Source organism: Lysobacter enzymogenes (genome assembly GCF_900106525.1).
Classification (GTDB): Bacteria; Pseudomonadota; Gammaproteobacteria; order Xanthomonadales; family Xanthomonadaceae; genus Lysobacter; species Lysobacter enzymogenes.
In genome coordinates this window covers 291413-344474 of sequence record NZ_FNOG01000009.1, presented here as the reverse complement: position 1 = coordinate 344474, position 53062 = coordinate 291413, and the positions used below count along the sequence as shown (strand labels likewise).

Here is a 53062-nt window from a genome sequence, read left to right as displayed (position 1 = left end):
GGGATGCGCCACACAGGCCATCCATGGCCTGGGTGGCGCACGGCGCGCGTCCTGCGCGCCGCCCTTCGGGTCTACGGTTGCCTGTGGCGAGTTCGGGGCGGCGGGGGGAGCGACGAGCAACGGCAAGGGCTAGGGCAACGGCAGCGTGAGTTCCGGCTTTTGTCGGCATGACGGGCTGGAGGTTGCGGGGCTTCGGACGTGGCTGCGTCGCTGCGGTTGTATTCCGGCTTTCTTCGGAATGACGGCGTGGCGGGTGCGAGGCTTCGGGAGTTAAGGTGGAGCTGCGTCGCTTCGGTTGACCGCGGCCGGTGCGAAGTCCGCCGGAACGCCGCCTCCCCAATGTATCCGCGTCCGCATGCGGCAACCGCCTCGCATTTCCGCGCCGCGCATGCGAGGCTGCGGCGGATCGCCGGGGAGTCGCTCATGAACGATGTCGCATCCGCCGTCCCGCACGCCAGCGCAGCGCCCAAGTCTCTGCACGGCGACGCCGCCCTGGTGCGCGCGCTCGGTCCGTTCCAGCTTGGCGCGTCCATCGTCAACATCATCGTCGGCGCCGGCATATTCATGTTGCCGGCGTTGTTGTATGGCCGGCTTGGGGCGAGTGCGCCGCTGGTGTTCGTGGCCGGGGCGCTGGCGATCGTGCCGATCGCGCTGTGCTTCGCCGCGGTCGGCAGCCGCGCCGCGGCCACCGGCGGGCCGTATACCTTCGTCGGCGCGGCGTTCGGGCCGTTTGCCGGGTTCCTGGCTGGGGCGTTGATGTGGGTGTGCAATACCTCTTCCAGCGCCGGCGTCGCCGCGGCGCTGGCCGAGCAGGCCGGCAACGCCTGGGCGGCGCTGCGCGAGCCGTTGCCGCGCGCGGCTTTCATCGCTGCGGTTTATGCGGCGCTGTTCGCGCTCAACGCGTTCGGGGTGAAGCTCGGCGCGCGCATGATCGTGCTGTTGGCCACGCTGAAGCTGGCGCCGCTGTTTGCGCTCGCCGGGCTCGGCCTGCTGTTCGTCGACTGGGGCCAGCTCGGCGCCGCGGCGTGGCCGGGCTGGGGCGCGCTGGGTTCGTCGATGGTGCTGGTGGTGTTCGCCTACTCAGGGATGGAAACCGCGCTGGTGCCGACCGGCGAAGTGCGCGACCCGTCGCGCCACGTGCCGCGCGCGACGCTGTCGGCGATCGTGCTGGTGGTGCTGCTGTACATCGGCATCCAGCTGGCCTGCCAGGCGATGCTCGGCGCGCGCCTGGACGGCAGCGGCGCGCCGCTCGCCGACGCCGCCGGCGCGTGGTGGGCGCCGGCGCACGGCCTGCTGCTGGCGACCGCGGGCGTGTCGATGGCCGGCTTCCTGATGGGCAACCTGTTCTCGTCCTCGCGCCTGTTGTTCGCGCTGGGCCGCGACGGCTACCTGCCGGCCGCGTTCGGCCGGGTCGACGCGCGCTACCACGTGCCGCGCACGGGCCTGCTGGCCCATGCCGGCATCGCCCTGGCGCTGGCGCTGATCGGCAACTTCGAGACCCTGGCGCTGATTTCCGGCGGCGCGATCTGCCTGCTGTTCGCCGCGGTCGCGGTCGCGGCCTGGCGCGCGCAGGCGCGCGACCTGCGCGGCGCCGGCGAACCGTTCCGCCTGCCCGGAGGCAGTTGGCCGATGCCGCTGCTGGCGGTGGCGGTGATGGCGGCGATCCTGGCGACGATGAGCCTGGCGCAGTGGCTGGCCATCGTCGTGTCGTTGCTGGCGCTGGTGGCCTTGTACGGCGTGCTCGCGTTGCGCCGGCGCGGGGTGGCGCGCTGATCCGGGCGCCGCGGCGCTCGGATCAGCGCGGGCGGGCGGAAAACGTATTGCGCACGCGTTCGGACTTCAGCGCGTAGGCGATCCAGCCGCCGTTCCACACCAGTCGCGCGGCGCACAGCAGCGATACGGACAAGACAGTTTCGGCGGGAACGGTCTCAACGGCGATCCAGAAGACCGCGGAGACGACGAGGTCGACGATCAGCCACGCGACGAATACGCGCGCAAACCATCGCGACCTGAGCCACAGCAGCGCCAGCACCGCCAATTTCACCAAGAACAGCGTGCCGCTGGTGGCCAGCAGGTACTGCGCCCGGATCAACCCGTCCCCGGTGGGGGCATGCGAGGAGCTCATCAGTATCAGGATCGCGGCGAACACCGCGGCCCCTGCTGCCAGCCACAGCAACAGTACGACCGCGAGCACCGCCAGCCAGCCGCCGAGTCCTTCGGGGCGCGGTCGCGGCGGTCCGAAGCCTGCGGGCGCGGGCGCGGCGTGGCCCTGCTTCGCCCCGGCGGCCGGCATGCGCCGGTAAGGATCCGCGTTGTTCATGTCCGTTGGCCCCCGTCCGCGTCCGTGTTCGCCGCGACAGCGGTCAAGATAACCGCTGCGCGTGCGTGCCGACCGGCCTCAGCGGCGCTGGCAGCGCAGGTCGCGGACCCGGCCGACGTCGAGCGACACGCTGTCGATCGCGCCGGCCGCGTCGCGCTTGAAGCGGAAGGTCACGCCGTCCTGGGTGAAGGTGTCGCGTTCCAGCGGGTCCAGCCGTTCCGGCGCGATGCGCGCGTCGTGCAGGTGCAGGGCGCCATCGATCGCGCTCAGGCGGTAATCGCGGCCGAGTTCTTCGCAGCGGTAATCGCCGGCATAGGCCGCCAGCGCCGCCGCGTCGGGCTTGAACTCGGGCAGCGCCTCGAACTCGACGCGCTCGCCGCCGGCCGACTGGATCAGCACGCGCGGGCGGCCGCGGCCGGGATCGCGGAAGCCCAGCGCCTGGATCGGGCCGCCGTCGACATCGAATTCGTCCTTGCCGACCGGCCGCATCGCGAAGCTGTCGCCGAAGGCGTGCAGTTCCAGTTCGCCCTCGTTCCAGGCGATGCGGCGCACGCTGCCGGTCTTGGGGTTGCGGTACGAGCCGGCCCAGCGCTGCATCGCCGCCGCCGGCATCGCCACCGTGGCGCGTTGCGCGGCTTGCGCGCCGGGCTCGGGCGGCAGGCCCAGCCACAGCTCGGCGGTGCGCTGGGCCAGGGTTTCGGGATCGGCGGTGGCCATGTTGCACAGCGTCGCCACCGACAGATGCCGCTGCGGATAACGCAGCAACTGGGCGCGGTAACCGCCCCAGGCGCCGCCGTGCTGGACGGTCTTGAGCCCGCGCTGTTCGCCGATCATCAAGCCCAGCGCGTAATCGATCGGCTCGCCGTTGACGAGCTTACCCGGCTGCTGCAGGCGCGCCAGCAGTGCGGCGTCGCCGACCACCGGGCGATAGAAATTCTCGTCCCAGCGTTGCAGGTCGGCGACCGTGGTCAGCACCGAGCCGTCGCCGACCTGGTCCCAGTTCGAAACATCGATGCGGTAGCGCTCGATCCCGCTGCGCGGCGGTTGGCCGGGGGCGGTTTCGGCCTTGCTGTAGGCGCTGGCGCGGCCGCGCACCGGCAGGGTGTGGTCGTCGCGGTAGCGGGTGTTGCGCATCCTTAAGGGTTCGAAGATGCGCTCGCGCGCGAACTGCGCCAGCGGCTTGCCGGACACGCGCTTTACCACTTCGGCGGCGAGGAAATAGCCGGTGTTGCTGTAGACGTAGTCGCTGCCCGGGGCGAAGTTGAGCGACTTCTGCCGCGACAGCAGGTCCAGCGTCTGCCGGTCGGTGCTGTAGTCGTCGTAGGCGATGCCGGACAGCAGTTGCAGCACCAGGTAATCGCGCAGGCCGCTGGTGTGCTGGAGCAGGTGGCGCAGGGTGATGGTCTGGCCGTAGTCGGGCAGCTCGGGCACGTACTTGCGCACGTCGTCGTCGAGCGACAGCTTGCCGTCGCGTTCCAGCAACAGCACCGACGCGGCGGTGAACTGCTTGGAGGTCGAGCCGATGTCGAACACAGTGTCGGCGCTAATCGGCACGCCCAGTTCCAGGTTGGCCTGGCCGTAGCCCTTGTGGAACGCGACCGCGCCGTCGCGGAACACCGCCATGCCGCAGCCGGGCGTGTCGGGGCGGTTCCACTGGGCGAAGATCCTGTCGGTGGCCGCTTCTAGTTCGGTCGATGCCGGTTCGGCCGGCGCGGGCGCGGCGGCAGCGGCGGCGCTGGCGACGGTCAACGCGAGCGCGACGGCGAGGGGACGCAAAGCAGGCATGGCGTGTCCTTACGGATGCGGGGCGCAGGCCGGCCACTATAGGCAGCGCGGCTGCGCGGCCTGCGTGGCGGAAGTCACGCAATCGCATCGCACGCCCGTGCGGACGCGCTCAGCCGCGGCGGGCGACGAAGGTGTTCTTCACCCGGTCGGACATGATGGCGTAGGCGATCCACGGGCCGTTCCAGAACAGCGCGCGCGCGATCACGGCGGCGATGGCCACGCCGAGGAAGCCGCCGCCGGTGGCCTGGGCCAGCAGGCCGTAGGCGACCGCCATCGCGACCAGGTCGACGCCCAACCAGGCCACGTAAGCGCGCGGAAACCATGGCGACTTCATGCCGTACAGCGCCAGCACCGCGAGGTTGAACACGAACATCGCGCCGCTGACCAGGACGAAGAATTGCAACGCGGCATGCTTGTTCGCGTCCAGCTCCGGCGAGGCCAGCATCAAGGTCAGGCCGGCGAGGTTGACGATGCCGTACAGCAGCGACCACGCCAGCATCACCGCCACCGCGATCAGCCAGCCGCCGCGGCCGACCGCCTCGAGGTTGCGCTCACTGCGCGAGGTGTTGAAGTGCAGCGGCGCGTCGCCGAGCTGCAGCGCGCCGCGCGCGGCGGGCCGGGCGGGATCGCGGCGATAGGGATCTTCTTCTGCCTCGCTCATGCCGTGTCCCCGGTGCGCGGCGGCGCCGGTTTCCCCACGAATCCGGCGCGGCCGCGTCGCCACGATAGCCGCAATGCGCTTGCCGTCACATCCCCGCGACGCCGTAACGGCAACATAGGCCGTCAGGGGAAAGCGGACTCGCACGGACAAGCCGGCCGCCTCGCGCGCGCTTGATCGTTGACCGTCCGCTGTTGCCTACTAACCCATTGCAACGCCAACGCATGCGGGAGCCGCGCGCCTGCAGATGGCCAGCACCGCCGCCACCGCCGTGTCCGATTCCTCCAGCATCGCCGCCGCCCGCACCGATTCCGCGAGGCCGGACGCGGCGGCCCTGCCGTCTTCCGCCTCCGTGCCCGCGCCCGGCCCGTTCTCGTCCGGCAAGCCGGCGTCCGCAGCGCCGTCCGCGGGCGCGCCCGCCGGCACCCTGCCGCCCGCCGCTGCGCCACCCGGCCCGCCGGCTGCGCCGACGCCGATGCCGCGCTGGCGCATGGCCGCATTCGTCGCGATCTCGCTGCTGCTCGGCCTGACCCAGAGCCTGGGCATGAACCTGGTCGCCTCCAACCTGCCGCAGGTGCAGGGCGCGCTGGGCGCGACCACGGCCGAGGGCGCGTGGCTGCTGACCGCCTACTTCGCCACCAACATCCCCGCCAGCCTGCTGCTGACCAAGTTCCGCCTGCACTACGGCCTGCGCCTGTTCGCCGATCTGGCCATCGGCCTGTTCGTGTTCGCCGCGATCGTGCACCTGGTCGCCAACGACCTGAGCTCGGCCATCGCTGCGCGCGCCGCGCTCGGCATCGCCGCCGCGCCGCTGAGCTCGCTGACCGTGCTGTACATGGCCGAGGTCTTCAGCGGCCCGAAGAAAGTGATCGGGCTGATGTTCGGCTTCGCCGCGCTGCAGACCGGCGCGCCGGTGTCGCGGATCATCGCAGAGAGCCTGTTCCTCAACGGCCAGTGGCACGGCGTGGTGATGTTCGAACTCGGGCTGGCGCTGGCCTGCTTCGCCGCGATAAACCTGCTGCGGGTCACCCCGGTGCCGCGCCAGCCGATGTTCGACGGCCTGGACATCGTCAGCTTCCCGCTCTACGCCAGCGCCATCGCCTTGTTCACCGTGGTGCTGACCCAGGGCCGGCTGCGCTGGTGGCTGGACACGCCGTGGCTGGGCGAATGCCTGGCCGCGGCGGCGCTGTGCGCGGGCTTGTTCGTGATCGTCGAGATCAACCGCTCCAAGCCCATGGTCAACCTGCGCTGGCTGCTGCACGGCGGCTACATGGTGCGGCTGGGGCTGGCGATCACGCTGTCGCGCATGGTGCTGTCGGAGCAGTCGGTCGGCGCGGTCGGCCTGCTCAACGTGCTGGGCCTGCTCAACGAGCAGATGCACACGTTGTTCTGGCTGGTGCTGCTGGGCACGGTCGGCGGCTTCGTGGTGACCTTGCTGTTCCTGCCCAAGCAGCGCTTCGACCTGCTCGGCTTGATCGCGGTGGCCATCGTCGGCGTCTGCGCCTACGTGGATTCGCACGCGACCAACCTGACCCGGCCGGAGAACTTCTACCTCACCCAGACCCTGATCGCGATGGCGGCCTCGATGTTCCTGGCCTCCTCGATCCTGCTGGCGCTGGTGCGCGTGGTCGCCGACGGGCTGCGCAACCTGGTCACCTTCATCGTCTTGTTCAGCACCACCAATGCGCTCGGCGGCCTGCTCGGCTCGGCGGTGCTGGGCACCTATCTGGCCCAGCGCCAGACCGCGCATTACCAACACCTGATGCAGCAGGCCACGCTGGCCGATCCGCAAGTGGCGCTGCGCACCCAGCAACTCGGCGGCGCGGTCGCGCGCGTGCTCGGCGACGGCGCGGCGCGCGCCAACCAGGGGCTGGTCTCGTTCAATCAGCAGGTCACCCGCGAAGCCTGGGTGCTGGCCTACAACGACGTGTTCCTGGCGGTGGCATGGTTGGCTGCGGCGGTGCTGGTGTGGGTGCTGCTGCTGAAGTGGCACCTGTGGCGGCGCGGGCACACCGTGGTGAGCTTCGCCTCGCAGGTGCCCGGGCCGTTCGGTCCGCCGGCTGCGGCGCCGCCGCCGGCGAACCGCGACGCCGCGGCGACGCCGCCTGCGCTGCAATCGCCGCCGGCCGCTCCGATTCCCTCTCCCGGCACCTGACCCGAAGGACGCCCCATGCCCCTGAAGACGCCCTTCAAATCCAAAGCCACCATGCCGGCGCTGCTGATCGCGCTGCTGGCCGTGCTGGTGATCCTCTACGCCTGGCGGCTGTGGCCGTTCTCCAGCGCGCGCCAGACCACCGAGAACGCCTACGTGCGCGGTAGCGTCACCGTGATCGCGCCCAAGGTCGACGGCTACGTCGCCCAGGTGCGAGTGCAGGACTACATGCAGGTCAAGGCCGGGCAGGTGCTGGTCGAACTGGACGCGCGCAACTACCGCCAGCGCGTCGACCAGGCCCGCGCCAACCTCGCCGCGCAGGACGCCAATCTCGCCAACTCCACCCAGGCCCAGCGCGTGCGCGAAGCCGCGGTGGCGAACGTGGAGGCGCAGCTCAAGGCGGCGCAGGCCAATCTGGCCCGCGCCCAGGCCGATATGCGCCGGGCCGAGGCGCTGGTCGGCGACGGCTCGCTGTCCAAGCGCGAGCGCGACCAGACGCTGGCGGCGTTGCGCCAGGCCGAAGCCTCGATGGGCCAGGCCCAGGCCGCGCGGCGTTCGGCCGACGAGGACGTGCGTTCGGTGATCGTCAACCGCGACGCGCTGAGCGCGGCGGTGGCCAACGCGCGTGCCGCGTTGAAGCTGGCCGAGATCGACTTGGCCAACACCCGCATCCTGGCGCCGCAGGACGGTCAGCTCGGCGAGATCGGCGTGCGCCTGGGCCAGTACGTCACCCCGGGCACCCAGCTGATGCAGTTGGTGCCGCACCGGGTGTGGGTGGTAGCGAACTTCAAGGAATCGCAGACCGCGGCGATCCGCCCCGGGCAGGCGGCGTGGTTCCGGGTCGACGCGCTCGACGGCAAGACCCTGCGCGGACGGGTCGAGCGGATTTCGCCGGCGACCGGTTCGGAATTCAGCGTGATCAAGACCGACAACGCCACCGGCAACTTCACCAAGGTCGCCCAGCGTTTGCCGGTGCGCATCGCGGTCGAGCCCGGCGACGGCGCCGGCGAGCGCGAACTGGCCGCGCGGCTGCGGCCGGGCATGTCGGTGGAGGCTACGGTCGATACCGCGAGCAAGATCGACGAAGCGGCGGTGCATCGCGCCGAGCAAGCCGCAGCGGCCGACGCCGCGCGCGATGCCTCGGTGCCGGCGCTGCAGGCCGACAATGGTGCGGGGGCGAAGGGCGGTGCGCCTGCGCCGGATGCGCCGGCGAGCGGCGCGCCATCGAGCAACGCACCGATGGGCAATGCGCCCGCGTACCGCGCGCCCGAGAACAGCGGAGCCGCGACCCGATGAGCCGCGCGCGCACCGCGATCCGCACCGCCGCGCTCGGCGCCGCCGCCGCGCTGCTCGGCGCCTGCGTAAGCGTCGCCCCGCCGCCGACCTTCGACGCGCCGCCCGCGGCCTGGCGCGACGCGCCCGGGGCAGGCGCCGCGGTGCAGCGCGACTGGTGGCGCGGCTACAACGACCCGGCGCTGACGCAACTGGTCGACACCGCGCTGGAACGCAACACCGACCTGCGTCTGGCCGTCGCGCGCGTGGCCGAAGCGCGCGCGCTGCTCGACGCGCAGGGCGCGCAGCAATGGCCGACGCTGGACCTGGCCGGCAGCGCCACGCGCTCGCGCAGCGTGAGCGCGGCGACCGGCCGGCCGAATCTATCGACCGTCAGCCAGCCGCAGTTCCAAGCCGCCTACGAAATCGACTTGTGGGGCCGTCTGAGCTCGCTGACTGAAGCCGCGCGCGCCAACCTGCTGGCCAGTCAGACCGGCGCCGACAGCGTGCGCCTGAGCGTCGCCGCGGCGGCCGCCTCAAACTACATCGGCCTGCGCGCCAGCGACGCGCGCCTGGACGTGGCGCGGCGCACCCTGGCTTCGCGCGAGAACGCGCTCAAGCTGGCCCAGCGCCGCTACGACACCGGCTACACCTCGCGCCTGGAGCTGGCCCAGGCCCAGGCCGAATACCGCGCCACCGCGCAGGTGGTGCCGCAGCTGGAGCTGGCGATCCGGCGCCAGGAAGACGCGCTGTCGGTATTGCTCGGCCGCGCGCCGCAGGCGATCGAACGCGGCAAGCCGCTGGTGCAGATCGCCGCGCCCGCGCTGCCGGCCGCCGGGGTGCCGTCGCAGTTGCTGCGGCGCCGTCCCGACATCGCCCAGGGCGAGGCGCAGATCGCCGCCAGCGACGCCAACCTCGCCGCCGCGCGCGCGCAACTGCTGCCCTCGCTGCGCCTGACCGGTTCGATCGGCAGCCTGGAATCGAGCCTGCTGCACGGCGATCCGATCCGGGTGTGGAGCGTGGGCGGCAGCGTGCTGGCGCCGCTGTTCAACGCCGGCCGCCTGCGCGCCGGCGTACGCGCCAACGCCGCGCGCCGCGACCAGGCGGTGCTGGGCTACCAGAAGACCGTGCTGACCGCGTTCGCCGAAGTCGAAGACGCGATGGCGGCGATCGCCCACTTGCGCGAGCAGCGCGACCAGGCGGTGTTGCAGCAACAGGCGCTGGCCGATGCGCTGCGCATCGCCCACAACCGCTACAACGAGGGCTACGCCTCGTACCTGGAAGAACTCGACGCGCAGCGCAATCTGTTCAATGCGGAGTTGACCGCGCTGCAGTTGCAGGGCGATGCGCTGACGGCGGAGGTGAATCTGTACAAGGCGCTGGGTGGCGGTTGGGAAGCGGCGGCGCAGTGAGGGGCGTGGCGATCTGAGCCGAAAGCCTCGGGCCTGAAGGCCCTCCCACAACAGCCGTCGGCCGCCGGCTTTCATCGCCGAGCCTCAGCTCCTGTGGGAGGGCCTTCAGGCCCGATGCCTTCCGCTCAGTTCGCTCGCCGCCTCAAACCCGATCCAACTCGTTCAACGCCTTGCCGATGATCGCGAATTCCTTGTCCGGTTGCTCCGCATCGCTGAGGAACCACGCCGCCGACAAGCCCTGGAACGCGACGATCCACTGCAGCATCCGCCGCCGTTCGATCCGCGCGCATTCGGTCACCACCGCCAGCCGGCGCTCGAAATTGCCGGGCGCCAGCGCGGTTTCGCCGTCGGGATCGGTGAACAGGTTGGCGTAGTCGAAGCCGCGTTCGCCCATCACCCGCTTGGGGTCGATCGCGATCCAGCCGCGCTCGGGGCCGGCGTCGAGCACGTTCTCGTGATGGATGTCGCCGTGCAGCGGCACGACTTCGCGCGGATCGTCGAACAGTTCCTGCGCGATCTCCCAACAGCGCCGCAGCACGCCGCCGTGGCTGGCCGCGTACACCGGCAGGTCGGCGAACCATTCGCGCAGCGTCGCCAGGCCCTGCGGCACCGGCTGCGCGCGCGGCGCATGCAGGCGCGCGACCGCGTCGCACAGGATCCGGGTGGCTTCTTCGTCCTGGCCGTTGCGCGCCATCTGCGCCAGCGAGCGCGGCCCGCAGGCGCGCTCGAGCAACAGCGTGCCTTCGCCGTCGTCGGCGTAGACGCGCGCGGCGCCGTCGCCGTCCCACCAGTTCATCAGCAAGCCGCCGCGCTTTTCTTCGGTCTCGCGCGCGATCTTGAGCATCGCCGGGCGGTCGCGATGGCGCACCGGCAGCAGGTCGCTGCTGTGGGTGTGGATGGGGGTGCCGTCGACGCTGAGGTTCCACAGCGCGAGGTGTCGGTCGTAAGGCGTCGTCATGCGCGAGGGGCGGTGGCGGCGGAACTATCGATATCGGGACGGATCGCTTGCGGGCAAGGGCGGGTTCGGCGACGAGATGTTTCTATGTGTAGTTCGATGCGGCGGGTTCGGGCAAAGCGTTTGTAGGCGCAGTGCGGGTCGCGTCTGCGAAAGCGTGGGTGTCGCGTTGGTTTCGTCTTCGTTTCGTTGTCGCGGTCGCGGCTTGCGCCGCTCCTACAGCCGGATACGAAACTGGCCGGAGACCCTGTAGGAGCGACGCAAGTCGCGACCAACCGCAGCGACGTAGCTCCGCCGAACTCACTCGAAGACCCGAAACTCCCACGCCGTCATTCCGGCGAAAGCCGGAACCCATTTTGATGTTGCTTGTGCTTGTCTCGTAGCAACGAGTGACGACCAGCCAACATCAACAGCTTCCGTCCGCAAGCGGCCGGGTCACTTTCTTTGTCTTGCCAAAGAAAGTAACCAAAGAAAGGCGCTTTCCCTGTTTTCGAATCAAGAGCCACTATGGTTCGGTGCTTTCGCAGGGATGCGCCACACAGGCCATCCATGGCCTGGGTGGCGCACGGCGCGCGTCCTGCGCGCCGCCCTTCGGGTCTCTATTTGCCTGTGGCGAGTTCGGGGCGGCGGGGGGAGCGACGGCAACAGCAACAGCAACGTTCGTTGCCGGCGATTGCGTAGATGGGGTCGTCGTAGGTGCGCTGTCGCGGTCGCGGCTTGCGCCGCTCCTACAGTCGGGTACGAAGCGATCCGCAGCCCCTGTAGGAGCGGCGCGAGCCGCGACCGCGACAATAGGCGTGCGCCGAAACTATGCAGTAAGCAAGAGGCGCCGACGAGGCTTCGCCTTCGCGCCGAAGCCGACGGATGGTCGGGCAAACGTGCCACAGAAAACCCGATACGGCAAAGTCGCGCCGCGAAAGAATCAGGGCGCTTCGGTTTCCTGCGCGGCTTCCTCGCGGTCCTTCAGCACCTGCGCGGCTTCGGCGTCGGCTGCCATGCGGTGGCGCAGCGATTTGCAGCGCTCAACGCCGGCGTCGGTCAGCGCCAGCGTGCCGTCTTCGTCGGCGTGCGCCAGCGCCGATTCGATCAGGCGTTCGCGCAAGGTGCGGGAGTGATCGTCCGGCGCGTGGCCGTGGTCGATACGCTGCAATACATCCAGCAAGGCCAAGTCTTCCAGGCTGATCGGATCCACTACACGACTCCACGGCGAATGCGCGCACTATGCCACGGCGCCCGCGCGCGGACAGCGTTAAACGCACGCTTCAGCCTGTTCATTTTCCGTCGCGGCATAGCGCCGGCGACGAGGGGCGATACGGGAACCGCCCGGCGCGGCATGCGGCTGCGCAGCGCGCCGCCGGACGGCGCAAACGCGAACGCCGCCCGAAGGCGGCGTCCGGCGAAGCAGACGTGCGATGCGGCGAGCCGAGGCGCGCCGCATCCGCAGATCAGAGCGCGGCGTCCTTGAGCTTCTTGAGCGGGCGCACCTTCACCTTGACGGTGGCCGGCTTGGCGGCGAACCACTGCTCTTCCTTGGTGAACGGGTTGATGCCCTTGCGCTTCGGCTTGGCCGCGACGCTGACGGCGGTGATCTTCAGGATGCCCGGCAGGGTGAACGCGCCGGCGCCCTTCTTGTTGATCGAGGCGTGCACGGCGCCTTCGAGCGCGCCGAGGATCGAGCGGACGTCCTTGGCGACGACGCCGGTGGCTTCGGCCAGGTGCGCGACCAGGCCCGACTTGCTCAGCACTTCCTTGATCGGCTTCGGAGCGGCGGTCTTGGCGGCAGCCTTCGGCGCGGCCTTCTTCTTTGCAGCGGTCTTTTTCGTAGCCATAGTGTTTTCCGGTAGTACGGCGTTGGATGGATGGGTTGCCTGGTTAACCCCTCGGCAAGGCGGAATGTAGGGCAAGCCCGCCGCGTCGCCAAGAGCTTTGGCGTAAAAAAATGCGGGTTTTTCAGTCGCGCGCGTCCGGTCGCGTCCGCGCGTGCGGGAAAAACCCCGCGCCGCGCCGGTTCCGGCGCCGCTGCGGCCGCGGCCGCGCGCGCCGGCGGGATGCAAAAAACCCCTTGAAAACAGCATGTTCGGCGATTCGTGCGGCGGCGCAGCGAAACTTTGCGCGCGCCGTTCGCGTGTGCCGGCCGCGGCTGCGGCGGCGATGCGGCGACATTCAGTCGCCGGCCGGCCCGAACGCGCGCGAAGCGCCGCGCAGGCGCGCGGTTGCGCGGCGATGCGCGGATGCCGGCGCGGTTGCGCGCGCCGGCGAGCATGCCGAACGGGCTGAAATGGAGCGGAATTCGCAGGAATGGAATGCACGCGATCTTCACGCCGCCGGCCGCGCGCGGCGGCCGCCGGCGCGGCTCAGCCGCGGTGCTCGCGCGCCAGGTATTCGGCCGATTGCATCTCGATCAGGCGCGAAGCGGTGCGCTCGAACGCGCCGGCCAGGCGCTCGCTGCGGTACAGCGCGGTCGGCGCGTCGGCGGCGGTGCACACCAGGTTGACGTGGCGGTCGTAGAACTCGTCGATCAGATTGACGAAACGCCGCGCCGGGTCGTCGTTGCGGCCGTCGAACAGCGGGATGCCGCCGAGCAGCACGGTGTGGTATTCGGTGGCGATCTCGATGTAGTCGCTGGCTGCGCGCGGGCCCTCGCACAGCGCGGCGAAGTCGAACCAGACGTGGCCGTCGGCGCGCGCGCGCACCGGGATGTCGCGGTCGTCGATGCGCAGCGGCCCGGATTCGGGCGCGCAGCCGGCCGCCAGTTCCTGCCAGCGCCCGGCCAGCCAGGTCTCGGATTCGGCGTCCAGCGGCGCGCGGTACACCGCGGTGCGGGTCAGCGCGCGCAGCCGGTAGTCCTGGTGGCTGTCGAGCAGCAGCACCTGGCAATGCGCCTGGATCTGCGCGATCGCCGGCTTGAAGCGGTCGCGCTGCAGGCCGTCGGCGTAGAGGTTGGGCGGGTCGATGTTGGAGGTGGTGACCAGGGTCACGCCTTCGGCGAACAGGCGCTCGAGCAGGCGCCCGAGCAGCATCGCATCGCCGATGTCGATGACGAAGAACTCGTCCAGCACCAGCACCCGCAGGCTGTCGCGCCATTCGCGCGCGATCTTGGCCAGCGGATCGCTCTGGCCGGCGTGGACGCGCAACTGGGCGTGGACCTCGCGCATGAAGCGATGGAAGTGGGTGCGGCGCTTTTCCTGGATCGGCAACTGCTCGTAGAACAGGTCGATCAGGAAGGTCTTGCCGCGGCCGACGCCGCCCCACAGGTACAGCCCGCGCACGCCGTCGCGCGGCTTGCCGCGCAGGCGGTCGAACAGGCCGGGCTCGGGCGCGGACAGCAGCTGCGCCTGGATCCGGTCGAGCTCGCGCAGGGCCGGATGCTGGGCCGGGTCAAAGCCCCAGTCGCCGCGGGCGACGCCGGCGGCGTAGGCCTGCGACGGCGTCGTCGCCGCGTCGTTGCGCAAGTTCGCGCTCACGGCCGCAGCACGCGGCCGCCGGCCGACATCAGCCGCACCGGCACCTGTTCCTGGTAGCCGTCCGACCACGCGTCGACCGCCGCCGGCAGCTTGCCGGTCCAGGCCGGGTCGGAGCTGTAGTAGCGCAGTTCGGCGTGGCCTTGCTTGTCTTCGCCGCGGATCGCCGCCCATTGGCGGCCATCGGCGGCCTGGATCAGCAGCGCGCGCATGTCGACCGCGACGCCGCGCACGTAGCCGTTGGTGACCTGGGCCTTGAGTTCGTCGTCGGCACGGGTGTCGGCGACGTCCATGCGTTCGACCAGCGCGTCGTAGTCGTCGCCCAGCAGCTTGCGCAGGCGCGCGTCGTCTTCGGGCTTGAGCACCACGCCCAGGTCGAGCAGGGTCCAGTGGGTGGTCGCCACCGCCGCCGGCAGGCCGGGCAGGTAGCGGCCGCTGAAGTGCACGCCCATGCCGGCGCCGCAGTCGCTGCCGGTGTGCTGCTGCTCGATCTGGATCTGGCGGTGGAAGCGGTGGAAGGTCAGTTCGCAGGCGGCGTTGTCGCCCTGGCCCTTGAACGCCATCTCGCTGTCGCCGGCCTTGCGCGCGCGGCCGGACAGCAGGCCGGTGTTGGCGCCGGAGCTGGCCTGCAGTTCCAGTTCGTAGCGGTCGTCGCCGGCCGGCTTGAGCGCGAGCGTGGCGGTGCCGTCGCTGCGGGTCCACTCGCCGCTCCAGTCGAACTTGCCCGACACCGCGGCCGGGCCGAGTTCGGTCAGGCGGCCGACGTAGGCCATGCGCAGGCAGCGCAGTTGGCCGTCGCAGCGGTCGCGCTCGCGCAGCCAGGCCTGCTGGTCTTTCTTGAGTTCGCCGCGGTAGTCGCTGGCCTTGCGCGCGGTGGCGTAGGCGGCGGCGAGGTCGCTGTCGCGCTGGCGCAGCACCGGGTCGGCGCAGATGGTCTGTTCGTTGCGGTTGGCGGCCTTGGCGCAGTCGATGCCGGCAGCGGCGGCCGGCAGCGCGGCCGCGACGAGCGCGGCGGCCAGCGGCAGCGCCAGGCGGGGGGAGAGGCGCATGGGGGAAGCGTCCTGGGTCAGGCGGGCGTCGCGTCGCCGGCGTCGTCGATAGGCGGCGGCAGGTGCGCGCGCACCGAGTTCTTGATCGCGCCGCGCAGGTCGATCAGGCGGCGATGGAAGAAATGCGAGGTGTCGGGCATGCGCACCAGTTCCGGCGGCTGGCGCAGGCCGGCGATCCAGGCGTAGACCGCCTCGGGATCGACGATCTCGTCGGCCTCGCCCTGGATCACGATCCACGGATAGCCCGACGGCGGGGCGATGCGGTCGAAGTCCCAGCGTCCGGCCGGCGGCGCGATCGACAGCAGCAGCCGCGGCCGCAGTTCGTCGGCCATGCGCAGCGAGACGTAGGCGCCGAAGCTGAAACCGGCCAGCCACAGCTGCGCGTCGGGGCGCTGCGCGCGCACCCAGGCGGCGACCGCGCGCAGGTCGTCGCACTCGCCTTCGCCCTGGTCGAACTGGCCCTGCGATTGGCCGACGCCGCGGAAGTTGAAGCGCACCGTGGCCGCGCCGCATTCGCGCAGCGAGCGCGCGGCCATGGTCACGACTTTGTTGTGCATGGTCCCGCCCTCGGTCGGCAGCGGGTGGCAGACGATGGCGACGATCGGGCGCGGCGGCGCTTCGGGCGCTTCCACGATCGCCTCGATCGCCCCGGCCGGGCCGGCCAGGGTCAGCGCGGCGCTCGCATCGCTGGGAAAGGCGGGGGTGGTCATGCCGCGCATGATACGGGGCGGCGCGGACCGGGTGTTACGACGGCGTGTGCGCGGCGATGGCGGCCAAGGCGGGCAAATCGGCGCGGTGCGGGTGGTGGGGTCGGTCGCGTCGGAGCGCAAGGCGTCGGGCCTGAAGGCCCTCCCACAAAACAGCGCCCTCCAAGAGGGCCTTTGGATAAGAGCAGGCCTGCTCACAGGAGCATCGGCTCTTGTGGGAGGGCCTTCAGGCCCGACGCTTTGCGCTCCGATCGCAGCGCGCCTTACCGCGGCATCAGATCGAAGCCCAGCAGCACCGGATCGTGATCGGAGCTGCGCCAGGGCCCCGCGCCGCCGTCGCGGTAGCCGGCGCTTTCGGGTTCGTCGGCGTTGGTGTGCCATTCGGCCGCACCGCGCAGCGTCGCCGCCAGCGCCGGCGACAGCAGGGCGTGGTCGAGGCGGCCGAGTTCGCCGTCGTAGACGTAACTGTACGGCGCGGCGACCTTGGCCGCGGCGAACGCGTCCTGCCAGCCGGCCGCGTAGAACTCGCGCATGGGTTGCTCCTGGGCGTAGGCGTTGAGGTCGCCGACGATCATCGTGAGCTGGCCGCCGCTGCGGGTCGGGTCGGTCTTCAGCCAGGCATCCAGGCGCCGCGCCGAATCGCTGCGCAGCGCGTTCCAGCACGACGCGCCGTCGCCCTGGTCGCGGTCGGCGCCTTCGGCGTCGCGGCAGCCCTTGGATTTGAAATGGTTGGCCGCGACCACGAACGCCGGCCCGCGCCGGCCGCCGGCGCCGAGGGCTTCGAAGGCCTGCGCCATCGGCACCCGCGAATGCGGGCCGAACGGGCCCTGGGTCAAGGTCGCGGCGAGACCGCGCGCGGCCACGCGCTGGCCGCGGTAGATCAGCCCGACCCGGATCACGTCGCCGCCGGGGCCGCGCGTATCCAGCGCGCACGGCTGCTTGCACGGCGCGGCGAAGCGCCAGTCCTGGGCGCCGCCGTCGGCGGCGTCGGCGCGGTCGAGCGCGGCGACCAGCTGGGCCAGGGTGGAGTCGGGGCCGTAGCCGTCGTTCTCCAGCTCCATCAGCGCGGCCACGTCGGGGTTCATGGCGTGGATGGTCTGCACCAGCTTGGCCAACTGGGCCTTGAACTCGGCTTCGCTGCGCGCGCCGCGCGGGGTCGGGAAACCGCCGCCGCGGCCGTCGCCGTTGAACAGGCTTTCCAGGTTGAACGAGGAGATGCGCAGGCTGCCGTCGACGCGCGGCGGCAGTTGCGGGCGCGGCGCCGGCTGCAGCGCCGGCGCGCGCTCCAGGCACAGGCCCGGGCGGCCGTTGCGCGGCAGGGCGATGCCTTCCAGCGCATCCAGACGGCTGCCGCTGCGCGCGCCGAACGCGGCGTCGCCGAGCGCCTCGCCGCTGAGCACCAGGCGCCGGCGCAGGTTGTCGGCGGCGATCGCGCGCGCGGCGTCGCTGCCCGGCGTGGCGCGTTCGCCCGGTTGCCACAGCGGGCCGTCGAACGAGGCTTCGACGGTGCCGCGTTGGCGGTCGCGGTCGGCCAGGGTCAGCGGCACGCCGATGCGCACGCGCATGCCGGCCAGCGCGTTCCAGTCCGGCGCGGCGGTCACCGCGGTCGGCGCCAGCGCGCGCAGGCGCCGTTCCAGGGCGCGCTCGCGCAGCGGCTCGACCTGGGCGGCGTCGAGCGCCAGCAAGCTGTCGGCGCGGCCCTTGCCGGCGGCCGGCAGCTCGGCGCGGCGCAGGTTGCCGGTCGCCACGACGGTCTGGCCCGGGGCCAGCGCGGCCGCGGCCGGGCCGAGCAGCCAGATCGCGTCGGAGGTGGCGGCGTCGCCGTCGCCGGCGTCCTGCAGCAGCCAGCCCGGCTGGCCGTCGGCGCCGGGCAGCGCGGCGGTGACCACGCCGGCCACGCGCACCGGCGCGGCGGCGGCCGGCGCGCGTTGCAGCGTGCCGATCGCGACCGTGCCCGCGCCGGCCGCGCTGCGCTCGGCGTGCGGCGCGCTGGCGCAGGCCGCCAGCAGCAGGCAGGGCGCGAAGGCGAGGGCGGGGCGGATGCGCGTCATGGCGGGCTCGGCGTGGCGGAAAGAGCGGCCATTATCCGCAGCTGCGTTGCGGGCCGTCGTGTGCCGTCTGGCGGCATCGAGGGCGGGGACGCGGGCGGGACGGGGCGCCGGGCCGGCGCAGGGCCGCGTTCGCGCGCGCAGGCGCCGGCGTAGGCGCGCGCGGCGCGAAGGCTGCGGACACGAAAACGCCGCCCGCAGGCGGCGTTCTCGTATCGGTGCGGGCGCGGTCGGCGCGGGCCAAGCCCGCGGCGGCCGCCGGCTCGCCGCGGCTTACTTGATGTTGTCGAGCATCCAGTCGACCGTCGCGCTGACCTGTTCGTTGGTCAGGGCCGGGTTGCCGCCCTTGGCCGGCATCACGCCGGAGGTGCCGGTGAAGCCCTCGATGGCGTGCTTGTGCAGGGTGTCCTTGCCCTTGGGCAGGCGCGCCGCCCAATGCGAGGCGTCCAGGGTCGGGGCGCCGCCGGAGCCGGACTTGTGGCAGCCCGCGCAGAGGCTGTCGAAGATCACCTTGCCGTCCTTGGTGCCGCCGTAGGCGACCTGCGAGGCGGCCTTGGCCGCCGCCGCGGCCACCGCCGCCTGCTGCTCCGCCGCGCCGGTGGCGCCGGCGTAGACCGCGCCGGTCGGCGCGATGCGGTTTTCGGTGCGCTGGGCCGCGCGCGGATCGATTTCCTGCGGCAGCTGCTTGTGGACGAAATAGGCCGCGATCATCAGGCCGAGGGTCACCAGCATCAGGAAGCCGATCACCATCGAGAATTTCTTCAGGAATTCCAGGTCGTAATTGCGCACGGTCCACCTATTGCGTGCGCCCCCGCCGGGGGCGCATCGAGCCATCGACGTGGCCGCCACCGGGGTTCGGCGCGACCGCTGCACGGACCCGCCCTAGGACGGTCCGCCCTCCGCCGGGTCGGGCGGATTCGCGGGCCGGGAATGCCGGTCGGGTAGTTCCGCCGGACAGTTTAGCCCAAAGCCCGGCCTGCGCGGATCGTCGCGGACCGGCCCGGCGCACGGCGCGCAAACGCCCGCCGCCGTTGGGTTTGCGCCATCCTTGGGTGGGCGGGGCGACGACTTGTGCGGCTTGCGCCGGCCCGCGGGCGCCCCTATAACCTTCCCGTTCCATGAGCACGGTCACGGACGATGATCGCGGCGAGCCAGGACGCGCGGCCCGCGCCGTGCCTTCGCGATCCGCACGCGCCGCGCTTTCCGAGCCAGCTGTATCAAGGCCCGCTTGAGCAAGGCTGGCTTTGGCAAGGCTTCCCAAGGACACCCCACAAGGACCGCCCGTATGTCCCGCTGGACCACGCAAGAACTGATCACCCGCCTGCAGGCCACCTTCGGCGCGCAGAACGTCGAGGAAGTGCCCACCGCCGACGGCGCGATCCAGGTGACCCTGCCCGAGAGCGGCGACCTGGGCATCACCATCGCCCTGACCGACCGCGAGATCTTCGTCTCCACCCCGCTGGTCGAGTCCAGCCAGGTGCGCGACGCGCACGGCTTCAACGAGGCCTGCCTGCGCCTGAACCCGATCAACCCGCTGTCCAACCTGGGCCTGACCACGATCAACGAGCGCGACGTCTACATCGTGTTCGGCGAGATGGCGCCCGACTCCAGCGCCGAGCAGATCGAGCTGGAAATCCGCACCCTGGCCGACAACGCGATCGACGCGGTGGAAGCCCTCAAGTCCTACCTGGTGAGCGCATGAGCATCCTGCAGAAAATCCTGACCCTGTTCCGCGGCACCGCGCACGAGGCCGGCCAGGCCGTGGTCGACGCCAACGCGCTGAAGATCCTCGACCAGGAGATCCGCGACGCCGGCACCGAGCTGGCGCGGTCCAAGGAAGAGCTGACCAAGGTCATGGCCCAGCGCCAGCTGCAGGCCAACCGCAGCAAGGACCGCTTCGCCAAGAAGGCCGAGTACGAGACCTACATCGCCGGCGCCCTGCGCCAGGGCAACGAACAGCTCGCGCGCGAGGTGGCCGAACGCCTGGCGACGGTCGAGACCGACCTGAAGAATGACGAGCAGGCCATCGCCAGCTACGACAACAGCATCAACCAGTTGAAGACCGCGATCACCGCCACCGAGCGCAAGCTGGCGCGGGTCAAGCAGCAGGTCGATACGGTCAAGGCCACCGAGGCGGTGCAGCGCGCGCAGACCGCGGTCGCCTCGCGCCACTCCGGCGCCAACGGCAAGGTCACCACCGCGCTGGATTCGCTCGAGCGCATCCAGCAGCGCCAGGCCGAGCGCGGCGCGCGCCTGGAAGCGGCGGCGCAGCTTGAGTCCGAAACAGGCGACGGCGATCTGAACAAGCGCCTGGAAGCGGCCGGCCTGCTGCCGGAATCGACCAGCGTCGACAACATCCTGGAACGCTTCCGCGAGAAGCCGGTGCAGCAGCTGAGCCACGAGCCGCTGTCGCTGCCGGCGGTGGAAGTGAAGGAAACCGACAAGGTCGAGCGCAAGGATTGAGGCCGCCGTGCGCGGCGGCGGCCGTGGGTCGCCGCTGCGCAGCGTTTGCGTGGGCGTAGGACGTGGACGTTGCGGCGCGACGGGAGTTGCGATGTAGCTTGGTTGTCGCGGTCGCAGCTTGCGCAGCTCCTACAGTCGGATACGAAACCGGCCGCAGCCCCTGTAGGAGCTGCGCAAGCTGCGACCGCGACAACCCAACTACGGCGAACCGAACCCCGCCTATCGCCCCCCGGCGTGCGCCGGCCGTCGATGAACGACACGGACCGGCGCACGCAGCGCCGTCGCCGGAGGAAAAGGATTTGAAGCAGCGCACGCCACGCCGCGGACCGGCGCCATGATCGTCCTGGGCAAGCTCTACCGCAGCCTTCGCGGGCACCTGCGCCGGATCAGCTGGGGCGTGGTCGCGCTCGCGCTGGCCGTGCACATGTCGGCGACCTGGCTGCTGCTGGCCTGGGCCGGCGAGCACAAGCTGCTGGGCTGGGATGCGTTCGTTTATTACTACGTGACCACGGCCAGCACCATCGGTTACGGCGATCTTTCGCCGGGCAGCGCCGCCGGGCGCTGGGTCGCGGCCTTGTTCGTGATGCCCGGCGCGATCGCCCTGTTCGCCTCGATCCTGGCCAAGACCAGCGCCGGCCTGCTCAATTTCTGGAGACGCCATCAGGTGGGCAAGATGAGCTACGACGACCTGTGCGGCCACACCGTGCTGATCGGCTGGCACGGCCGCGAATCGCAGCGGCTGGTGCAGTTGCTGCTGGCCGATTCGCATACCGACGACGAAGGCATCGTCCTGGTCGCCGAGGGTGTGGCCGAGAATCCGCTGCCGGACCAGATCCGCTTCGTCGCGGTCGATTCCTACGCCGACTGCGGCGAGTACGCGCGTGCCGCGCTGGGCGGCGCGGCGCGGGTGATCGTGCACGCGGCCGACGACGACCGCTCGCTGGCGGCGGTGTTCGCGGTGATGGCGCACCGCCCGGCCGCGCACATCGTCGCCCACTTCGAATCCGAGGCGGTGGCGCAGCTGGTGCGCAGCCATTACCCGCATGTGGAATGCACGCGGCCCTTGCACGTGGACGTGATCGCGCGCGCCGCCCAGGACGCCGGCAGCTCGCTGGTGGCCGGCGAATGGCTCGGCGCGGGCGGCCCGACCCAGTTCAGCCTGCAGGTGCCAGAAGCCGCTGCGCCGGTGCGCGCGGGCCTGCTGGCGGCGGCGTTCCGCAAGGAAGCGGCGCTGTGGATCGGCTACCGCGACGGCCGCAACGCCGCGCCGATACTCAATCCGCCCGATCATGTCGAGATCGCGCCAGGTACTTTGTTGTATTACCTTGCCGACGCGCGCATCGACGGCGCGCGCCTGCCGTGGGCCGCGCTCGCGGCGGCCTGAAGCGGCGCACACGCACAGACGAACGACGAGGTCATCGCGATGGGTTGGTTGGACGGATTGTTCGGCGGCAAGAAGCGCGAGGACGCCAAGCCGGCGCTGCCGTTCGCGCACGAGCTGCCGCTGGGGCTGCGCATCAACGGGCGGGTCGCGTTCGACACGCTGACCTTCCGCGCCAACCCGCAGGCCTGGACCCTGCGCCTGCCCGAGGGCCACCAGGGCATTCCCTGCTATGGTCACATCGACCTGGGCGGCGGCCATGCCCTGCATCGCTTCTATCTCGACGACGACGCCTACCTGCAAATCAGCACCGCCAACGGCCAGGTCGAGGGCATCAAGGCTTTCGTCTTCAACGACACGGTGAACCCGCCCGACCAGGCCGCATTCAGGCGCTTCATCCACGAACACCCGCACCTGGGCGCGGCGTCGATCGAATACGCCGGCCGCACCTGGTACCGCGAGTTCGGCGACGGCGTGGCCGAGAAAGTGCCGCCGGTGGTCTACGACGAGGTGCTGTACCGGCACGACCCGCCGCGGCGCGACGACGACCTGACCCATTACGCCATGCTGTACCGGCGCGAGATTCCCGAGCTGGAGCGGGACGAATTCCTCTTGGTCACCGCCGAGGACTACGGCCCCAGCGAATTCGTCGTCACCTACGCGCTCGGCATCGACCTCAACACCGCCGATCTCGACATCACCTAAGCGCCCGCACCGCAAGCGCCCGCATTCGATAAGGACTCATCCCATGGACGCACCGATCAACGCCCACAGTTTCCTCAACTTCCTCGCCTACGCCGGCACCGGCATCGGCGTGCTGATCCTGGCCGCGCTGGCGGTGTCGATGATCACCCCGCACCGCGAGCTGAGCCTGATCCGCTCGGGCAACGCCGCCGCCGCGACCGGCTTCGCCGGCACCCTGGTCGGGCTGGCGCTGCCGCTGCATTCGGCGATCTCCAATTCGGTCAGCCTGATCGATGCGGCGATCTGGGGCGCGGCGGCGGTGGTGGTGCAGGTGTTCGCCTACCTGATCGCGCGCCTGGTCGCGCCGAAGCTGTCGCAGCAGATCACCGACGGCCAGGTCGGCGCCGGCGTGTTCTATGCCGGCGTGTCGGTCAGCGTCGGCCTGATCAACGCCGCCGCCATGACCCCGTGAGCGATGCCATGACCACGAACGCCCACGACAACGCGCCGCGCGGCAAGCGCTCGCGCAATCTGCGCCTGGTGCTGATGGCGGTGGCCGCGCCGGCGATGCTGGCCGGCTGCGACGACGATCCCAGCGGCAAGATCCTGACCTCGCGCGAAGAATGCACGGTGCAGACCGAGATCTCGCGCGAGGAATGCGAGAAGGCTTATTCGCAGGCTTTGGTCGATCACGAAAAGCTCGCGCCGCGGTTCGAGAGCGAGCAGGAGTGCAACCAGCAGTTCGGCGCCTGCACGCCGCTCAATGGAGCGGCCGCCGGCGCTCAGCCGACCTACATCCCGCCGATGACCGGCTTCCTGCTCGGCTACGCGGCCTCGCAGCTGATGAGCGGCGGCAATCGCTACTACCACGTCGGCGGCGTGTCGCCGCTGTACCGCGATTACCGCAGCGGCGGCTACCGCAAGCCCGACGGCCGCGAGATCAGCACCTACAGCGGCACCGTCTACGGCAAGAAGGCCGGCGATACCGCGTTGCCGGCGCGCGCGGTCACCGTTTCGCGCGCGGGCTTCGGCTCCAGCGCCGCGGCGCGCGGCGGCTTCGGCCGCAGCAGTTCCAGCTCCAGCAGCAGCCGCGGTTTCGGCGGTTGATCCTCCACTTTCGCGAGCGCGCATGAAACGCATCGTCGTACCCGAACGCCCGGACTGGCGCGAACAGGCCGAGTCGCTCGGTTTCCGTTTCCACACCATCGACGGCGCGCCGTACTGGGACGAGCGCGCCTACTACGCGTTCGGCCTGCGCCAGATCGAAGACGACATCGAGCAGCCGACCCAGGAACTGCACGACATGGCGATGGCCCTGGTCGACGAGGTGGTCGGCTCGGAGCAGTTGCTGGAGCGGCTGGCGATCCCGCGCGAGTACTGGGACTGGATCGCCGATTCCTGGCGCCGCGGCGAGCCGCACCTGTACGGCCGCATGGACCTGGCCTACGACGGCCGCGGCCCGGCCAAGCTGTACGAACTCAACTACGACACGCCCACGTCCTTGTACGAGGCGGCGTATTTCCAGTGGCTGTGGCTGGAGCAGAGCATCGCCCGCGGCGTGTTCGGCGAGGGCAGCGACCAGTACAACCGCATCCAGGAACTGCTGATCGAAACCTTCGGCGCGCTGGCGCGCGACGGCCGCATCGCCACGCCGGTGCACTTCGCCGCGGTCGAAGGCTCGCTCGAAGACCAGGGCACGGTGCGCTACCTGCGCGACTGCGCCGAACAGGCCGGCGTGGACACGCTGGAGCTGAGCATCGAAGGCATCGGCCTGAGCCGCGAAGGCTATTTCACCGACGGCGACGACCGGGTCATCCGCACCTTGTTCAAGCTGTACCCGCTGGAGTGGATGTTCGCCGAGGAATACGGGCCCAAGCTGGCCGGATCGCGGGTGCAACTGATCGAGCCGGCGTGGAAGGCGATCCTCAGCAACAAGGGCGTGCTGCCGTTGTTGTGGCAACGCCACCCCGGCCATCCGAATCTGCTGGAAGCGCATTTCGAAGACACTGCCGCCGAACTGGCGCCGGGCTGGGTGCGCAAGCCGCTGTTCTCGCGCGAGGGCGCCAACATCGAGCTGGTCGGCCTGGACGGCGAGCGGCTGCGCAGCGATGGCCCTTACGACGACGGCCCGACCATCCGCCAGGCGCTGTATCCGCTGCCGCGCTTCGACGGCGCCGACGGCGAACCGAACTATCCGCTGATCGGCAGCTGGGTGGTGGCCGACCAAGCCGCCGGCATGGGCCTGCGCGAGGACGTCGGCCCGATCACCCAGGACAGCTCGCGCTTCGTGCCGCACGCCATCGTTGAGGAGTGAGCGCGCGGCGCCGCTTCGGTGAGCGCCGCGCAACTTCGATATCCCTTGTTGGCGGCGCGCGCTCGACGCAGCGCTTGCCGCCCGATTGCGTGGCTCATTCGCTGCCGCTGCAGCGTCGCGCTATGTGGCTTATGTGTGCATGAAGTTGTAAGGCGCTGTGCATGTGGCCGCAGCGCGCGTGCGCGCTGCGATTTGGTTGCGAAAGAAACCGCGTTGTATCCAGATCGCACTTCGCGAATCGTGCCGATGCGATGAACGTTTCCGCGTCATATGACGAATGCGGAAACTGCGAAACGTCCCCGCAATTTTCCGCGCGATTCGCGCTTGCGCGTCGCCGCCGCCGCGCAGGCGCCCGCCCAAGATGACCGCGACGGCGCATGACGCCGCCACGGTTCGCCGGCCGCACCGGCGTTTGCATCACTTCGAGGGGAAAACGCATGACTTCGCATTCCAACGCACCCAAGCGTCTGGGCCTGGCCCTGGCCGTCGCTGCGATCGTCGCTGCGCCCGCCGCGTCGGCGGCGCAACCGGCCCAGGCCGGCGCGCGCGCGCTGGCGATGGATCAGGCGCGCGGGCTGGTCGCCAGCCACCTGAGCGCGCTGCAGGGCGATGCCCAGGATCGTTTCGAGGCGCGCGACGCGCTGGTCGACGCCGACGGCACCGAGCATGTGCGCTTCGACCGCCGCTACCGCGGCCTGCGCATGATCGGCGGCGATGTGGTGGTCAAGAGCCAACGCGGCCAGCTGCGTTCGGCGCTGCTGACCTTGCGCAGTACGCAACGCCCGTCGCTGACGCCGCGTCTGAGCGCGGACGCCGCGGCGGTCGAGGCAGGCGCGCGCTTCGCCGGCCGCGTCGACAAGGTGTACTCCAACGAACTGGTGGTCTACGCGCGCGGCAAGCAGCCGCTGCTCGCGTACGAAGTGACCCTGCAGGGCGCCGACACCCGCGCGCATTCGGGCCTGGTGAAGTACTACGTCGACGCTGCCAGCGGCAAGGTGCTCGACGCCCAGGACCTGATCCAGACCGCCGCCGCGACCGGCGCCGGCAAGTCGTTCTACTACGGCGACCTGAGCATCTCCACCGACCAGAAGAGCGCGACCAAGTTCGACCTGATCGACACCACCCGCGGCAGCGGCAGCGTGTACGACGCCAAGGGCGGTGTGGTCTCGGGCCTGTTCGACATCTTCTCCACCACCTCCAGCGCGACCCTGTTCACCGATACCGACAATACCTGGGGCAACAACGCCGTCAGCGACCGCGCCACGCTCGCCGTCGACATCCACTACGGCGTCGGCGTGACCTGGGACTACTACAAGAACGTGCATGGCCGCAGCGGCCTGGCCGGCGACGGCAAGGGCGTGAAGAGCTACGCGCACACCAACTTCAAGACCTCCACCGGCGCCACCACCGGCGCCAACGCCGCCTACGTCGATCTGGTCAAGTCGATGTTCTACGGCGACGGCGACGCCTCGCGCAACGTCGGCCCGGTGGTCGGGCTGGATGTGGCCGGCCACGAAATGACCCACGGCGTCACCGCGGCCACGTCCAAGCTCGCCTACTCCGGCGATGCCGGCGGCCTCAACGAAGCGTCCTCGGACATCTTCGGCACGCTGGTGGAGTTCTATGCCAACAATGCGCGCGATCCGGGCGACTACCGCATCGGCGAGGTGATGCGCGCCAACGGCGCGGCGTTCCGCGACATGTACAACCAGGCCGTCGACGGCAAGTCGTTCAACTGCTACCCGGCCGGCGGCTTCGACCCGAGCCAGGGCGCCGGCGGCGCGCACGACCCGCATTACACCTCCGGCGTCGGCAACCGGTTGGCGTATCTGGCGATCGAAGGCGCGACGGTGCCGGCCGGTTCGGGCCTCACCCAGGCTCAGTTGGTCTGCAACGGCGACACCGGCATCGCCGGCATGGGCCGCGACAAGTTCGGCAAGATCTGGTATCGCGCGCTGACCGCGAAGTTCACTTCCAACACCACCTACCCGCAGGCGCGCGCGGCGACGCTGGCGGCGGCTACGGAGTTGTACGGCGCCAATTCGGCCGAGTACAACACGCTGGCGCGGGCTTGGAGCGCGGTGAACGTCAACTGATCTTGTCGCGCATCGATGCGACAGCGAACGGCCCGCTTTGTGCGGGCCGTTCTTTGCTGTGGGGTGTTGCACGGTTGAGGCCGCCAACTCAAGACCGCGCGAGTTGGGAGCAGATGCCGCGAAACTCACCTACCGTCATTCCCGCGAACGCGGGAATCCAGGGCTTTATCGCGACATGACTCTGAAGTCTCTGGATCCCCGCCTTCGCGGGGATGACGATCTGGAGGAGGCGCGGCGAAACCCAACCGTCATGGCGTCGCGAAACTCACCCGCCTTCCTACCGCGAACTCATATAGCGTCATTCCCGCGAACGCGGGAATCCAGGGCTTCATCGCGACATGACTCTGAAGTCTCTGGATCCCCGCCTTCGCGGGGATGACGATCTGGAAGAGGCGCGGCGAAACCCAACCGCCGTGGTGCCGCGAAACCCACCTGCCGTCCTACCGCGAAACTCACCTACCGTCATTCCCGCGAAAGCGGGAATCCATGGCTTCATCGCGACATGACTCTGAAGTCTCTGGATCCCCGCCTACGCGGGGATGACGATCTGGAAGAGACGCGGCGAAACCCAACCGTCATGGCGTTGCGAAACCCACCCGCCTTCCTACCGCGAAACTCACCTACCGTCATTCCCGCGAAAGCGGGAATACAGAGCTTCATCGCGACATGACTCTGAAGTCTCTGGATTCCCGCCTTCGCGGGAATGACGGATTGGGGCAGACGCCGCGAACTCGCCAGAGACACGGGGAATCCCCTCTGCCGACAATCCCGCGACCGCCGTACCTGCGCCGCCGCAAGGCCTGTGCGATCCTGACCGCCCCTTCCTTATCTCCGCGCCCATGACCGTCGACGCGCCGGCCGCCGTCTATCCCGATCCGCCCGGCGGCGAACCGGAATTCCTGCGCGAAGCCGGCGACATCGAAATCGAAGCGTTCGGCCGCCGCTTCGCCGGACACGCCTGCCGCTTCGATCTGTCCAGTTACCGCGACGAGTTGTTCGCGCGCCACGCCATCGCGTTCGCGCCGCAGCTCGAGCGTGCGGTGCCCAAGCGCCGCAGCGAATTCCTGGCCGGACGCGTCTGCGCGAGCCGCGCGCTGGCGCGGCTCGGTTCGGCGCCGACGACGATCCCGATCGGCCGTGACCGCGAACCGGTGTGGCCGGACGGAGTGGTCGCCTCGATCAGCCACGCCGGCGATCGCGCGCTGTGTCTGGCCGTGCCGGCGGCCGACACGCTCGGCCTGGGCGTGGACATCGAGCGGCCGCTCGATGCGCAGCGCGCGGCGGAGATCCGCGGCATCGTGGTCGACGCCGACGAGCAGGCGCTGATCCAGGCCGGCTTCGACGATCCGGCCGCCGGCCTGGCCGCGGTGTTCTCGGCCAAGGAGAGCCTGTACAAGGCGCTGTTCCCGCAGGTGCGGCGGCTGTTCGGCTTCGAGGCGATGCGGCTGGCGCGCACCGGCGCGCAGCGGCTGGAGTTCGTCTGCGCCGAAGACCTCGCCGCGCAGGTCCGGCGCGGACAGCGCTATAGCGCGTATTACCGCTTCGACGCCGACGGCGGCGTGCTCAGCCTGGTCTGGCTGCCGCGCCCGGCCTGAGCGGCGTCGCGCCAGCCGGGCCGCCGCGCGCGTGCGGCTTTGTACGACAATAGGCCGATCATGCGTTGCCTGTTGATCGACAACTACGACTCTTTCACCTGGAACCTCGCCGACCTGATCGGCCGCGCGTTCGGCCAGGCGCCGCAGGTGCTGCGCAACGATGCGGCCGACTGGGACGCGTTGCAGGCCGATGCGCGCTACGACTGCATCGTGGTCTCGCCCGGGCCCGGCAGCGCGGTGCGCGCGGCCGACCTGGGCCTGTCGCGCCGCGCCATCGCCGATTCGCGGCTGCCGCTGCTGGGGGTGTGCCTGGGCTTCCAGGCCATCGCCCACGCCCACGGCGGCCGCATCGCCCATGCGCCCGAGCCGGTGCACGGCCGCCCGGCGCAGCTGCAGCACGACGGCCGCGAGCTGTTCGCCGGACTGCCGCAAGGGCTGCGGGTGATCCGCTATCACTCGCTGATCGCCGCCGCGCCGCTGCCGCCGGAGCTGGAAGCCAGCGCGCACAGCGAGGACGGCGTGATCATGGCGCTGCGCCATCGCCATCGGCCGCAGTGGGGCGTGCAGTTCCATCCCGAGTCGGTGCTGAGCGAGCACGGTCTGGCGATGATCGGCAATTTCCGCAATCTGGTGCGCCGCCATCGCGGCGCGGCGACGGCCGGTTGGCGCGAAGCCGCCGAGCCGGCGCTCGCGAACCCGCCTGCTCCGACGCAGTCATCAACGCCCACCCTGCGCGTGTGGCTACGCCCGCTCGACCCCGCGCCCGACGCGGAAACCGTCTTCGCCCAGTGCTACGCGCACGCGCCGCATGCGTTCTGGCTCGACAGCCAGGTCGCCGACGAGGCCGGCTGCTCGTTCATGGGCGCGGCCGAGGCCGACGACGTGCTGAGCTACCGCGTCGGCGACGACGACGCGGCGTTGTCGGCCGGGCAGGCGCTGCTGGCGCGGATGCGCGAAGAGCTGGCGCACGCGGTCGCCGCCGTCGAGCAGCCGCTGCCGTTCGAATTCCGCGGCGGCTTCGTCGGCTATTTCGGTTACGAGGCCAAGGCGCTGTTCGATGGCGAGCGCGGCCACCTCGCCGCCGCGCCGGATGCGGTGTGGATGCGCGCGCGCCGCTTCCTCGCCTTCGACCACGCCAGCGGCCGCGCCTGGGCGCTGGCGGTGGCCGACGACGCCGGCGCGCAGGCCGCGCAGCGCTGGCTCGACGACACCGTCGCGCGGGTGCGCGCGCTGCCGGCCGTCGCGCCGCCGCCGCGCGCGCCGGCGCTGGCCGAACTCGACGTCGCGATGGACCTCGGCCACGACGACTACCTGGCCGCGATCGCGCAATGCCGCCGCGCCATCGTCGAGGGCGAGTCCTACCAGGTCTGCCTGACCAACCATTTCCGCGTGCGCGCCCAGCTCGACCCGCTGGCGCTGTACCGGCGCCTGCGCCGCGGCAACGCCGCGCCGTTCGGCGCGTACCTGCGCAGCGGCGCGCAGCATGTGCTGAGCACCTCGCCCGAGCGCTTCCTGCGTGTGGACAGCGCCGGCCGGGTCCAGGCCAAGCCGATCAAGGGCACCATCCGCCGCGCCGAGGATCCGGCGCTGGACGCGCGCTACGCCCAGGCATTGGCCGATTCGGGCAAGGATCGCGCCGAGAACCTGATGATCGTCGACCTGATGCGCAACGACCTCAACCGCGTCGCCATGCGCGGCACGGTCGAGGTGCCGCGGCTGGCGGCGATCGAGAGCTACCGCACCGTGCACCAGATGGTCAGCACGGTCGAGGCGCGGCTGCGGCCGGACTGCGATCTGCTCGACCTGCTGCGCGCGACCTTCCCCGGCGGCTCGATCAGCGGCGCGCCCAAGCGCCGCACCCTGGGCATCATCGATCGGCTCGAACGCAGCGCGCGCGGCGTGTACTGCGGCTCGATCGGCTACCTCGGCTACGGCCGCGTGGCCGATCTCAACATCGGCATCCGCACCCTGGCCTACGACGGGCGCGAGGTCTCGTTCGGCGCGGGCGGGGCGATCACCTGGCTGTCGGACCCGCAGTCCGAGTTCCAGGAAGCGCTGCTCAAGGCCGAGGCGGTGCTGCGGCCGCTGTGGGATTACCTCGGCGGCGGCGCGGCGTTCAGTGGCGCGGTGCAGGGCGACCGCTGGCGGGTGCGCGGCGGCTGAGCCGCGCACCGGGTTCGAACGAGGTTTCGGTCTCTAACGCGCTTGCGTCAGCGCGGCCGCCGCGACCAGCGCCACGCCAGCCACCCCAACGCGGCTTGCGCCGCCAACAGCCCGGCGTTGAACCACAGCGGAAAGTCCTTGCCCAGGGTCGCCACCGCCCAGATCGCCATCGCGGTCAGCAGCGCCCAGATCAGCCCGGCCTGCGCGCGCGCCGCGATCGGCAGCCAGCGCGCCGCGATCCACAGCGGCGCCGCGGCGGCGGCGACGGTCCAGGCCAGATCCCAGCCCAGCCGCGGGTTGCCGCCCGACGGCAGGCGCAGCCACACCGCCAGCACGCCGCCGGCGATGTTGATCGCGGCGAACGCGGCCGCCGCGGCGAGCCAAAGCAGCAGCGATACCGCGCCTGTGCGCATTGCGCTCGGCGTCGTCGTCGTCGCGGTCATCGGTGAAGCTCCGTCATGGGTGCGGCTCCGTCATCGTAGGGTCTGCCTCATCGTCTCATCTCCGGCGCCGCCGCATCCGCCGCAGGGCCGCCGCGCGCTTCGGCCGCGGCCGCGAGATCCGCGTTGACCGCGTCGTCCACGCTCCAGTACTCCAGCGCCGACGCGGTTTGCCCCGGCAACTGTACGCGTTCGAGCAACACGCGCACGCCGTCCTTGAGCCGCGCCAGGGTCAGCGCCACGCCGCGCGCGCGCAGCCAGCCGTCGAAATCGCTGAGCGCTTCCAGGCTGGTGCTGTCCAGGTCGGGCGAGATCTCCAGGCTCAGCACCAGCCGGCGCGCCTCGGCATGCGCTTCCACCTGCTGCCGCGCCAGCGCCAGGATCGGCTCGGCGTTGGCGAAAAACAGCGGCTGCTCCGGCCGCAGCACCAGCACCCCGGGCACCGGCGCGGCCTGTGGGTGCAGGGCCAGGTCGACGAAATCATGGCTGCCCGGCAAGCGCCCGAGCACGCTCAGGCGCGGGCGCGACAGCCGCCGCAGCAGCATCAGCAGGCTGAAGGCGATGGCCGCCAGCAGGCCGTCGAGGATGCCCAGGCTCAGCACCGTGGCGACCGCGGCGAACGCGACCAGGCGGTCGCGGTGCCAGCGCAGATACGGCGCGAACGTCGCCGGCCGCAGCGACTTGCTGACCGCGTGGATCACGATCGCCGCCAGCACCGGCTGCGGAATGCGTTCGATCCAGGCCAGGGCGAAGGCGATCATCAGCAGCACCGCCAGTGCCGCGACCAGCCCGGCCACGCGCGAGCGCGCGCCGGCGGCCTCGTTGGCCGAGGTCGCCGAATAGCCGGCGCCGACCGGCAGGCCGTGCAGCAGGCCGGACAGCACATTGGCGATGCCGAGCGCGAACAGGTCGCGGTTGGGTTCGACCGCATCGCCGTGCTTGAGCGCGTAGGCGCGGATCGCAGTGTAGGACTCGGCGTACAGCACCAGGGTCAGGGCCAGCGCCAGCTCCAGGCAGGTCAGCCACTGGCCAGGGCCGGGCCAGCCCGGCGCGCCGAGCTGCGGGCTCAGCGCGATGGTCCCGGTCAGGGCCACGCCGTGCGCGGCCAGCGCGCCGGACGCGGCCACGCCGAGCGCGATCACCAGCAAGCTGGCCGGCAGCCGCGGAAAGCGTTCGCCGAACTTGAGCGCCGCCAGCGCCAGCGCGCCGGCGGCGAAGCTGGCCGGCTGCCATTCGCGCCAGCGCTGCGGCAGTTCCAGCAGCAGCGGCGCGAAGTCGGCGGCACGCGCGTGCACGCCCAGCAGCGCCGGCAACTGCTTGAGCACGATCACGCAGGCCAGGCCGAAGGTGAAGCCGCGCAGCACCGGCCGCGCGATCATTTGCGACAGCCCGCCCAGGCGCGCGGCCGCGGCGGCGAGGAAGCAGGCGCCGGTGGCCAGGGTCAGGAACGCGGCGATGGCCGCGCGCGCGGCCGGGTCGGGGCCGGCGGCGGCCACGGTCGCCGCGGCCAGCACCGCGGCCGAGGACGAGGTCGCCGAGACGATCGCGAAGCGGCTGCGTCCGATCAGCCCGTAGCCGAGCAGGCCGGCGAACAGCGCGAACACGCCGGTGTGCGCCGGCAGCCCGGCGAGGGCGGAATAGGCCACCGCCTCGGGCAGCAGCAGGCCGGCGATGGCCAGCCCGGCGACGACGTCGGCGCCGCGGCCGCCGCCTGTGGCGCTGGCGTCGGCGGCAGGCGCCGGCGCGCTCATTCGATCGCCCCGCTCCAGCCCGGCAGGTAGCCGGCCTGTTGGCTGTGGGCCAGCGTCAGCGCGCGTTCGAGCGCGCGCGCGCCGGGCTTGGCCGCGTCCTTGGGCTTGATCCGCGCGCGCAGGAAGTCGGCCCACAGGAACTCGGCGTACGGCGTGGCGTCCTTGGCGCAGCCGCCGGCTTCGCGCACGCGCGCGGCCAGGCTGCGGTAGGGATCGTCGCGCAACTGCGCCAAACCGGTGGGAATCGCCGCGTAGTCGGTGCGCGCGCCGCGCTCGTCGTAGGGATGCGCCCAGCGGTTGAATTCCATCGTGCGCCAGAACGTCGCCGGATCGAGCCAGGAAAAATCGCGCTGCACGATCACCGGTACTTGCGCCACGCCTTCTTCGAGCATGGCCAGGCCGAAGTGGTGGTGATCGACGATGTACACCTCGCCGCCGGGCCCGAGCACGCCGGGGAACCAGTGCGAGGCGATCAGCGCCTCGCGTTTCCTGCGCCCCAGCGCATGCCACTGCGCGCGCTTGTCGGCGACCTCGCGCAGGCCGACGGTGATCTGGGTGGGGCGCAGCCGCTGCGGAGCGACCGACAGGATCGGGTGACGCGGACCGTGCTGGGACATGGCGGGGCTCCACGGTCGCGCGCCGGCGCGCGACGCCGGCCCATTGAAGGAGATCGCGGGGCGGCTTGGCAAGCCCGGCGCCGGGCGGCGCGCAATGTTGCGCGCAGGTAACCGGACCTCACCGCGAGCGTGACTCGCCGGTGCGGCCAGGCGCTATGCTGAGCTCCCCTCCGGGCGTCGCCCCCCCATGACCGCCGCCGATCCGCCGTCCGACATCACCTCACTGTTGCAGGGCTGGCGCGAGGGCGATCCGCGGTCGGAGGCGCAATTGCTCGACTGCATCTACCCGGTGCTGCGGCGGCTGGCGCGGCAACGGCTGGCGCGCAGCGGACAAGTGACCCTGCGCGCGACCGAACTGGCCAACGACGCCTACTTCGAACTGGCGCAGCAGCGCGAAGTGCCGTTCCAGAACCGCGCCCACTTCTACGCCATCGCCGCGCACGCGATCCGCCGCCTGCTGGTCGACCACCTGCGCGAGCGCTCCGCGCTCAAGCGCGGCGGCGACGTGTTGCGGGTGACCTTGCAAGCCGGCGAAGAAGTGGCCGCGCCGGCCGCCGACCTGGCCGACGCGCTCGACCTGGACCGCCTGCTGGAGCGACTGGAGCGGATCAACGCGCGCGCCGCGCGCGGCGTCGAGCTGCGCTACTTCGGCGGCCTGACCATCGAAGAGACCGCGCAGACCATCGGCGTGTCGCTGCCCACCGCCAAGCGCGACTGGCAGTTCGCGCGCGCCTGGCTGCACGACCAACTTTCCTCTCCGCCGGGCTGAGCGCCGCGTCATGGCCACGTCGACCGCATTGTGGGCGCAAGCCGCCGAAACGTTCGCGCGCGCGCTGGAGCTGCCGGCCGCCGAACGCGCAACATTCTTAGAGCGCGCCTGCGCCGCGCACGCCGACCCGGCCGGCCTGCGTGCGGCGGTGGCGCGTTTGCTGTCCGCGCACGAGGCGATGGAAGCCGACGTCTCCGGTGACGGCGACGCGCTGCCCTGGCGCGGCGGCGCGGCGCTGTGGAACGACGACGACCACGGCCTGGCCGCGGGCGAGCGCGCCGGGCCGTTCGTGATCGAACGCGAGCTCGGCGCCGGCGGCATGGGCCGGGTGTACCTGGCGCGGCGCGCGGTCGAAGACGGCGAACAGCGCGTCGCGCTCAAGCTCGCCGACTCGCCTTTGTGGGCGCCGCAGGTGCAGCGCCGGTTGCGGCGCGAGCGCGAACTGCTGGCGAGCCTGGAACACCCCAACATCGCCCGCCTCATCGACGTCGGCGAATTGCCCTCGGGCCAGCCGTATTTCGCGATGGAATACGTCGACGGCGAACCGATCGCGGCCTGGTGCGACCGCCGCACCTTGCCGCTGCGCGCGCGGATCGAACTGGCGCTGCAGGCGCTGGCGGCGGTGGACTACGCGCACCGCCGGCTGGTGTTGCACCGCGACCTCAAGTCGAGCAACGTGCTGGTCGACAGCGAAGGCCGCGCGCGCCTGCTCGACTTCGGCATCGCCAAGGCGCTGCAACCCGGCGCCGGCGCGGCCGCGACGGTCGACGCGCAGGCGTTCTTCTCCCCGGCCAGCGCCGCGCCCGAGCAGGTGTCCGGCGCGCCGACCAGCGTCGCCACCGACGTCTACGCGCTGGGCGTGCTGCTGTACGAACTGCTGTGCGGGCAGTTGCCGCTGGCCACCGACGGCCGCGGCGCGGCCGAGTTGACCCGCGCCATCGCCGAGGAAGTGCCGTTGCCGGCGAGCCGGCGCCTGGCCCGGCTGGAACAGCGCGAACCCGAGAGCGCGCAGGCCATCGCCCAGGCGCGCGGCGCGGCCTCGGCCGGCGCGCTGAGGCGGCAATTGCAGGGCGACCTCGACGCGATCCTGGCCAAGTGCCTGCGCAAGGAACCCGAACAGCGCTACGCCAGCGTCGAACGCTTGGCCGAAGACCTGCGCGCGGCGCTGCATTCGCAACCGGTGGCGGCACGCAACGGCGAGCGCTGGTATCGCTTGCGCGCGTTCGTGCGGCGCCGGCGGCTGCCGTTGGCCCTGGCCGGCGTGGCCGCGGCGCTGCTGGTCGGCTTCCTCACCCACACCGTGCTGCAATCGCGCGAACTGGCGCGCGCGCGCGACCGCGCCGAAGCGCGCCGGCTGCAGGCCGAGCAGGTGACCGCGTTCATGGTCGGCCTGTTCCGCGCGTCCGACCCGCTGCAGGCGCGCGGGCGCGATCCCAGCGCGCGCGACCTGCTCAAGCACGCGGCGAGCGGACTGCAGGACAACCGCGATCCGGAAACGCGCGCCGCGCTGACCGCGGCCATCGCCGAGGTCGAGTTCAACCTCGGCGACTACGAAGCCGCCGAGCGCCATGCCGACGAAGCTCTGCGCCTGCGTCTGGCGCTACCGGACACCGAGCCGGCGCTGCTGCGCGGCAGTTACGGCCTGCGCGCGCAGGTCGCGCTGCTGCGCGCCGACTACGCCGCCGCCGACCGCTTCCTCACTCAAGCCGAGCAGCGCCTGACCGCGGAATCGACCGACGAAGCGCTGACCCTGCTGCGCCTGCGCGCGCGCCTGTCGCAGGCGCAAGGCCAGTTGGAATCGGCGCTGGCGCACTGGCAGCGCGCCGACGAAGCCCACCGGCGCCGCTACGGCATCGCCGATCCGCGCAGCATGCAGGCGCGGCGCGGCTGGGCCAGCGCGCTGTCCGCGGCCGGCCAGCAAGAGCGCGCGGCGCAGTTGCTGAAAGAGTTGCCGCAGGCGAGCGGCGACGGCAGCAACGACCCGGCCGCGGCCAAGTCGCTGGCCTCGCAGGCGCGCCAGCGCCGCGACGCCGACGATCTGGCCGAAGCCGAACGCCTGGCGACGCAGGCCCTGCGCATCGATCTGGCGGTCTACGGCGAGGACCACGAGGAAACCGCCGCGGTGTACAACCTGCTGGGCACCATCGCCCAGGCGCGCGACGACTACCCCACCGCGCTGCGCTGGTTCGAACGCACCCTGGAGGTGCGGATGAAAGTGCTCGGCCCGAAGCACCCGCGCGTGGCCAGTTCGGAATTCAACCTCGGCGTGATGCGGCATCTGTTCCTCGACGATGCGCGCGGCGCCGAACCGCATCTGCGCCGCGCGGTGGAGATCGCCGCGGCGGCGACGCCGAATCATCTCAACCTGGCCATGTACCGGCTCGGCTGGGCGATGGACTTGCACGACCTGGGCCGGATCGAGCCGGCGCGCGCAGCGCTGGCGCCGGCGCTGGCGCGCTTCAACGAGTTGCAGGGACAAGAGCTCAACCGCGCCCTGGCCCGCGCCGAGGAAACCTGCATGGCGCCCGCGCCGTGGACGGCGGCGCAGGCGCAGACCTTCGCCCAGGCGCTGGTGGCGGTGCGCGCCGAGCTGGAACCCGACCACCCCAAGCGTCGGCGCGTGGAGCGCTGCGGCGCGCGCGCCGCAGCAGCCCCGCGCGCTTAGTCCGCTGCGCCGGTCAGTCGGCGCGCGGCCCGGTCGGCGTGCGCGCGTCGCCGCCGCCGCCATCGCCCGGGTCCTGGTTGAGCTGGCGCGCGCGCAGCGACGGCCAGTTCACCTTCAAGCCCATGCCTTCGGCCAGCGGCGTGCCGAGCAGCAGGCCGTTGCGCAGGCGCAGCGGCTGCCACTGGCCCGACGGCAGGGCGAAGCTGAGCCACTGCCGCACCGGTTGGCCGACGCCTACGCGCACGTGGTCGCCGTCGTGCAGCAAGCTCACGCTCAGCGTCGCGGCCTGGGTTTCGTCGGTCAGCGCCGCCGATTGCGATTCGATCACGCTCGGCAGCGTCGCCGGCTTGTCGGCGTAGGACCAGTTGCGGCGCGGCGGAATCATCCAGTCCGCGCGCAGGATCGGGCCGTTGTCGGTGGCGAACACGGTGAGCGCCAGCACGCGCGAGATTTCCGATTTGTTGTCGGCCGGCACGAACGACCATTCCAGGAAGGTGGACCGTCCGCCCGACAGCGGCACGCCGATCGGCGGCGCCGGACGCGCCGCTGCGGCGCCGGCCTTGGCGGTCTGCTCTTCGACCGGGGTCAAGCTGATCTGCTTGAACTCCAGCGGCAGCTCGGGCCATTGCTTGCTGCGCTTGAGCACGGCCCAGTTCTCGGTGGTGAACGGCAGGTCGCGCATGCGCCAGTACTCGATGCCGCGTTCGGCCCCGTTGAGCGACATGACCATGTCGACCTCGCACGAACTGGTGCGCGGGTCGGTGTCCGCCTTCGACGCCAGGCCGGAGCCGCCGCCGGGCGCGCCCGGCGGTTCGGGTTCGATCGGGCCGTCGCCGCCGCCGTCGCAGAAATCGCTGCCGGCCAGGGCCGGGCCGGCCGCCAGCAACAGGCACAAGGCCAGGGGAGAGAGGATGCGCATGGGTCGAGCTCCTTGGGTAACGGTGCGTCCGGGGCGGACGCGTTCCTGTCAGGTGGTTTGCCGGCGGATCGATTCTGCGGCGGTGTCGGCGCAGGCCGGAGCGTGTCGCAAGCGGGTAAGGATGGCTATCGCGGCGCGCGCCGTCGTCGCGCGGTCGCTGGCCGGCGCGGCTACGGTCGCTGCAGTTGCGGTCGGCTCGCGCCGCGCGGGATTGGCCGCGCGGATCGGCCGGGCGCTCAGTCCAGGCGCGGCGTGACCGGATCCGGATCGGGCGGTGGGATCGCGACGCCTTCCGCATCGCGATTGAGCGTGCCGGGTTTCAGCGACGGCCAATCCACGCGCAGGCCCATGCCCTCGCTCAGCGGCGAGCCTTTGACCGGCCCGTTGCGCAGGCGCTGCGGGAGCCAGCGCTCGTTGGGCAAGGCGAAACTGATCCATTGCTGCACCGGCAGGCCCAGGCCGACGCGCACGTAAGCGCCGTCGTGCAGCAAGGTGATGCGCTGGGGCGAAGCGGCGCCGCTGGCGTACAGGCGCACCAGCCGGCTATCCAGCGTCTGCGGCGCGGCGGTCTGGCCGGCGTAGGACCAGTCGGGCTGCGGCGGCTCCAGCCAATCCACGCGCAGATAGGTCGCGCGGCCGTCGGCGAGCGCGCTGAGCGTCAGCACGCGCGCGCTCAAACCGATGCCGTCGGGCCGGAACGACCATTCCAGGAAGGTCGATTCGCCGTAAGCGCCGCCCGGTTCGCCGATCGGCGGATCGACCGGGCCCTGGACCGTCTGCTTGGCCGCATAACCGCCCGGCAGGTGCGCTTCCACCAGGTCCAGCGGCAGTTCCGGCCATGCGTCGGAGCCCTTGAGCACAGTGACGTTGGCCAGGGTGAAAGGCAGGTCGCGCATGCGCCAGTAGGCGTCGTCGCTGCTTTGCGGCCGGTCGGTGACCAACATGTTGACCTCGCACGAGCCGCCGGTCGGGTCCGGCGGAACCTCGACGGCGCCCGGGTCGGCGGTCTTGCCGCCGCCGTCGCAGAAGTCGCTGCCGGCCAATGCCGGCGCGGCCGCCAGCAGCAGGCACAAGGCCAGGGGAGTGTGCGCGCGCATCGATCGGACTCCTTGGGGAGACGTGCGCCCACGGCAGGCGCGTTCTTGATCGATTACTCGTAAAAACCGCGACGAACGGATCATTTTTCCGATGACTGCGGCAGCGGCAACCGCGGCGCGCGCTCGAACCTCGCCAGTTGCTGCTCCAGCCGCCACTGCAACCGGGCCTTGTCGCTGCCGCGCAGGAACGCGGCGCAAGCGGCGTCGGCTTCGGCCCGCGCATCGGTGCCGGCGCAGGCCGGCGCGCGCGCGCCGCCGGCGGCGTCGCGCCACAGGCTGGCGCCGGGCAGGAACGCGTATTGCAGGCTGTCGCGGGCGATGCGCTTGAGGTCGCGGTAGCCCAGGCCTTGCTCTTGCGCGGCGCGCTGGTATTCGCCGCTGAGGTCGCTGCGCAGAATGCCTTGGTCGTCGGTGGACAGCACCACCGGGACGTCGGCGGCGCGGTACAGCGCCAGCGGGTGCGCGGCGCCGCGCAGGCCGAGGATGGCGGCGTTGCTGGACAGGTTGATCTCCACCGCCACGCGTCGCCGCGCCATGGTCTGCAGCAGCGATGCCACGTCGTCTTCGTACGCCAGCGCGGCGGCGTGGCCGATGCGCTGCGCGCCGGCGGTGTCCACCGCCTGGCGGATGTGGCCGCGCAGATCCTCCGGCGGCGCCAGCGCGGGATTCAGCTCGGCGGTGTGCAGCGACACCTGCACCGTCGGATGGCGCTGCCTGAAGAACGCGATCATGCGCATGTGCAGGGCGTAGTCGCGCGCCGCCAGCCGATGGTGTTCGGGGCCGAGAAAATTGACGCCGACGCAGCGCGGATCGGCCGCGGCCAGGGCGAAGGCGAAGGCGAGGTCGGCGAACACCCGCGCCGGTTCGTGGACGCGCGTGGCGGTGATCAGATAACGCACTTCCACCGCGCAACCGGGCTGCGGTGCGGCGCCGGCGCAGCCCAGCGCGGCGGCGGCCTGCGCCTCGTCGCGGTCGAGTTCGGCGCGCGCGCGCGGCACCGCATCGGCCAGCGCCGGTTGCAATGTCTGCGCCCACTGGGCGAAGTCGCGGCCGTCGTCGCGGAGCAGCGCGGTATCGGCGAAACCGCGGCCGGCCGGCGGCACCTGCATCAGTTCCAGGTAGGCGGTGTGCTCGCCCGCGGCGATCCGGCGCACCGCGGCGAGCATGTCGCCGCCGCGCTGGCGCGAGAGGATGCGGAAACGATCGAACGCGGAGAAGAAACGCTGTTCGACCGGCACCTGCGGATCGCCGATGCCGCGCTCGTAGCCGCGCACCGACATCGCATCGATGGCGCGGCCGTACAGCTCCAGCGACGCCGCGTTCACCGCCACGCTCGCCGGCGGCGCGCACGGCGGCGCGGCCAGGTGCGCGTCCTCGCGTTGCAGGCACAGGCCGTCTTCGCCGGCCCAGCGCAGATAGTCCTCGGCGTAGACCGCGCCGCTGAGGTGGCTGTGCAGGTCGCCGCCCTTGGGCATCGCCTGCAGCAATGCGCGCAGATGCGGCGGGCTGGCGCGCACGCGCTCGAAGTAGGCGGCGGTGGCCGCTTCGGCGTCTTCGGCGTCCGTGCGTTCGCGCGCCTGCGCGGCGGCGGCGAGCGCGGCCATAGCTAGGGCGAGCGCGGCGCCGCGCAACAGCGGCGTTCGGATCAGGGCGCGTTCGCGCCTCGGTGGGTTGTTGGCTTGCATCATTCGGTCCCCGTTACGTGCTCGGCATAGTGCGCCCAATTCGCGCGCAACTCGTGCAGTACCCGGCGGCCGACGCGGTAGGCCGCCTCGTAGGCGGGCAGGGCGCGGCCGGCGTGCGGGCGCTGGGCCGGGGCGGTCAGGCCCGGATCGAGCCGATAGATCCGGGCACAGCGCCCCCATCGGGCCGTAGTCCGGCGCCTACGCCGCGCCGCTGCCGCCGACCGCAGAGCGATCCATCGGGCCGCCTCCCGGTTCAGCCGCCGTCCGCTGCCGCGCGCGGTTCGCTAACCGACGCTCACATCGCCACCGCAATCACGGCGCGCGCGGTTTTGCCGCGATAGGCAGGAACCGGCGCCGGAGCGGAACCTTGCGCGGCCGTCGCGGTCGAAGCCGCGCCCGAAGCCGTCGCGGTTTTGTAACCGAACGTATCGGTCCCTGAGCGAGGAGACAACGAGGCATGCATGCGTGCGACTTTCGGCGGATTCGCGGCGATGCGAAAACCTCTTGAATCCGGCGGTATGAGCAGGGCGCGTGCAACGCATCGCACGACTTTCGCGCCGTTCTCCGACAAATTTTTGACAGAAAGTAACGTTAACGAAAAATCGCAATAGCGAGTGCCACACTTTCGCAATCACGCCGGACGCGTCGCGCGGCCGGAACGATCACAAGGACGCCCATGCGCATCTTGATCGCCGAAGACGACCCTGCCATCGCCTCGGGCCTGAGCGCGGCGCTGGCCGACAGCGGCCACGCCGTGGATCGCGTCGCGCGCGGCAACGACGCCGACGCGGCGCTGCACGACGGCACCTACGATCTGGTCGTGCTCGATCTCAACCTGCCGCAGCTCGACGGACTGACCGTGCTGCAGCGCGCGCGTGCGCGCGGCGAGAGCGCGGCGATGCTGGTGGTGACCGCGCGCGAAGGCGTCAGCGAGCGCGTGCGCGCGCTCGACTCGGGCGCCGACGACTATCTGGTCAAACCCTTCGTGCTGGAGGAATTCGCCGCGCGCGTGCGCGCGCTGCTGCGCCGGCGCGTCAGCCAGGGCATTCCGATGCTGTCGATCGGCCGGCTGCGCCTGGACCTGGCCGGCCGCCGCGGTTGGAACCAGGACGCCGCGCTGGAACTGACCGGACGCGAGTTCGCCCTGCTCGACGCGCTGCTCAGCCGCCGCGGCAGCCTGGTCAGCCGCGAGCAATTGATCGAAGCGCTGTGCAACTGGGAACAGGACATCACCAACAACGGCCTGGATATCGCCATCCATCGCTTGCGCCGCAAACTCGACGACACCGGCGTGACCATCCGCACCATCCGCGGCCTGGGTTACGTGGTCGAGGAAACCGCCGCGGGCGCCACCGCCGCCGGCCAGCGCCGCGCTTGAACGCTCGCGCCCGGCCGGCCCGCACGTGACTTCCGCCGCAACGATGCCCGGCCCGCGCGCCCGGCCCGCGCGCGCCGGCGACAGCCTGCGCCGGCGCTTGCTGCTGTTCCTGCTGGTGCCGGTGAGCATCACCGTGGTGCTGGTGTCGGTGCTGGTGTACGCGGTCGCCTCGCGCTATTCCGATCGCGTCTACGACGAAGGTTTGCTCGAAGACGCTTACGGACTGGCCAAGGTGCTCAAGGCCACCGACTCCGACGCGCTGTCGCCGCAGGCGGCGTTCCTGCTGGAGTACAACAAGCTCGGCCACAACTACTACTCGGTGCGCAGCCTGCGCCGCGGCGTGCTCAGCGCCAGCCACGAGGCGATTCCGCCGGGCCCGGCGCCGCGCCTGGACGGCGACGCGCAGTTCTACGACACCGCCATCGGCGGCGTGCGTTCGCGCGCGGTGGCGCTGGCGGTGCCGGCGCCGGCCGATCCGAGCGACACCTTGGTGGTGACCCTGGCCGAGACCGTGCAGGACCGGCAACTGCGCGCGCAGCAGATCCTGCTGATGTCGATCCTGTTGCAGTTGGTGCTGACGGCGGTGCTGCTGGCGCTGATGTGGAGCGGCGTCAGCCGCGGCCTGCGCGCGCTGGATCCGCTGATCGGCCGGCTGGCCCGGCACGGGCAGGAACTGGTGCCGGTCGGCGACGTGCCGGTGCCGGCGGAGATCCGCCCGCTCAGCGCCACGATCGATGCCTTGCTCGAACGCATCCGCCGCTTGTTCGTGAGCCAGGAGCATTTCATCGCCGACGCCGCGCACCAGTTGCGCACGCCGTTGGCCGGGCTGGCCCTGCACGCCGAGCGCGCGCGCAGCAGCGCCGACGAAGGCCAGCGCGCCGACGCGCTGGCGCAGGTGCAGGTGCTGACCATGCGCCTGGCCCGCACCGCCACCCAGTTGCTGGCGCTGAGCCGCGCGCAGGCGCCGGTGGAGGCGGCCGCGCCGATGGCGCCGTTGCGATTGGATCAGCTGGTGCCGGAAATCCTCGGCGAGCACGTCGCCCGCGCGATGCGTGCCGATGTCGACCTGGGTTACGAAGGCCCGGACGAAGCGCTGACGGTGCGCGCAGATGCGTATGCCTTGCACGATGCGCTCGGCAACCTCATCGACAACGCCCTGAGCTATGTGCGCCGCGGCGGCACGGTCAGCGTCGCGCTGCGCCGGCACGGCGAATCGGCGCGGGTCAGCGTCGACGACGACGGCCCCGGCGTGGCCGAATCGGCGCTGCCGCGCCTGGGCGACCGCTTCTTCCGCGCGCCCGAGGCGATCGAAGGCGGCACCGGCCTTGGATTGGCGATCGTGCGCCGAATCGCCGACCGTCACGACGCGCGCGTAGCCTTCGCCCGTTCGCGCCTGGGCGGGCTGCGGGTCGAACTGGATTTTCCCTTGATCGCGCCCGACGCCCCGAGCGGACGGGTCGCGCCTTTGATCGCGGAGCCGCGTTGATGTCCCCGTTCCTGCGTGATCGCCCGCGCACCGCGCCGCTGCTGGATCGCCGCGCTTTCGCGCGCCGCTGCGCGGCGCTGCTGTCGTCGGCCCTGCTGCCGCTGGCCTTGAGCGCGTGCATGAGCACGCCGATTCCCGATCAAACCCCGCCGCTGCCGCCGCAGTGGCGCAACGCCGCGACCGCCGACGCCGCGCCCGCGGCGGCGCCCGATCCGCGCGGCTGGTGGCGCGCGTTCGGCGATCCGCGCCTGGATGCGCTGGTCGAACAGGCGCTGGCCGCCAACCTCGACGCAGCCCAGGCGCGCGCGCGGCTGCGCTCGGCGCGGCTGCTGCACGAACACGCCGGCGATGTGCTCAAGCCGGAAGTGCGCGCGCGCACCAGCAATCCCATCGACCCCGACGCCAGCGCCTCGTTCTTCGTGATGGGCCTGGACGCAGTGTGGGAGATGGGGTTCTTCGGCCGCAGCGAGGCGATCGAACGCGGCGCGCGCAGCGAACTCGACAGCGCGCAGGCGCAACTGCGCCAGGCCCAGGTCAGCGTGGCGGCGGAGACCGCGCGCGAATGGATCGCGCTGCGCGACGCGGTCGAGCGCGAACGCCTGCTCGATTCGATCCGCGCCGCGCGCGCCGAGCAACTGCGCGTGCAACAGGTGCGCGCCGATCTGCGCCTGGCCGCGCGCGACAGCGTCGAAGCGCCGCGCGCCGTGCTGGCCCAGGCCGAGGCGGCCTTGGGCGAACCGCGCCAGCGCATCGTCGCCGCCGAACAGGCGCTGGCCTTGCTGCTCGGCCGCGCTGAGCCCGACCCGCAGTGGCGCGCCGGCCCGGCGCGTCCGGCGCTGGCCTTGGCCGCGATCGACCGCGCTCCGGCCGATCTGCTGCGCACCCGCCCCGACATCGCCCTGGCCCAGGCCGGGGTGTTGCGCGCCGCCGCCGACCTCGGCCTGGCCCGCGCCGATCAATATCCGCGTCTCGCCTTCGGCACCTCGATCCAATGGTCGGTCAACGTCACCGCGCATCGCCGCACCGAGACCGAGGGCATCGGCGTGTCCGGCCCGATCATCGACGTGCCGCTGTTCGACTGGGGCCTGCGCCGCGCCCGCGCCCACGCCAAGGGCGCCGAACTGGAAGCGGCCGCGCTGGCTTATCGCAAGACCGTGCTGGCGGCGGTGGCGGAAACCGAATCGGCGCTGTCGGCGCTGGAGCAGCAGCGCCAGCGCGAGGACGCCGACCGCCGCGCCTTCGACGCGCTGGCGCGCTCGGCGCAGATGCAGCAGGTGCGCCGCGGCCTGGGCCTGAGCGGCGACCTGGAACTGGCCGGCAGCCGGATCGATCGCGATCAGGCCGCGCTGGAACTCAACGCCGCGCGCAGCGACCGCGCCCAGGCTTACATCGCGCTGTACAAGGCGCTCGGCGCTGCGCCCGAGGACCGGCTCGGCCGCGCCGAGGCCGACGTCGCCGCGCAGGCGTCGCCGGTTGCGCCTGCAGCGATCGCGCGCGAGGCGCGCCGATGACCTCGCTGGCGCGCCAGACCCTGCGCTACGAATGGCGCCGGTTCCTGCCGGCGGTGCTGGCGATCGGCTTCTCCAGCCTGCTGCTGTTGCTGCAGGCGGCGCTGGTGCTGGGCATCTTCGGCAGCGCCAGCGTGTACGTCTCGGGGTCCTCGGCCGATCTGTGGCTGGGCTATCCGGGCACGCAGAGCGTCGACCAGGGCCGGCCGGTGGACCCGAACCTGCAATCGCTGCTGCTGATGCAGCCGCAGGTGGCCAAGGTCGAACCCTTCTATTGGCTCGACGCCGACTGGCGCGGCCCGGCCAAGGACACCGGCGGCGTGTCGGTGTACGTGTCCGGCATCGACATCGGCAAGGACGGGCTGATGTTCTCGCGCGCGCTGTCGCCGCAGCTGCGTCAGCGGCTGGCGCTGCCCGACAGCGTGATCGTCGATCGCGCCGAGCTCGACAAGCTCGGCGTCGGCATCGGCGAGCGCGCCCACCTCAACGGCCACCCGGTGCGTGTGGTCGGCGCCAGTTCGGGCCTGCGCGCGCTCGGCGGCGTCAACGTGGTCGCCTCGCTCGAAACCGCGCGACATTTGCAGGGCGCCGGCGGCAATGCGGCGTGGCCGGCGTACTTCGTCGCCCGCCTGCACGACCCGGCGCAGGCGCCGCAGGTGATCGCGCAACTGCGCGCCGGCGCCGCCGGCTTCGGCCGCTTCGAGGCCTGGACCGCGCCGGATTTCGCCCGCCAGGCGGTGCTGTTCTGGATGTTCGACACCGGCGCCGGCGCCGGCGTGCTGTTCCTGGCCGCGGTGGTGCTGCTGGTCGGCGCGGTCATCACCAGCCAGGCGCTGGTCGCCGCGGTCAACGGTTCGGTGCGCGAATACGCGACCTTGAACGCGCTCGGCATCGGCATGCGCTCGCTGCGCTGGGTGGTGCTGGAACAGGCGCTGTGGGTCGGCGCGATCGGGGTGGCGGTGGCCACCGTCGCGGGCCTGGCGCTGATCGCGCTGGCGCGCGCGCGCGACGTGCCGGTGTTGTTCAATCTGCAAGTGACCGCGATCTGCATGCTGGTGGTGATGGTGCTGGCTTCCTTGTCGGGCCTGTCGGCCCTGCGCGGCTTGCGCCGCGCCGATCCTGCGGTGCTGCTGCGATGAACGCGCTGCACACGGCGCCCGCGGCCAACATCGTCGATGCTTCGGCGGGGTTGGTCGCGCACGGCATCGCCAAATCCTTCCTGTCCGGCAGCGTGCGCACCACGGTGCTCGACGGCATCTCGCTGCAGGTGCATCCGGGCGAACTGACCCTGATTTCGGGCCCGTCGGGCTGCGGCAAGAGCACGCTGCTGTCGGTGCTCAGCGGTCTGCAGCGCCCGGACCAGGGCCGGGTGAGCGCGCTCGGCGAGGATCTCGGCGCGCTCGGCCTGCGCGCGCTGGAAGCGTTCCGCCTGCACCACACCGGTTTCGTGTTCCAGGGCTTCAACCTGTTCCCGGCGCTGACCGCGGCCGAACAAGTGGCGTTGCCGCTGCACTATCTCGGCCTGAGCCGCGCCGACAGCCGCGCCCGCGCATTGGCGGCGCTGGACGAAGTCGGGATGGCGCGGCGCGCGCACCTACGCCCAGCCGAGCTGTCGGGCGGCGAGAAACAGCGCGTGGCGATCGCGCGCGCGCTGGCCAAGCAGCCGGCGCTGCTGTTCGCCGACGAGCCGACCAGTTCGCTCGACGCCGCCAACGGCCAGATCGTGATCGACATCCTGCACAGCATCGCCCGCCGCCACTGCACCCTGGTGCTGTGCGTGAGCCACGACCCGCGCCTGATCGGCCACGCCGACCGCCTTCTGACCATGGAAGACGGCCGCATCCTCAGCGACCGGCGCGATCCAGGCGCCGACCTTCCCCTCCCTCTTGTTCCCGGCCGCGATGATCCGACTCCTTAACCGCCCTGCGCCGCTGCTGCTCTGCCTCGCGCTGGCGTCGGCCCTGTCCGGCTGCGGCCGCGACGAACCCGCGCGCGATGCCGCGCCGCCGGCAACCACGTCGGCATCGACCTTCGCCGCGGTCGCGCGCGGCCGCGTCGATGTTGAAGGCGGCCTGCTCAAGCTCGGCATGGCCGCCGAAGGCGTGCTGGCGCGGGTACCGGTGCGCGAAGGCGAGCGCGTCGCCGCCGGCCAGGAACTGGCCGCGCTCGACGCCACCGCCGCGCGCGCCGACGACCGCATCGCCGAAGCGCGGCTGGCGCAGGCGCGCGCGCAAGTGAACCTGTTGCAACAACGCCTCGCGCAAGCGCGGGTGCGCGCGCAGCGCCTGGGCGCGGCCGCCGCGGCCGGCGCCGGCGACGGCCAGAGCGCCGACGACGCCCGCGATGCGCTGGCGCAATTGCAGGACGAAGCCGACAGCGCCCGCGCCGCCGCCGACATCGCCGCCGCCCAGCGCGACCAGGCCGCCGCGGCCATGCAGCGCCAGACCCTGCATGCGCCGGTCGCCGGCGAACTGGCGCGCGTGGCCGCGCGCGTGGGCATGAGCGTGGCCCCGCACGGCGCGCCGCTGTTCGTGCTGCTGCCCGACGGCGAACGCATCGTCCGCGCCGAACTCAACGCCGCCTTCCTCGACAACGTGCATCCCGGCATGCGCGCGCAGATCCTCGACGACGGCGACACCCAGCGCGTGCTCGGCGCCGCGCGCGTGCTGCGCCTGTCGCCGGCGTTCGGCCCTTCCACGCTCGAGGACGACCCGGACGTGCGCGCCAACGAGCGCACCGTCGAATGCGTGCTGGCCCTGGACAAGGCCGGCGGGCTGCGGATCGGCCAGCGCGTGCTGGTGCGGTTCCTGAGCGCGGCGGCCGGTACCCAGCGCACGCCCTGAGCGAAGCGCCGGGCGCGGCCCGAGCGCCCGGCTGAAGCCCGATTCAGCCGGCGCCGGCGCACGAAAGGTTGGTGAAACCCAGGCTGGCGACACTGGCCGCTCCAGTCGACGGCCGTGCGCGCGCACCGGCGCGGCCGCGACGACAGCGATACGGGTCTCGATGATCACCAACGCGGAATTCCATTTCGAAGGCGGGCGCGACGGCGTGCTGCTGATCCACGGGCTCACCGGCACGCCGCACGAGATGCGCTTGCTCGGCAAAGGGCTGCAGCGCGCGGGCTTCACCGTGTACGGGATGCAGCTGGCCGGGCACTGCGGCGACGAGGCCGATCTGCTCGCGACCGGCTGGCGCGATTGGTACGCCAGCGTCGAGCGCGCGGCCGACGAATTGCGCGGGCGAGTCGATCGCCTGTACGTGGCCGGGTTGTCGATGGGCGCGTTGTTGTCGTTGCTGCTCGCGGCGCAGCGACCGGGCTGGGTGTCCGGGGTCGGCGTGCTCGGCGCGACCTTCCGCTACGACGGCTGGAACATGCCCGCGGTCGGGCGGTTGTCGTTCCTGCTGCCGTGGTTCAAGCGCCTGGGCATCGGCCGCGGCCGCAGCTTCCAGGAAGAGCCGCCGTACGGCTTGCGCGACGAACGCATCCGCGCCCAGGTCAGCGGCGCGATGCTCGGCGGCGACAGCGCGGCGGCGGGGCTGCCGGGCAATCCCTGGCATTCGCTGGCCGACCTGTACACCTTGTCGACGCACATGCGCCGGCGCCTGGGCGAGGTGCGCGCGCCGTGCCTGGTCGCGCACGCCATCGAAGACGATGTCGCGCACGTGCGCAACGCGCACCTGGTCGCCGACCGCGTATCCGGGCCGGTAGAACTGCTGTGGCTGCGCGATAGTTACCACATGATCACCATCGACCGCGATCGCCGCCTGCTGATCGAACGCCTGGCCGGTTTCTTCCAGCGCGTCGGCGACGGCCGCGCGGTCGGCGACGAGGCCGACGCGGCGCGCGCGGCGTGAACACCCTGGTGTGGACGCTGTGGACGGCGACGGTGCTGCTCGACACCGGCGGCCAGCTCGCGTTCAAGGCGGCCGCCGGCGATCCCGAGGCCGGCGACGGGCTGGCGCGCTGGAAGCACATGCTGTCGCGGCCGTGGCTGTGGATCGGCGGCGCCTGCTACGTGCTCGAGTTCCTGGCCTGGATCGCGTTCCTGTCGCTGGTGCCGCTGGGCCGCGGCGTGTTGCTGGGTTCGATCAACATCGTTGCGATCATGCTCGCCGGGCGCTGGCTGTTCGGCGAAAAACTCACCCCTTGGCGGCTGGCCGGCATGGGCTTGATCGGCGCCGGCGTGGCGATGGTCGGAGCGGGCGCATGAGGCGGTTCTACCTGATCGGCTTCGCCTTGCTGATGGGCTTCGACACGCTCGCCCAGCTCAGCTTCAAGCATGCCGGCGCCGGCGCGTTTCCGCCGGAAGCCTCGCTGGACTGGCTGTTGCGCCTGCTCGCGCAGCCGTGGCTGTACGGCGCTCTGCTGGGCTACATCGGCGCGTTCTTCACCTGGATGAGCCTGCTCAAGCACGCGCCGATCGGCCCGGCCTTCGCCGCCTCGCACCTGGAAGTGGTGAGTGTGCTGGCGCTGTCGGCGTGGTTGTTCGGCGAGCGTTTCAGCTCGCTGCAAGTGGCCGGCGCGGTCGCCATCGTCGCCGGCATCGTCTGCCTGGCGCTGGGCGAACCCGACGATGCCGAATCCGGCAGCGAGCGCGCCGCGCAGTTGGCTGCGGGGCCCGAACGCAAAGGCGCGGACGGAGCCGATGGCGGCGCCGCGCACTGAACTGCCGCCGACGGCGGGCCTGCCGCTGCGCTGGCGCGACTTCGCGCCGACCGCGGCGCCGTCGTTGGCGCGGAGCCTGGCGCGCCTGCTGGAACTCGACGACGGCGCGGCCACGCTGACCTGCTCGGGCACCGCCGCGCTGGTGCTGGCGTTGAGCGCGCTCAAGCGCGTCAGCGCGCGGCGCGAGGTGATCGTGCCGGCCTACACTTGCCCGTTGCTGGCGATCGCGGTCGCGCATTGCGGCTTGGAGCTGCGCGTGTGCGATACCCGGCCGGGCCATTTCGAGATGGACCCCGATGCGCTGGCCGCGCTGTGCGGCCGCGACACGCTGGCGGTGGTGCCGGCGCATCTGGGCGGGCGCCTGGTCGACCTGGGCGCGCCGCTGCGGCTGGCGCGCGCCGCCGGCGCCTGGGTGATCGAAGACGCCGCGCAGGCGCTGGGCGCGCGCCACGCCGACGGCACGCCGGCCGGCGCGGCCGGCGACCTGGGCATCCTCAGCCTCGCCGCCGGCAAGGGCTTGAGCATTTTCGAAGGCGGCGCGCTGATCGCGCACGATCCGGCGTTGCGCGCCGGCATCGTCGAACTGGCGCCGCGGCTATTGCCGAATTCGCCGGCGTGGGAACTGCGCCGCTGCGCCGAACTGATCGGCTACGCCGTGTTCTACGGTCCGCACGGCCTGCGCTGGGTGTACGGCCGGCCGCTGCGGCAAGCGCTGCGCCGCGGCGACGAGGTGGCGGCGGCGCAGGACGGCTTCCCGCTGAGCATTCCATTGCACCGGGTGAGCGCGTGGCGGCAAAACATCGGCGCGCGCGCCGCCGCGCGCCTGCCGATGTTTCTCGATGCCGCACGCCAGCGCGCGCTGGCACGCAGCGCGCAGCTGCGCGGGATCGAGGGCGTGCAAGTGCTCGGCGACCGCCGTGGCGAGCGCGGCACCTGGCCAACGCTTACGCTGCTGTTCGCCGACCCGGCCGCGCGCGACGCCGCACTGGCGCGGTTGTGGGGCGCGGGCCTGGGCGTGTCCTGGCCGTTCGTGCGCGCGCTGCCGGATTACGACTATCTACGCGGCACCGTGCCGCCCGCGCCGGCGCCCAACGCCGCCGATTTCGCCGCGCGCGTGCTTGCTATCGGCAACAGCGAATGGCTCGACGACGAGGCGTTCGCGCGGATCGCGGCGGTGTTGCAGGAAAGCTGCCGCGGCGGGCGCGGCTGAGGCGTCGTCGTTCGCGGGATGTTCGGGTTTCGACGTGGTTGTGGATTCGCGGTCGCGACTCGCGTCGCTCCTACAGCCGCAAACGCAACTCGTCGAAGCCCCTGTAGGAGCGGCGCGAGCCACGACCGCGCCAACGAATCGCCCGCGCCAGTTCGGACTCTCGTGAGCGAGCCGTCGTAGTGCGCCTGCGCCCAGCGCGCTTCGACGTAGTTGCGGATTCGCGGTCGCGACTCGCGTCGCTCCTACAGTCGCGAACGCAACCTGCCGAAACCCCCTGTAGGAGCGGCGCAAGCCGCGACCGCGCCAACGAATCGCCCGCGCCGGTTCGGACTCTTGCGAACGAGCCGTCGTAGTGCGCCTGCGCCCAGCGCGCTTCGACGTAGTTGCGGATTCGCGGTCGCGACTCGCGTCGCTCCTACAGCCGCCAACGCAACTCGCCGAAGCCCCTGTAGGAGCGGCGCAAGCCGCGACCGCGCCAATGAATCGCCGGCGCCAGTTCGCCCGCCGTCGTATCAGCCCAACGCCGCAAGCAACCGCAGATTGACCCGGTGCTGCTGCGCCTGCCACAGCCGCAGCGCGTCCGCATCCGGAGCGCTCTGCCCGTCGGCGGCGGCCAACGCGCGCTTCCACCATTGCGGATACGCGGCGATGGAGATCTCGCCGGTGACGTCGCTGGCGACGATGCGCGAACGCAGCCGCGTCACTGCGGCCAGCAGCGCGTCGGCGCGCATCAGGCCCTGGTCCCAGTTGGTCATCGCGTCTTCCGGGCGCAGTACGTCTTTGTCGACGCTGAGGTAGATCGGGTCGCCGTCGCGTTCGATCTCGGCCAGGAACGCCTGCAGCGCCGCGTCGACGCTGGCGTGCGTGCGCACCGCCGCGCCGAGGCCGAGCAGCCGCGCCCAGCCGACCGCGACTTGGCTGGACCAGTAGCGCAGCTTGCCGCGGTACAGCGGCCGCAGCCGGTTTTCCCAGGCGTGGCCCAGGCCGATGTCGGCCGAAGTGATGCCGACCACGTGCACGCGCGCGACCTGCGGCAGCGCGGCCACCCGCGACACCCACGAGCCGCAATGCACCGCCAGCGGGAAGCGCATGTTGTCGGGGTGGTTGTCGAACACCACCACCTGCAGGCGCCCATGCGCGCGTGCGGCGCGGCGCATCAGCGGCAGGCTGAGGTGGTGGAAATCGCCGCTGCCGAGGAATACGCAGCCGTGCCGCGCCGGCAGCGCGGCGTCGAGTTCCGCGCCGAAGCGCGCCAGCGCGCGCTGCGAGCAGGCGAAGCGCAGGCGGTCGTGCCAATCGCGCAGGTCCAGCCGCAGCGCGCCGGGCAAGGCGCCGACCGAGGCATCGAGGTCGAGCACCACCGGCGCGGACGCCGCATCGATCTTTAGCGGCGAATCAGGCGCGACCGGCGGCATCGGCGTTCTCCTGTGGGTCGGCGTCGGGCGCGGCGGCCGCTTCCAGCACGCTGCGGTCGGATTCGAACCAAGTCGACACCCGGCGCAGGATCGCGCGCAGCAGCGGATTGCGCGCGTACACCGCGTGGCGGGTGAAGGCGAAGCGCGCGCCGAGTTGGCGCTTGACCTGCGGATCGGTCCAGCCGGCCACATACGCGTCGAGGTTGCGGCGCAGCGCGTAGTCCAGGTTCTCGAACCAGCTCAGCGCATACAGGTTGTGCTCGCGCGCCTGTGGGTAGAGCAGGCCGATGTATTTATCCACCAGCATGCCGGCATGCTCGTAGCACAGGTTCCAGCCGATCATCTCGCCCTGGTGGCGGTACACGAACGCCACGCCGCCGCTGTCGCCGTCGCGCAACAGGGCGCGGAAGTAGTCGCGGCTGAGCCGGTCGAAGTGGATTTCGCTTTGCGCGTAGACGTTGAGGTACAGCGCGTAGAACGCGTCGATCGTCGCCTCGTCGTCGAAGGCCGGCGCGCCGGCGGCCAGCGTTTCCACGCTCAGGTCCGCGCGCGAGCGCAGCTTGCGCCGCAGGTCGCGGCGGCGGCTGCGCGAGAGCCGCGCCAGGTAGGCGTCGATGGAATCGAAATCGATCGGCACCCAGGCCAGGGCCTGGCCTTCCATCAGCACGAAGCCTTCCTCGGCCAGCGCGCGGGCGAACGCCGCGGCCTGGCGGTTGGACTCCACCGGCAGCAGCGGCGACTCGTCGGGCAGGTCCTTGACGATCAGCAGCGGGCAGCGCCGGCCCTGTTCGCGGCGCAGGCGCTGGGCCAGCGCGGCGGCGTCGTCGCGGCCGGGCAGCGGCGGCAGCCACAGGTATTCGGTGTTGGTCGCGCCGATGAAGCGGGTGCGCAGGCGCAGCCACGGCCGCCACAGCGATTGCCCCGGCCAGCGCGCCAACCGC

General features: G+C 71.6%; 46 protein-coding genes (1 of these 46 only partly in view). 26 read left to right on the top strand and 20 right to left on the bottom strand.

The window, feature by feature from the left end:
* Window positions 1-423 precede the first annotated feature (423 nt).
* Window positions 424-1773: an APC family permease gene (locus tag BLU84_RS21760; protein WP_074872052.1), complete on the top strand. Its 1350-nt coding sequence runs from the start codon at window positions 424-426 to the stop codon at window positions 1771-1773.
* Between the two features lie 22 nt (window positions 1774-1795).
* Here the strand turns inward: BLU84_RS21760 and BLU84_RS21755 are convergent, their stop codons facing one another.
* From BLU84_RS21755 to BLU84_RS21740, 4 genes are all read right to left on the bottom strand, one after another.
* Window positions 1796-2320: a DUF2569 family protein gene (locus tag BLU84_RS21755; protein ID WP_074872050.1), complete on the bottom strand. Its 525-nt coding sequence runs from the start codon at window positions 2318-2320 to the stop codon at window positions 1796-1798.
* A 78-nt stretch (window positions 2321-2398) separates the two neighbouring features.
* Entirely contained in the window at window positions 2399-4105 is a 1707-nt protein-coding gene (locus BLU84_RS21750; RefSeq protein ID WP_083382998.1) for a serine hydrolase domain-containing protein, read from the bottom strand.
* A gap of 109 nt (window positions 4106-4214) precedes the next feature.
* A complete protein-coding gene (locus BLU84_RS21745; protein WP_074872047.1) occupies window positions 4215-4766 on the bottom strand; it encodes a DUF2569 family protein in 552 nt (183 codons plus the stop codon).
* A 198-nt stretch (window positions 4767-4964) separates the two neighbouring features.
* Window positions 4965-5255 carry a hypothetical protein gene (locus tag BLU84_RS21740; RefSeq protein WP_074872045.1) on the bottom strand — a complete coding sequence of 97 codons (291 nt, stop codon included), beginning with the start codon at window positions 5253-5255 and terminating at the stop codon, window positions 4965-4967.
* On the opposite strand from BLU84_RS21740, the gene BLU84_RS21735 reads away from it, so the two are divergent.
* From BLU84_RS21735 to BLU84_RS21725, 3 genes are read left to right on the top strand one after another with little or no spacing between them, the layout of a single operon-like run.
* Window positions 5254-6918, top strand: coding sequence for an efflux MFS transporter permease (locus tag BLU84_RS21735; protein WP_139175183.1), 1665 nt, complete (start codon window positions 5254-5256; stop codon window positions 6916-6918). The two genes, BLU84_RS21740 and BLU84_RS21735, sit on opposite strands and share 2 nt — an antisense overlap.
* A 15-nt stretch (window positions 6919-6933) precedes the next feature.
* Window positions 6934-8211, top strand: coding sequence for an HlyD family secretion protein (locus tag BLU84_RS21730; RefSeq protein ID WP_074872041.1), 1278 nt, complete (start codon window positions 6934-6936; stop codon window positions 8209-8211).
* On the top strand, window positions 8208-9599 hold the full coding sequence (locus BLU84_RS21725; RefSeq protein ID WP_074872039.1) for an efflux transporter outer membrane subunit: 1392 nt from the start codon (window positions 8208-8210) through the stop codon (window positions 9597-9599). Before BLU84_RS21730 ends, BLU84_RS21725 begins: the two co-directional genes overlap by 4 nt.
* Before the next feature lie 142 nt (window positions 9600-9741).
* Here BLU84_RS21725 and BLU84_RS21720 read toward each other — a convergent pair whose 3' ends face one another.
* The 8 genes from BLU84_RS21720 to BLU84_RS21685 form a co-directional block, all read right to left on the bottom strand.
* On the bottom strand, window positions 9742-10557 hold the full coding sequence (locus tag BLU84_RS21720; protein WP_074872037.1) for an aminoglycoside phosphotransferase family protein: 816 nt from the start codon (window positions 10555-10557) through the stop codon (window positions 9742-9744).
* Window positions 10558-11476: 919 nt separating this feature from the next.
* Window positions 11477-11746 (bottom strand): hypothetical protein, encoded by a 270-nt coding sequence (locus BLU84_RS21715; protein WP_074872036.1) that lies wholly within the window; start codon window positions 11744-11746, stop codon window positions 11477-11479.
* Window positions 11747-11999: 253 nt separating this feature from the next.
* The gene (locus tag BLU84_RS21710) at window positions 12000-12383 is read right to left on the bottom strand and encodes an HU family DNA-binding protein (RefSeq protein WP_074872034.1); all 384 of its coding nucleotides are present in this window, start codon (window positions 12381-12383) and stop codon (window positions 12000-12002) included.
* Between the two features lie 525 nt (window positions 12384-12908).
* Window positions 12909-14018, bottom strand: a complete 1110-nt coding sequence (gene zapE / locus BLU84_RS21705; RefSeq protein WP_233431200.1) for a cell division protein ZapE — start codon at window positions 14016-14018, stop codon at window positions 12909-12911.
* Complete coding sequence (locus BLU84_RS27865; protein WP_074872032.1) at window positions 14015-15064, bottom strand: lysozyme inhibitor LprI family protein; 1050 nt, start codon at window positions 15062-15064, stop codon at window positions 14015-14017. The genes zapE and BLU84_RS27865 overlap by 4 nt, the downstream gene beginning before the upstream one ends.
* A gap of 17 nt (window positions 15065-15081) precedes the next feature.
* Entirely contained in the window at window positions 15082-15774 is a 693-nt protein-coding gene (locus BLU84_RS21695) for an alpha/beta hydrolase (RefSeq protein ID WP_074872028.1), read from the bottom strand.
* Between the two features lie 260 nt (window positions 15775-16034).
* The gene (locus BLU84_RS21690) at window positions 16035-17822 is read right to left on the bottom strand and encodes an ExeM/NucH family extracellular endonuclease (protein WP_074872026.1); all 1788 of its coding nucleotides are present in this window, start codon (window positions 17820-17822) and stop codon (window positions 16035-16037) included.
* A gap of 270 nt (window positions 17823-18092) precedes the next feature.
* Window positions 18093-18608, bottom strand: coding sequence for a c-type cytochrome (locus BLU84_RS21685; RefSeq protein WP_074872024.1), 516 nt, complete (start codon window positions 18606-18608; stop codon window positions 18093-18095).
* A 496-nt stretch (window positions 18609-19104) separates the two neighbouring features.
* On the opposite strand from BLU84_RS21685, the gene BLU84_RS21680 reads away from it, so the two are divergent.
* The 10 genes from BLU84_RS21680 to pabB all read left to right on the top strand — a co-directional run bounded on the left by BLU84_RS21680 (window position 19105) and on the right by pabB (window position 30515).
* Entirely contained in the window at window positions 19105-19521 is a 417-nt protein-coding gene (locus BLU84_RS21680) for a YjfI family protein (RefSeq protein WP_074872021.1), read from the top strand.
* The gene (locus BLU84_RS21675; protein ID WP_074872019.1) at window positions 19518-20282 is read left to right on the top strand and encodes a PspA/IM30 family protein; all 765 of its coding nucleotides are present in this window, start codon (window positions 19518-19520) and stop codon (window positions 20280-20282) included. The genes BLU84_RS21680 and BLU84_RS21675 overlap by 4 nt, the downstream gene beginning before the upstream one ends.
* Window positions 20283-20616: 334 nt before the next feature.
* Window positions 20617-21666, top strand: coding sequence for a potassium channel family protein (locus tag BLU84_RS21670; protein ID WP_074872017.1), 1050 nt, complete (start codon window positions 20617-20619; stop codon window positions 21664-21666).
* A gap of 33 nt (window positions 21667-21699) precedes the next feature.
* Window positions 21700-22368: a DUF2491 family protein gene (locus BLU84_RS21665; RefSeq protein WP_425479431.1), complete on the top strand. Its 669-nt coding sequence runs from the start codon at window positions 21700-21702 to the stop codon at window positions 22366-22368.
* 43 nt (window positions 22369-22411) lie between these two features.
* Complete coding sequence (locus tag BLU84_RS21660) at window positions 22412-22819, top strand: DUF350 domain-containing protein (protein WP_074872012.1); 408 nt, start codon at window positions 22412-22414, stop codon at window positions 22817-22819.
* A gap of 8 nt (window positions 22820-22827) precedes the next feature.
* Window positions 22828-23454 carry a DUF1190 domain-containing protein gene (locus BLU84_RS21655; protein ID WP_074872009.1) on the top strand — a complete coding sequence of 209 codons (627 nt, stop codon included), beginning with the start codon at window positions 22828-22830 and terminating at the stop codon, window positions 23452-23454.
* A 22-nt stretch (window positions 23455-23476) separates the two neighbouring features.
* Complete coding sequence (locus BLU84_RS21650; protein ID WP_074872006.1) at window positions 23477-24661, top strand: glutathionylspermidine synthase family protein; 1185 nt, start codon at window positions 23477-23479, stop codon at window positions 24659-24661.
* 437 nt (window positions 24662-25098) lie between these two features.
* Window positions 25099-26757, top strand: coding sequence for a M4 family metallopeptidase (locus BLU84_RS21645; protein WP_074872004.1), 1659 nt, complete (start codon window positions 25099-25101; stop codon window positions 26755-26757).
* A gap of 839 nt (window positions 26758-27596) precedes the next feature.
* Window positions 27597-28352 carry a 4'-phosphopantetheinyl transferase family protein gene (locus tag BLU84_RS21640; protein ID WP_074872002.1) on the top strand — a complete coding sequence of 252 codons (756 nt, stop codon included), beginning with the start codon at window positions 27597-27599 and terminating at the stop codon, window positions 28350-28352.
* A gap of 60 nt (window positions 28353-28412) precedes the next feature.
* Window positions 28413-30515 carry an aminodeoxychorismate synthase component I gene (gene pabB, locus BLU84_RS21635; protein ID WP_074872000.1) on the top strand — a complete coding sequence of 701 codons (2103 nt, stop codon included), beginning with the start codon at window positions 28413-28415 and terminating at the stop codon, window positions 30513-30515.
* 47 nt (window positions 30516-30562) lie between these two features.
* Here the strand turns inward: pabB and BLU84_RS21630 are convergent, their stop codons facing one another.
* Genes BLU84_RS21630 through BLU84_RS21620 form a run of 3 tightly spaced genes read right to left on the bottom strand, consistent with a single transcriptional unit; the run spans window position 30563 to window position 33323 of the window.
* Entirely contained in the window at window positions 30563-30958 is a 396-nt protein-coding gene (locus tag BLU84_RS21630) for a hypothetical protein (protein WP_139175182.1), read from the bottom strand.
* A 47-nt stretch (window positions 30959-31005) separates the two neighbouring features.
* A complete protein-coding gene (locus BLU84_RS21625; protein ID WP_074871995.1) occupies window positions 31006-32706 on the bottom strand; it encodes a SulP family inorganic anion transporter in 1701 nt (566 codons plus the stop codon).
* Window positions 32703-33323 (bottom strand): ParB-like protein, encoded by a 621-nt coding sequence (locus BLU84_RS21620; protein ID WP_074871993.1) that lies wholly within the window; start codon window positions 33321-33323, stop codon window positions 32703-32705. The genes BLU84_RS21625 and BLU84_RS21620 overlap by 4 nt, the downstream gene beginning before the upstream one ends.
* Before the next feature lie 187 nt (window positions 33324-33510).
* Here BLU84_RS21620 and BLU84_RS21615 point away from each other — a divergent pair, with 187 nt between their 5' ends.
* On the top strand, window positions 33511-34092 hold the full coding sequence (locus BLU84_RS21615; protein ID WP_074871990.1) for an ECF-type sigma factor: 582 nt from the start codon (window positions 33511-33513) through the stop codon (window positions 34090-34092).
* Between the two features lie 10 nt (window positions 34093-34102).
* A complete protein-coding gene (locus BLU84_RS21610) occupies window positions 34103-36757 on the top strand; it encodes a serine/threonine-protein kinase (protein WP_074871988.1) in 2655 nt (884 codons plus the stop codon).
* A gap of 13 nt (window positions 36758-36770) precedes the next feature.
* On the opposite strand, the gene BLU84_RS21605 is transcribed toward BLU84_RS21610, so the two are convergent.
* From BLU84_RS21605 to BLU84_RS21595, 3 genes are all read right to left on the bottom strand, one after another.
* Window positions 36771-37676: a hypothetical protein gene (locus BLU84_RS21605; RefSeq protein WP_139175181.1), complete on the bottom strand. Its 906-nt coding sequence runs from the start codon at window positions 37674-37676 to the stop codon at window positions 36771-36773.
* Window positions 37677-37912: 236 nt separating this feature from the next.
* Window positions 37913-38773 (bottom strand): hypothetical protein, encoded by an 861-nt coding sequence (locus tag BLU84_RS21600; protein ID WP_074871983.1) that lies wholly within the window; start codon window positions 38771-38773, stop codon window positions 37913-37915.
* Window positions 38774-38853: 80 nt separating this feature from the next.
* The gene (locus tag BLU84_RS21595; protein WP_083383009.1) at window positions 38854-40377 is read right to left on the bottom strand and encodes an amidohydrolase family protein; all 1524 of its coding nucleotides are present in this window, start codon (window positions 40375-40377) and stop codon (window positions 38854-38856) included.
* 757 nt (window positions 40378-41134) lie between these two features.
* Between BLU84_RS21595 and BLU84_RS21590 the strand changes: the two genes are divergently transcribed.
* From BLU84_RS21590 to BLU84_RS21545, 10 genes are all read left to right on the top strand, one after another.
* Window positions 41135-41836 carry a response regulator gene (locus tag BLU84_RS21590; protein ID WP_074871981.1) on the top strand — a complete coding sequence of 234 codons (702 nt, stop codon included), beginning with the start codon at window positions 41135-41137 and terminating at the stop codon, window positions 41834-41836.
* Between the two features lie 25 nt (window positions 41837-41861).
* Window positions 41862-43322: a sensor histidine kinase gene (locus BLU84_RS21585; protein WP_139175180.1), complete on the top strand. Its 1461-nt coding sequence runs from the start codon at window positions 41862-41864 to the stop codon at window positions 43320-43322.
* Complete coding sequence (locus BLU84_RS21580) at window positions 43322-44833, top strand: TolC family protein (protein WP_233431199.1); 1512 nt, start codon at window positions 43322-43324, stop codon at window positions 44831-44833. The genes BLU84_RS21585 and BLU84_RS21580 overlap by 1 nt, the downstream gene beginning before the upstream one ends.
* Complete coding sequence (locus tag BLU84_RS21575) at window positions 44830-45969, top strand: ABC transporter permease (protein ID WP_074871977.1); 1140 nt, start codon at window positions 44830-44832, stop codon at window positions 45967-45969. The genes BLU84_RS21580 and BLU84_RS21575 overlap by 4 nt, the downstream gene beginning before the upstream one ends.
* Window positions 45966-46748: an ABC transporter ATP-binding protein gene (locus tag BLU84_RS21570; protein ID WP_074871975.1), complete on the top strand. Its 783-nt coding sequence runs from the start codon at window positions 45966-45968 to the stop codon at window positions 46746-46748. The genes BLU84_RS21575 and BLU84_RS21570 overlap by 4 nt, the downstream gene beginning before the upstream one ends.
* A complete protein-coding gene (locus BLU84_RS21565; protein WP_074872119.1) occupies window positions 46732-47673 on the top strand; it encodes an efflux RND transporter periplasmic adaptor subunit in 942 nt (313 codons plus the stop codon). The genes BLU84_RS21570 and BLU84_RS21565 overlap by 17 nt, the downstream gene beginning before the upstream one ends.
* 160 nt (window positions 47674-47833) lie before the next feature.
* Window positions 47834-48685 carry an alpha/beta hydrolase gene (locus BLU84_RS21560; RefSeq protein ID WP_074871973.1) on the top strand — a complete coding sequence of 284 codons (852 nt, stop codon included), beginning with the start codon at window positions 47834-47836 and terminating at the stop codon, window positions 48683-48685.
* Window positions 48682-49041 carry an EamA family transporter gene (locus BLU84_RS21555; RefSeq protein WP_074871971.1) on the top strand — a complete coding sequence of 120 codons (360 nt, stop codon included), beginning with the start codon at window positions 48682-48684 and terminating at the stop codon, window positions 49039-49041. The genes BLU84_RS21560 and BLU84_RS21555 overlap by 4 nt, the downstream gene beginning before the upstream one ends.
* A complete protein-coding gene (locus BLU84_RS21550; protein WP_074871969.1) occupies window positions 49038-49496 on the top strand; it encodes a DMT family transporter in 459 nt (152 codons plus the stop codon). The genes BLU84_RS21555 and BLU84_RS21550 overlap by 4 nt, the downstream gene beginning before the upstream one ends.
* On the top strand, window positions 49477-50706 hold the full coding sequence (locus tag BLU84_RS21545) for an aminotransferase class I/II-fold pyridoxal phosphate-dependent enzyme (RefSeq protein WP_074871967.1): 1230 nt from the start codon (window positions 49477-49479) through the stop codon (window positions 50704-50706). The genes BLU84_RS21550 and BLU84_RS21545 overlap by 20 nt, the downstream gene beginning before the upstream one ends.
* A gap of 512 nt (window positions 50707-51218) precedes the next feature.
* On the opposite strand, the gene BLU84_RS21540 is transcribed toward BLU84_RS21545, so the two are convergent.
* Together BLU84_RS21540 and BLU84_RS21535 are read right to left on the bottom strand one after the other, a co-directional pair.
* Entirely contained in the window at window positions 51219-52121 is a 903-nt protein-coding gene (locus BLU84_RS21540) for an arginase family protein (RefSeq protein WP_074871965.1), read from the bottom strand.
* Window positions 52102-53062: the 3' portion of a peptidogalycan biosysnthesis protein gene (locus BLU84_RS21535; RefSeq protein WP_074871963.1), read on the bottom strand. 155 nt of this gene lie beyond the right edge of the window; 961 of the gene's 1116 nt are visible here — the last part of the coding sequence; its start codon lies off the right edge, out of view — the gene reads right to left on this strand; the stop codon is at window positions 52102-52104. The genes BLU84_RS21540 and BLU84_RS21535 overlap by 20 nt, the downstream gene beginning before the upstream one ends.

Coding starts and splice junctions, on each gene's coding strand:
- BLU84_RS21760 (WP_074872052.1), top strand. CDS start 424: ATGAACGATGTCGCATCCGCCGTCCCGCACGCCAGCGCAGCGCCCAAG.
- BLU84_RS21755 (WP_074872050.1), bottom strand. CDS start 2,320: ATGAACAACGCGGATCCTTACCGGCGCATGCCGGCCGCCGGGGCGAAG.
- BLU84_RS21750 (WP_083382998.1), bottom strand. CDS start 4,105: ATGCCTGCTTTGCGTCCCCTCGCCGTCGCGCTCGCGTTGACCGTCGCC.
- BLU84_RS21745 (WP_074872047.1), bottom strand. CDS start 4,766: ATGAGCGAGGCAGAAGAAGATCCCTATCGCCGCGATCCCGCCCGGCCC.
- BLU84_RS21735 (WP_139175183.1), top strand. CDS start 5,254: ATGGCCGCATTCGTCGCGATCTCGCTGCTGCTCGGCCTGACCCAGAGC.
- BLU84_RS21740 (WP_074872045.1), bottom strand. CDS start 5,255: ATGCGCCAGCGCGGCATCGGCGTCGGCGCAGCCGGCGGGCCGGGTGGC.
- BLU84_RS21730 (WP_074872041.1), top strand. CDS start 6,934: ATGCCCCTGAAGACGCCCTTCAAATCCAAAGCCACCATGCCGGCGCTG.
- BLU84_RS21725 (WP_074872039.1), top strand. CDS start 8,208: ATGAGCCGCGCGCGCACCGCGATCCGCACCGCCGCGCTCGGCGCCGCC.
- BLU84_RS21720 (WP_074872037.1), bottom strand. CDS start 10,557: ATGACGACGCCTTACGACCGACACCTCGCGCTGTGGAACCTCAGCGTC.
- BLU84_RS21710 (WP_074872034.1), bottom strand. CDS start 12,383: ATGGCTACGAAAAAGACCGCTGCAAAGAAGAAGGCCGCGCCGAAGGCT.
- BLU84_RS27865 (WP_074872032.1), bottom strand. CDS start 15,064: ATGCGCCTCTCCCCCCGCCTGGCGCTGCCGCTGGCCGCCGCGCTCGTC.
- BLU84_RS21695 (WP_074872028.1), bottom strand. CDS start 15,774: ATGACCACCCCCGCCTTTCCCAGCGATGCGAGCGCCGCGCTGACCCTG.
- BLU84_RS21690 (WP_074872026.1), bottom strand. CDS start 17,822: ATGACGCGCATCCGCCCCGCCCTCGCCTTCGCGCCCTGCCTGCTGCTG.
- BLU84_RS21680 (WP_074872021.1), top strand. CDS start 19,105: ATGTCCCGCTGGACCACGCAAGAACTGATCACCCGCCTGCAGGCCACC.
- BLU84_RS21675 (WP_074872019.1), top strand. CDS start 19,518: ATGAGCATCCTGCAGAAAATCCTGACCCTGTTCCGCGGCACCGCGCAC.
- BLU84_RS21670 (WP_074872017.1), top strand. CDS start 20,617: ATGATCGTCCTGGGCAAGCTCTACCGCAGCCTTCGCGGGCACCTGCGC.
- BLU84_RS21660 (WP_074872012.1), top strand. CDS start 22,412: ATGGACGCACCGATCAACGCCCACAGTTTCCTCAACTTCCTCGCCTAC.
- BLU84_RS21655 (WP_074872009.1), top strand. CDS start 22,828: ATGACCACGAACGCCCACGACAACGCGCCGCGCGGCAAGCGCTCGCGC.
- BLU84_RS21650 (WP_074872006.1), top strand. CDS start 23,477: ATGAAACGCATCGTCGTACCCGAACGCCCGGACTGGCGCGAACAGGCC.
- BLU84_RS21645 (WP_074872004.1), top strand. CDS start 25,099: ATGACTTCGCATTCCAACGCACCCAAGCGTCTGGGCCTGGCCCTGGCC.
- BLU84_RS21640 (WP_074872002.1), top strand. CDS start 27,597: ATGACCGTCGACGCGCCGGCCGCCGTCTATCCCGATCCGCCCGGCGGC.
- pabB (WP_074872000.1), top strand. CDS start 28,413: ATGCGTTGCCTGTTGATCGACAACTACGACTCTTTCACCTGGAACCTC.
- BLU84_RS21630 (WP_139175182.1), bottom strand. CDS start 30,958: ATGACCGCGACGACGACGACGCCGAGCGCAATGCGCACAGGCGCGGTA.
- BLU84_RS21625 (WP_074871995.1), bottom strand. CDS start 32,706: ATGAGCGCGCCGGCGCCTGCCGCCGACGCCAGCGCCACAGGCGGCGGC.
- BLU84_RS21620 (WP_074871993.1), bottom strand. CDS start 33,323: ATGTCCCAGCACGGTCCGCGTCACCCGATCCTGTCGGTCGCTCCGCAG.
- BLU84_RS21615 (WP_074871990.1), top strand. CDS start 33,511: ATGACCGCCGCCGATCCGCCGTCCGACATCACCTCACTGTTGCAGGGC.
- BLU84_RS21610 (WP_074871988.1), top strand. CDS start 34,103: ATGGCCACGTCGACCGCATTGTGGGCGCAAGCCGCCGAAACGTTCGCG.
- BLU84_RS21605 (WP_139175181.1), bottom strand. CDS start 37,676: ATGCGCATCCTCTCTCCCCTGGCCTTGTGCCTGTTGCTGGCGGCCGGC.
- BLU84_RS21600 (WP_074871983.1), bottom strand. CDS start 38,773: ATGCGCGCGCACACTCCCCTGGCCTTGTGCCTGCTGCTGGCGGCCGCG.
- BLU84_RS21595 (WP_083383009.1), bottom strand. CDS start 40,377: ATGGCCGCGCTCGCCGCCGCCGCGCAGGCGCGCGAACGCACGGACGCC.
- BLU84_RS21590 (WP_074871981.1), top strand. CDS start 41,135: ATGCGCATCTTGATCGCCGAAGACGACCCTGCCATCGCCTCGGGCCTG.
- BLU84_RS21580 (WP_233431199.1), top strand. CDS start 43,322: ATGTCCCCGTTCCTGCGTGATCGCCCGCGCACCGCGCCGCTGCTGGAT.
- BLU84_RS21575 (WP_074871977.1), top strand. CDS start 44,830: ATGACCTCGCTGGCGCGCCAGACCCTGCGCTACGAATGGCGCCGGTTC.
- BLU84_RS21570 (WP_074871975.1), top strand. CDS start 45,966: ATGAACGCGCTGCACACGGCGCCCGCGGCCAACATCGTCGATGCTTCG.
- BLU84_RS21565 (WP_074872119.1), top strand. CDS start 46,732: ATGATCCGACTCCTTAACCGCCCTGCGCCGCTGCTGCTCTGCCTCGCG.
- BLU84_RS21560 (WP_074871973.1), top strand. CDS start 47,834: ATGATCACCAACGCGGAATTCCATTTCGAAGGCGGGCGCGACGGCGTG.
- BLU84_RS21550 (WP_074871969.1), top strand. CDS start 49,038: ATGAGGCGGTTCTACCTGATCGGCTTCGCCTTGCTGATGGGCTTCGAC.
- BLU84_RS21545 (WP_074871967.1), top strand. CDS start 49,477: ATGGCGGCGCCGCGCACTGAACTGCCGCCGACGGCGGGCCTGCCGCTG.
- BLU84_RS21540 (WP_074871965.1), bottom strand. CDS start 52,121: ATGCCGCCGGTCGCGCCTGATTCGCCGCTAAAGATCGATGCGGCGTCC.